This window comes from Photobacterium sagamiensis (assembly GCF_050337085.1).
GTDB classification, from domain to species: Bacteria; Pseudomonadota; Gammaproteobacteria; order Enterobacterales; family Vibrionaceae; genus Photobacterium; species Photobacterium sagamiensis.
On the sequence record NZ_JAKJSP010000054.1, the window covers coordinates 1 to 48967 of the forward strand.

50 protein-coding genes and 1 pseudogene are annotated in these 48967 nt (G+C 43.8%); 19 read left to right on the forward strand and 32 right to left on the reverse strand.

Going from position 1 to position 48967, the window contains the following annotated elements; genetic code table 11:
- The first annotated feature begins 217 nt into the window (after window positions 1–217).
- The gene (locus tag L4D76_RS22395; RefSeq protein WP_428443087.1) at window positions 218–985 is read left to right on the forward strand and encodes a Mobile element protein; all 768 of its coding nucleotides are present in this window, start codon (window positions 218–220) and stop codon (window positions 983–985) included.
- A gap of 649 nt (window positions 986–1634) precedes the next feature.
- On the opposite strand, the gene L4D76_RS22400 is transcribed toward L4D76_RS22395, so the two are convergent.
- The 5 genes from L4D76_RS22400 to L4D76_RS22420 form a co-directional block, all read right to left on the reverse strand.
- Window positions 1635–2225 (reverse strand): hypothetical protein, encoded by a 591-nt coding sequence (locus tag L4D76_RS22400; RefSeq protein WP_428443088.1) that lies wholly within the window; start codon window positions 2223–2225, stop codon window positions 1635–1637.
- Complete coding sequence (locus tag L4D76_RS22405) at window positions 2222–2836, reverse strand: DNA N-6-adenine-methyltransferase (protein WP_428443089.1); 615 nt, start codon at window positions 2834–2836, stop codon at window positions 2222–2224. Before L4D76_RS22405 ends, L4D76_RS22400 begins: the two co-directional genes overlap by 4 nt.
- A 42-nt stretch (window positions 2837–2878) precedes the next feature.
- Window positions 2879–3598 carry an ATP-binding protein gene (locus tag L4D76_RS22410; protein ID WP_428443090.1) on the reverse strand — a complete coding sequence of 240 codons (720 nt, stop codon included), beginning with the start codon at window positions 3596–3598 and terminating at the stop codon, window positions 2879–2881.
- A complete protein-coding gene (locus L4D76_RS22415) occupies window positions 3595–4260 on the reverse strand; it encodes a helix-turn-helix domain-containing protein (RefSeq protein WP_428443091.1) in 666 nt (221 codons plus the stop codon). The genes L4D76_RS22410 and L4D76_RS22415 overlap by 4 nt, the downstream gene beginning before the upstream one ends.
- Window positions 4261–4418: 158 nt before the next feature.
- Entirely contained in the window at window positions 4419–4820 is a 402-nt protein-coding gene (locus L4D76_RS22420; protein WP_428443092.1) for a toxin YdaT family protein, read from the reverse strand.
- Window positions 4821–4831: 11 nt separating this feature from the next.
- Between L4D76_RS22420 and L4D76_RS22425 the strand changes: the two genes are divergently transcribed.
- The 5 genes from L4D76_RS22425 to L4D76_RS22445 all read left to right on the forward strand — a co-directional run bounded on the left by L4D76_RS22425 (window position 4832) and on the right by L4D76_RS22445 (window position 7268).
- Window positions 4832–5155 (forward strand): hypothetical protein, encoded by a 324-nt coding sequence (locus L4D76_RS22425; protein WP_428443093.1) that lies wholly within the window; start codon window positions 4832–4834, stop codon window positions 5153–5155.
- 438 nt (window positions 5156–5593) lie between these two features.
- Window positions 5594–5881 (forward strand): hypothetical protein, encoded by a 288-nt coding sequence (locus L4D76_RS22430; protein WP_428443094.1) that lies wholly within the window; start codon window positions 5594–5596, stop codon window positions 5879–5881.
- Window positions 5882–6227: 346 nt separating this feature from the next.
- Window positions 6228–6644 (forward strand): hypothetical protein, encoded by a 417-nt coding sequence (locus L4D76_RS22435; protein ID WP_428443095.1) that lies wholly within the window; start codon window positions 6228–6230, stop codon window positions 6642–6644.
- 110 nt (window positions 6645–6754) lie between these two features.
- Window positions 6755–6964, forward strand: a complete 210-nt coding sequence (locus L4D76_RS22440) for a hypothetical protein (protein ID WP_428443096.1) — start codon at window positions 6755–6757, stop codon at window positions 6962–6964.
- Window positions 6948–7268, forward strand: coding sequence for a helix-turn-helix transcriptional regulator (locus tag L4D76_RS22445; RefSeq protein WP_428443097.1), 321 nt, complete (start codon window positions 6948–6950; stop codon window positions 7266–7268). Before L4D76_RS22440 ends, L4D76_RS22445 begins: the two co-directional genes overlap by 17 nt.
- Window positions 7269–7365: 97 nt before the next feature.
- Here L4D76_RS22445 and L4D76_RS22450 read toward each other — a convergent pair whose 3' ends face one another.
- On the reverse strand, window positions 7366–8535 hold the full coding sequence (locus tag L4D76_RS22450) for an ATP-dependent nuclease (RefSeq protein ID WP_428443098.1): 1170 nt from the start codon (window positions 8533–8535) through the stop codon (window positions 7366–7368).
- A gap of 192 nt (window positions 8536–8727) precedes the next feature.
- Here L4D76_RS22450 and L4D76_RS22455 point away from each other — a divergent pair, with 192 nt between their 5' ends.
- Window positions 8728–9711 carry an IS30 family transposase gene (locus tag L4D76_RS22455; RefSeq protein WP_428443099.1) on the forward strand — a complete coding sequence of 328 codons (984 nt, stop codon included), beginning with the start codon at window positions 8728–8730 and terminating at the stop codon, window positions 9709–9711.
- A 649-nt stretch (window positions 9712–10360) separates the two neighbouring features.
- Here L4D76_RS22455 and L4D76_RS22460 read toward each other — a convergent pair.
- Window positions 10361–11077 carry a hypothetical protein gene (locus tag L4D76_RS22460; protein ID WP_428443100.1) on the reverse strand — a complete coding sequence of 239 codons (717 nt, stop codon included), beginning with the start codon at window positions 11075–11077 and terminating at the stop codon, window positions 10361–10363.
- Between the two features lie 269 nt (window positions 11078–11346).
- Entirely contained in the window at window positions 11347–12519 is a 1173-nt protein-coding gene (locus L4D76_RS22465; RefSeq protein ID WP_428443101.1) for a tyrosine-type recombinase/integrase, read from the reverse strand.
- A gap of 178 nt (window positions 12520–12697) precedes the next feature.
- Here L4D76_RS22465 and sbcB point away from each other — a divergent pair, with 178 nt between their 5' ends.
- From sbcB to L4D76_RS22495, 6 genes are all read left to right on the forward strand, one after another.
- The gene (gene sbcB / locus L4D76_RS22470; RefSeq protein ID WP_428443102.1) at window positions 12698–14122 is read left to right on the forward strand and encodes an exodeoxyribonuclease I; all 1425 of its coding nucleotides are present in this window, start codon (window positions 12698–12700) and stop codon (window positions 14120–14122) included.
- A gap of 351 nt (window positions 14123–14473) precedes the next feature.
- Window positions 14474–14998, forward strand: a complete 525-nt coding sequence (locus L4D76_RS22475) for a hypothetical protein (protein ID WP_428443103.1) — start codon at window positions 14474–14476, stop codon at window positions 14996–14998.
- Window positions 14999–15237: 239 nt separating this feature from the next.
- Window positions 15238–15615 (forward strand): CidA/LrgA family protein, encoded by a 378-nt coding sequence (locus tag L4D76_RS22480; RefSeq protein ID WP_428443104.1) that lies wholly within the window; start codon window positions 15238–15240, stop codon window positions 15613–15615.
- Window positions 15612–16295 (forward strand): CidB/LrgB family autolysis modulator, encoded by a 684-nt coding sequence (locus tag L4D76_RS22485; protein WP_428443105.1) that lies wholly within the window; start codon window positions 15612–15614, stop codon window positions 16293–16295. Before L4D76_RS22480 ends, L4D76_RS22485 begins: the two co-directional genes overlap by 4 nt.
- Window positions 16296–16540: 245 nt before the next feature.
- Complete coding sequence (cdd, locus tag L4D76_RS22490) at window positions 16541–17428, forward strand: cytidine deaminase (protein WP_428443106.1); 888 nt, start codon at window positions 16541–16543, stop codon at window positions 17426–17428.
- Window positions 17429–17599: 171 nt separating this feature from the next.
- Window positions 17600–18487 carry a DMT family transporter gene (locus tag L4D76_RS22495; protein WP_428443107.1) on the forward strand — a complete coding sequence of 296 codons (888 nt, stop codon included), beginning with the start codon at window positions 17600–17602 and terminating at the stop codon, window positions 18485–18487.
- A gap of 117 nt (window positions 18488–18604) precedes the next feature.
- On the opposite strand, the gene L4D76_RS22500 is transcribed toward L4D76_RS22495, so the two are convergent.
- The gene (locus tag L4D76_RS22500; protein WP_428443108.1) at window positions 18605–19009 is read right to left on the reverse strand and encodes a hypothetical protein; all 405 of its coding nucleotides are present in this window, start codon (window positions 19007–19009) and stop codon (window positions 18605–18607) included.
- Between the two features lie 291 nt (window positions 19010–19300).
- Between L4D76_RS22500 and purT the strand changes: the two genes are divergently transcribed.
- On the forward strand, window positions 19301–20476 hold the full coding sequence (gene purT / locus L4D76_RS22505; protein WP_428443109.1) for a formate-dependent phosphoribosylglycinamide formyltransferase: 1176 nt from the start codon (window positions 19301–19303) through the stop codon (window positions 20474–20476).
- A gap of 50 nt (window positions 20477–20526) precedes the next feature.
- On the opposite strand, the gene L4D76_RS22510 is transcribed toward purT, so the two are convergent.
- Both L4D76_RS22510 and L4D76_RS22515 read right to left on the reverse strand, forming a co-directional pair.
- Window positions 20527–21165, reverse strand: coding sequence for a thiopurine S-methyltransferase (locus L4D76_RS22510; RefSeq protein ID WP_428443110.1), 639 nt, complete (start codon window positions 21163–21165; stop codon window positions 20527–20529).
- 285 nt (window positions 21166–21450) lie between these two features.
- Entirely contained in the window at window positions 21451–21744 is a 294-nt protein-coding gene (locus L4D76_RS22515; RefSeq protein ID WP_428443111.1) for a hypothetical protein, read from the reverse strand.
- 240 nt (window positions 21745–21984) lie between these two features.
- On the opposite strand from L4D76_RS22515, the gene L4D76_RS22520 reads away from it, so the two are divergent.
- The gene (locus L4D76_RS22520) at window positions 21985–22392 is read left to right on the forward strand and encodes a nitrous oxide-stimulated promoter family protein (protein WP_428443112.1); all 408 of its coding nucleotides are present in this window, start codon (window positions 21985–21987) and stop codon (window positions 22390–22392) included.
- Here the strand turns inward: L4D76_RS22520 and L4D76_RS22525 are convergent.
- From L4D76_RS22525 to L4D76_RS22600, 16 genes are all read right to left on the reverse strand, one after another.
- A complete protein-coding gene (locus tag L4D76_RS22525) occupies window positions 22389–22757 on the reverse strand; it encodes a spore gernimation protein (protein ID WP_428443113.1) in 369 nt (122 codons plus the stop codon). The two genes, L4D76_RS22520 and L4D76_RS22525, sit on opposite strands and share 4 nt — an antisense overlap.
- 731 nt (window positions 22758–23488) lie before the next feature.
- Complete coding sequence (locus L4D76_RS22530) at window positions 23489–24595, reverse strand: sugar diacid recognition domain-containing protein (RefSeq protein WP_428443114.1); 1107 nt, start codon at window positions 24593–24595, stop codon at window positions 23489–23491.
- Window positions 24596–24743: 148 nt separating this feature from the next.
- Window positions 24744–26297: a galactarate dehydratase gene (gene garD, locus L4D76_RS22535; RefSeq protein ID WP_428443115.1), complete on the reverse strand. Its 1554-nt coding sequence runs from the start codon at window positions 26295–26297 to the stop codon at window positions 24744–24746.
- A 40-nt stretch (window positions 26298–26337) separates the two neighbouring features.
- A complete protein-coding gene (locus L4D76_RS22540) occupies window positions 26338–27489 on the reverse strand; it encodes a glycerate kinase (protein ID WP_428443116.1) in 1152 nt (383 codons plus the stop codon).
- 57 nt (window positions 27490–27546) lie between these two features.
- A complete protein-coding gene (garR, locus tag L4D76_RS22545; RefSeq protein WP_428443117.1) occupies window positions 27547–28434 on the reverse strand; it encodes a 2-hydroxy-3-oxopropionate reductase in 888 nt (295 codons plus the stop codon).
- Between the two features lie 21 nt (window positions 28435–28455).
- A complete protein-coding gene (garL, locus tag L4D76_RS22550; protein WP_428443118.1) occupies window positions 28456–29226 on the reverse strand; it encodes a 2-dehydro-3-deoxyglucarate aldolase in 771 nt (256 codons plus the stop codon).
- Window positions 29227–29243: 17 nt separating this feature from the next.
- Complete coding sequence (gene gudD / locus L4D76_RS22555) at window positions 29244–30584, reverse strand: glucarate dehydratase (RefSeq protein WP_428443119.1); 1341 nt, start codon at window positions 30582–30584, stop codon at window positions 29244–29246.
- A 28-nt stretch (window positions 30585–30612) separates the two neighbouring features.
- Window positions 30613–32109 carry a tripartite tricarboxylate transporter permease gene (locus L4D76_RS22560; protein ID WP_428443120.1) on the reverse strand — a complete coding sequence of 499 codons (1497 nt, stop codon included), beginning with the start codon at window positions 32107–32109 and terminating at the stop codon, window positions 30613–30615.
- A 17-nt stretch (window positions 32110–32126) separates the two neighbouring features.
- Window positions 32127–32567 carry a tripartite tricarboxylate transporter TctB family protein gene (locus L4D76_RS22565; protein WP_428443121.1) on the reverse strand — a complete coding sequence of 147 codons (441 nt, stop codon included), beginning with the start codon at window positions 32565–32567 and terminating at the stop codon, window positions 32127–32129.
- Window positions 32568–32626: 59 nt separating this feature from the next.
- Window positions 32627–33670, reverse strand: coding sequence for a type 2 periplasmic-binding domain-containing protein (locus L4D76_RS22570; protein ID WP_428443122.1), 1044 nt, complete (start codon window positions 33668–33670; stop codon window positions 32627–32629).
- Between the two features lie 229 nt (window positions 33671–33899).
- Window positions 33900–35201 carry an MFS transporter gene (locus L4D76_RS22575; protein WP_428443123.1) on the reverse strand — a complete coding sequence of 434 codons (1302 nt, stop codon included), beginning with the start codon at window positions 35199–35201 and terminating at the stop codon, window positions 33900–33902.
- Window positions 35202–35719: 518 nt separating this feature from the next.
- On the reverse strand, window positions 35720–36649 hold the full coding sequence (locus L4D76_RS22580) for a 3'(2'),5'-bisphosphate nucleotidase CysQ family protein (RefSeq protein WP_428443124.1): 930 nt from the start codon (window positions 36647–36649) through the stop codon (window positions 35720–35722).
- Between the two features lie 4 nt (window positions 36650–36653).
- On the reverse strand, window positions 36654–37634 hold the full coding sequence (locus L4D76_RS22585; RefSeq protein WP_428443125.1) for a phosphotransferase: 981 nt from the start codon (window positions 37632–37634) through the stop codon (window positions 36654–36656).
- Between the two features lie 194 nt (window positions 37635–37828).
- Window positions 37829–38428 (reverse strand): PqiC family protein, encoded by a 600-nt coding sequence (locus L4D76_RS22590; protein WP_428443126.1) that lies wholly within the window; start codon window positions 38426–38428, stop codon window positions 37829–37831.
- Complete coding sequence (gene pqiB / locus L4D76_RS22595) at window positions 38428–40074, reverse strand: intermembrane transport protein PqiB (RefSeq protein WP_428443127.1); 1647 nt, start codon at window positions 40072–40074, stop codon at window positions 38428–38430. Before pqiB ends, L4D76_RS22590 begins: the two co-directional genes overlap by 1 nt.
- On the reverse strand, window positions 40067–41440 hold the full coding sequence (locus L4D76_RS22600) for a PqiA/YebS family transporter subunit (RefSeq protein ID WP_428443136.1): 1374 nt from the start codon (window positions 41438–41440) through the stop codon (window positions 40067–40069). Before L4D76_RS22600 ends, pqiB begins: the two co-directional genes overlap by 8 nt.
- A gap of 661 nt (window positions 41441–42101) precedes the next feature.
- Here L4D76_RS22600 and L4D76_RS22605 point away from each other — a divergent pair.
- Window positions 42102–42359, forward strand: coding sequence for a hypothetical protein (locus tag L4D76_RS22605; RefSeq protein ID WP_428443128.1), 258 nt, complete (start codon window positions 42102–42104; stop codon window positions 42357–42359).
- A 130-nt stretch (window positions 42360–42489) separates the two neighbouring features.
- Here L4D76_RS22605 and L4D76_RS22610 read toward each other — a convergent pair whose 3' ends face one another.
- Genes L4D76_RS22610 through L4D76_RS22620 form a run of 3 tightly spaced genes read right to left on the reverse strand, consistent with a single transcriptional unit; the run spans window position 42490 to window position 44272 of the window.
- Window positions 42490–43062: an ester cyclase gene (locus L4D76_RS22610; protein ID WP_428443129.1), complete on the reverse strand. Its 573-nt coding sequence runs from the start codon at window positions 43060–43062 to the stop codon at window positions 42490–42492.
- 36 nt (window positions 43063–43098) lie between these two features.
- Window positions 43099–43626: a cytochrome b gene (locus tag L4D76_RS22615; protein ID WP_428443130.1), complete on the reverse strand. Its 528-nt coding sequence runs from the start codon at window positions 43624–43626 to the stop codon at window positions 43099–43101.
- Window positions 43627–43663: 37 nt separating this feature from the next.
- Window positions 43664–44272 carry a short chain dehydrogenase gene (locus L4D76_RS22620; protein ID WP_428443131.1) on the reverse strand — a complete coding sequence of 203 codons (609 nt, stop codon included), beginning with the start codon at window positions 44270–44272 and terminating at the stop codon, window positions 43664–43666.
- A gap of 107 nt (window positions 44273–44379) precedes the next feature.
- On the opposite strand from L4D76_RS22620, the gene L4D76_RS22625 reads away from it, so the two are divergent.
- Entirely contained in the window at window positions 44380–45273 is an 894-nt protein-coding gene (locus tag L4D76_RS22625) for a LysR family transcriptional regulator (protein ID WP_428443132.1), read from the forward strand.
- A gap of 55 nt (window positions 45274–45328) precedes the next feature.
- Here the strand turns inward: L4D76_RS22625 and L4D76_RS22630 are convergent, their stop codons facing one another.
- Together L4D76_RS22630 and L4D76_RS22635 are read right to left on the reverse strand one after the other, a co-directional pair.
- Complete coding sequence (locus tag L4D76_RS22630) at window positions 45329–47131, reverse strand: ABC transporter transmembrane domain-containing protein (protein WP_428443133.1); 1803 nt, start codon at window positions 47129–47131, stop codon at window positions 45329–45331.
- Between the two features lie 91 nt (window positions 47132–47222).
- Window positions 47223–47399, reverse strand: a complete 177-nt coding sequence (locus L4D76_RS22635; RefSeq protein WP_428443134.1) for a hypothetical protein — start codon at window positions 47397–47399, stop codon at window positions 47223–47225.
- 361 nt (window positions 47400–47760) lie between these two features.
- Here L4D76_RS22635 and L4D76_RS22640 point away from each other — a divergent pair, with 361 nt between their 5' ends.
- Both L4D76_RS22640 and L4D76_RS22645 read left to right on the forward strand, forming a co-directional pair.
- Window positions 47761–48480, forward strand: a complete 720-nt coding sequence (locus L4D76_RS22640) for a hypothetical protein (RefSeq protein WP_428443135.1) — start codon at window positions 47761–47763, stop codon at window positions 48478–48480.
- Window positions 48481–48760: 280 nt separating this feature from the next.
- Window positions 48761–48967, forward strand: a pseudogene (locus L4D76_RS22645) (transposase); the annotation flags it as partial.

Here is a 48967-nt window from a genome sequence, read left to right on the forward strand (position 1 = left end):
CCACTCTAGGAGTGACACAAAGTTCAGCGCCGATCTCTTTAGGCGTAAGCATACGAGCTAATAATAATATTCCTGCGGCTCGAGTGCGGATATCTCGGTGTATATGGTTCAACGACAGTTGCTGTAGGGTATGACGTTCAAACTCAGTTAGCTGTACAGTACATTGCATCGTGCGGTTCAATCGGCGTGTGTCAGGTGATAATAAAAGTGTAGCTTAATGAATTTGGTTTTCCTTAGGCACTTAGTGCATATTGATAAAGAGAAAGCACAAGCGTTAACAGATCAGGATGTCATTGATCGCTGGTGTACCCTTCATAACAAACCGGTACTGATCCAGCAGTTGCTGACTGTTGATACCAAAAGCGACGCCGAAATCAACGCCTGCAAAACCATCATCGACGAGTGGCGTTCTCGACTCGCCAACCTCAGCTGGTTTATGCGTGAGCTCAATTTAGATATCGCCACACAGGCGAATAAAGAAGATAAATGTACCGGTCATTTCTGGGAGGGCCGCTTTAAGTGCCAAGCATTGCTGGATGAACAAGCTCTGGCTGCCGCAATGGTCTATGTCGATTTAAACCCCATCCGTGCTGGCATTGCCAAAACACCAGAAAAGTCTGACTATACGTCGATAAAAGCAAGACTTCAGGCGCTGAAAGATGAGAAGCTAACCGCACCTTCACTTTGCCCTTTCATTGGCAATCCAACCAACTCCATCATCAAAGGGATCCCAATGCGATTGATGGATTACATAGAACTTGTTGACTGGACGGGGCGACAACTGCGCGAAAATAAAACCGGCTATATTGAATCCACCATACCGCCTATTCTTCATCGCTTAAGTATCGAACAGCAAGATTGGATAAAAGCCTGCACACAGCTTGAACGCCAACGTGCGTTGCTCATTGGCTCATCGCAATCTATTCAAATTGCAACGGTGAATTTCAACCGTTCTCGGGTTCAGGGTTACAGGCTCACCACGTAATTCGCTTTAGAAAATCAAAGATTCTACCCCTTCATTCTGCTTCAAGAAGGATACCCTCTGCCTCTAACAGCGAAACAGCCACTAAATAACATCATATTAAGACTATTAAGACTATTACAGGCTAGAAAAGCAACAGAGCTGCTCCAAGTGTATTTGGCTAACTTAATAATGTAAGTCTTTGTTAGCTCCTGTTAAATGTGCCTGTCCTATTTCTCATTCATTTTGGCTTGTATAGCAAGCAAGGCTGCTCCTCGTTCACCTCCTAACCATTTCAGAATACTCTCATAACGTTCACGTTTAGTTGGCAAGCAATGGCAGAACTGAGCTTAACTATTCCACTTAGATCCATGCTTGTAACGTAACTGTACATATACACATTATTGCAACAAAACAAAGACCCTAGTACTTTAGTGGTAATTCATACCAAGGAGAAGAAGTATGCCCTCACAACTGTACGCTAAGTGTCCTTGTTGCAAAAGAGTAGTCGACGGTGATCTTAACGCGATAGAAGAAATCTTCGGGTTCCGTAACATGCAGAATGGTAAAAAAATCCCCCAGTCATACTGCCGTTATTGCAGGGGAAAGAAATGTGAGGCTGGTAATCCAAAATGCTAGTAATCAAAAGGCGACTCCCGTCGCCTTTCCCTCCCTACGCCACCTCCAACGCCACTTCTTCTTCCCTAACCACCCTACTCTGCAACGCCAATACCGCCGCACCTCTTTGCCCTGTTAACCAGCAAACTAACTTGCTCAACACTGGCTGATAACGTTTAAATCGCGAATAGGTGATCGGCAGTGTTTGGCAGAACAGCGCAAAACGGGTTTCGGTGGTCCATAGTATTCGGCCGTCGTCACAGCATTGGCACTTGCGGCTGTGGCGTTGCTTATCAATTACTTCTCCAGAGCCATTACACTCGGGGCAAATCCGGCCTTGCTGTTGGGTTGCTTCCGTCATTGCCGTTATGCATAACGCTTCGAGAGCTTTTATAGGATAAACACCTCGCCAGTCGGCCATCGCTTTGTGAGCTTCAACCAATGTGGCTTTATAGAGTTGTTGTGCTGCTGACTTATCAGACAGACATTCCACAAATAACACCAAGAACCCAACTGGCGATTTATGCCAGGTAATCCCCACCACAGCCAACTGTTCATCTAAGCTGAGTAGCCCTTTGCCGCCTTGAGACGGTTCGTAGTTGATTCCCTTGATATTGAACTTAGCCAACAAACGTTCAATCTTCATGCTGCTTCCTCCACTTTCATTAACGCTGAGCCGCAGCCGCGTTTGAATGGAATTCGTTGTGTGATTTTGACTTTATGCGGTGTGAACAGAACAAACACCGAACCAAAGTTAACGCCTGTTTTCTTGGTAACACCGTCCGGCATATAGAAGTTATAACGACCGTCAGGGGTATAAACTGCTGTGGCTTTGTCTTCTACCAAATCTAGCCACCACCCCGTTAACGGCTCGTAAGGCAACAGCATCAATCCTGATTTGCCTGATTGGGCTTCACTGTAAGCCTTAGTGAGAAACTCACGCTTAAGATCAAACGGTGGATTGCAGTACCAGTCGTTCTCCCAATCACACGAAAGCCCATCAAAGCCAATGATTTTGTTGTTTGGGTTGAACTGAAAAGTCTCATGTCCATGTAAGCCATAGTTCGATAAACGACTACGAGAGAACCATTCCGGTGATATGTAAAATCGTTCACACTTAGCGGTTTCTGGCTCTGCGCATACATCTAACTGAAATGGCTTTCCATACAGGCTTACCGCATCGCAGAAGCATTGCCTCTGCGTACCCCAGCGGTTTTTATCATCTTGGTGAGAGGTGGTTTTAACTAAAATCGCCATGTAAGCACCTCTGAATTTTTCATACTCATTGCAATGTTATCCTTAGGCCGCTGACGCATTTGAGCGGTAGCTCGGCCAGTTAAACTCAACCCAGTGCGCTTGATTTGTTTTAAGCCGGTCTATAACTCGTTCGCCGAGTTGCTTAACAAGTTCGCTGTAGTTGAGGTTAGTTAAAATCCCTGTTGGTAAACCGTCGGCAGAACGATTATCAACGATGGTGTTAATGGTTAGCGCCTCGTTGTCGTTGCCGCGCTGTACCCCGATTTCATCGAAGATCAGCAAATCGACACTCGATAAACGTTCAATCAGCTCGCGTTTCGAGATTGGAGAGTTATCACGGTAGGTATCTCGCATACTGATCATCAGCTCGTTCACCGTCACCAGAACAACAGACTGCCCTTTCGCCGTGATTTCGTTGGCGATGGCCGAGGCTAAGTGGTTCTTACCAGTGCCTGTTGTACCCGCGAAAATGAAACTGCAAATATCGCCCTGGTTAAAACGGGTTAACCACGATTTCGCATTGATTAGCGCATCGTTCTGCTCGGCGCATGTCACCTGATAATTATCGAAGCTGCACTGCTTATGGGTTGCGCGTAACCCTGAGCGGCCTAGCAAAGTTTTCGCCATGTTCTCGCGTCGTTCTTCTCGGTTCTTGCGGTGAAACTCCTGCACTTGGCGTTTACCGTAAGCATCGATTTCTTCACGAGTCATCGGCTTGATGTGGCTTGGCATTGCACGTTCTAAGCGATCCATCACGTTCATGATCTAAATCCTTTTGGTGCTGAGTAATCTTGTCCGGCATACGAATTCACTCCGCCCTGTTGACGGCTTTCACGCTCGACAGCCCACTTGTTGGCGTTGCGCATTCCATTCCGCCAAGCTGCAATCCAATCGGCATACTTGCGTTGCTTCGATAACATCGCATCACGCCATTGAGCGGTTGCGGTATTAATTTCTAAAACGAAATCCGCTTGCTGTGAATACCAATGAGCCATTTCAGGTTGAATCGAAAAGTCTTCAGTTAAATAACTTGTCACTGATTTAGCTTTTCGCTTTTTAGGCTCAGTCTTCTTGGGGACTATAGGGGTATTAATACTATATGGTGGATCTATTGATGGTTTGGGGTCAGATTTCGGCCCACCTTCTGACGTTTTTCGGCCTAGGCCAGATTTCGGCTGGGGTGAATTCTGACCTAGGTCAGGTTCTGGATTTTGAAGCTTTTCAATGCTGATCCAATACACGTTTGTATCGTTAGTTAGCTCGCCTGAATCCGTCCTTTTCTTGCGTAATTCTTTCCTGATAAAGCCTTCATTACACAAGTTCGCCAGCTGCGCTTTTAACGTACTGCGAGAGATACCGCACTTCTTCGAGATACGCTCTAAACTCGGCCAGCAATACCCTTCGTCGTTAGAAAAATCAGCCAAGCAAAGCAAAGCATGATTAATTTCGTATTACAGCGAAATACTGGTGAATCCCACACCATAGACATAATTCTTACTGACATATGGCGCCCCTTATATGTGATGTTGTAATTCGATAAAGACTCATTGCAATGTCCTTTAATCAATTAGCCAGTGGTCAGCTAGCCTTTCTTAGCGATTTCACCTTCAATGTATGAAAGCAGCGGATTATGAGATTCCTTGCTTTCAACGAGTTCTTTCATTGCTGCACGTAACTGGTCTAAGGTTGCGTGCTTGCCTAACAGCAGAACGGATGTGACCGCCTCAGAAGTTTCTTTGTTCATCATTGCCAATAGCCGATCACGGTCTTCGGGATCACAATCGCCCCCTTTACCTGCAACAACAAACCCCAACGGATTGAGAAACAGATTAAGCATGTCAAGAGCACGAGCTTGAGGAAGAGTGAGCAACACTGCAGGCAGCAGATCCATCATGTTCGCTTTGGCCTCGGCTGAAATACGTTCGTTGTACCGCCAGAAGTTTTGTGAGTTATTGGCATCATCCGCGCCTGGAACTTTTAGCACCGGTTTCTTGGGTGAATCCGGTTCGTGATGCAAATTCAATTTGTAGTAATGGTGGTGAGATTGAAATCGAATGGGAAGAAAGAGATTCAGCTATCTATATGACAGCCAAGCACCCTGAGTTTGATTTCGATTCGCTAAAAATTAGTTTCTATAATCATGGCGAACAGAACTGCCAGTACCACATCGGTTATATCAACGAAGGTGAAAAACGAAAGTGGCAGCATTACCGGAGCAACCCACGCAATGGGATTAGCCGGTTACTTCTACAAGATGTATTGCCGCCAAACCAAAATCAGTGGCCTGCAAGATATTTACGGGGAAAGCATTTGTGTTAGTGAGTATTAAGGTGTGATCGGCATGAAAAGTCTCTGGCAAAAGAACGATGTATCTGTGAACCCATTGTCCAGATTTCGCCGAGTACAAAGGTTACGCATGAAGACTCATTGTAACTTTCAGGCTGTCTTTCACATGCCATATCACTACACGTACATTGTAAGTCGACAAGTCTGTCAGACACATAAGAGTCTGAACCATATTGAAACCGGATCTCAGTACAAATCATCTCGATCTCAACCAGCTTTGATTGGCGATATGAGGGATTAATATTTATAAATTCTTTAAACGCTTCATAGAGCTGTTGGAGTAGTAAGTGGGATGGCATTTTATACTCTCAGGCGATTATTTATACCAATACATACTATCGCAGGAGACGTCATATAAAACAACACACACACAGAAAAACCCCGATCAGGGACTGATTCTAAGGAGTGCTTATGAGCAATGAATTAACAGCTTTCTTTATCACCATCATGAACGATTTGGATGATCGAGAAAGAATGTATGAAAACTATCTGAATAGAAGACCCGAAAACGCTGAAAAAACGCGAGTTCAACTTGCCCTTGTAGAAAACATAAAAGGGCTGACTTTAAACCGTGCGAGGCAATTTGGGATTACCGTTTCAGACGGTCGTAAATATTTTGAACAATGCCATCAAATGGGAATTGTTGTGAATGATTATAAAAATCCTCACCACCAAGAGTTTGGAGTTCACCAGAAATAATATCGCCATATACAAAATCGCCGGTGAGACTGGTTTCAATTGTGGTCAACGTATTGTCCTGTTCAACCACAACATAAATACAGTCTATATGTAGAGCACGTTTAACGACAATGCCTTTCATTAACTGAAAACCCATATTCGATAATAGAAATTAATGTTAGCACAGCATAAAAAAATGAAGACAGTTTCATACAGAAAAACCCCGCTCAGGGACCAATCCGAACGGGGTTTAACATTGCAATGAGCCTTCATTACAAAGGCTTAGATGAGTATAGCTGACCACTATAGTTCTCACAAGCCTACAGGGTGATTGGTAACTTTCACCCTTTAGATAAAAGGAATGAACATGACGACTGATAAGCAAAAGGAACAAAGCAGAAAACGGCAACAAGCATTTCGCAATCGTCGTAACGCTATCGGAATTAAAAAGGTGTCATCTGTTATCAGTAACAACGAAGCCCAAAAGCTTAATGAAATTTGTAAGTTCTTCGCCCTACCAGACAAGCCACTGAGTGAAGACGAGGCAATTTCTTCGATGATTAACCGTTTTCACTCAATGATTCCAGCGTTACGCGTAACGGCGGGGAAATGTTCAAAGTGTAAAACCAATTTACCAATTGGATGCGATGGCCTGTTCAAAGGCGATGGCGATTGCTGGCACACACTGAACAGAATTCAACTTCACCAGATCAGCGAACCTGGGAACACAACCAAGTTAACTGATTTTATTCAAACCATAGAGCCAAATTTACCTGACCAGTAAATTTTCGATTTAGGAAAACATTGCAATGACATTTACCGGATACGCCCTAGCCTGCCTAATCTTCTGGATTGGATATTCAATTTATGAACAAACTGATGAAAAGGATGATCATGAAAAAGCTCAACGTTAATTGGTTAACCTGTGATATTTGCAACAGCAATAATATCGAGGTTAAAACAGAAAAAGGTAATGATGAATGGCTTTATGACGGCGATTCTGCCAAGTGCCTAGACTGTTGTACTACCGGAGCCATCGAAACAGACGGTGAATCCGCTTGGTTTGAAGTTGATGAGGAGGCGAAAAATGTTCAATTACACTAACTACCCAACGGCTGACATGTCTTACAAGGTTGAAACCTGTGTTAACGTGACACCGTCACAGTTAAATTCTGTAGAAGAATCAAAGGACTCAACACCGTCTGTATCGGACTTAACTGAACAGTCATCACCTTTACTGATCAGCCATAAAGAAGTGTTGGATATGTTTCAGATCACCAGCAAGGCCACCATCTACAAATGGCGCCAAAGCCGCGGCTTTCCCGACCCAGTTACGCTGATGCCGTTAAGGTGGTTACGCTCTGCTGTTGAGGAATGGAAGGTGAGAGTTGGTGGGTGTTCGAGGTAGAGAAAGGAAAGCGGTCATTTGGGTGGCCGCTTTTATATATACTTGTACGAGATTAACGCCGCATTCAGAGGTTTATCCGCTGCAATGCTTTGTTACATCAGTTCTCGCGTATTGATTCAAATACATCCAAAAAATCTCGAGACATTAGCTCTGGTAAATCATCATAAACTTTCATTATGATATCTCGCTTTAAGTCTCCTTCTCTTCTGAATCTCTGCAAAGGTCGGTACTTATCTTTTATACAGCCTTCGAGGTCATGCCCTTGAAACATCAAATACCATTTTGGAATCTGTACAGTTTTGCCGCATAGCAAATCACATACAACATCATCGTCTTGTGTGTTTTCAGGTTTAATAGATTCAATACTGACAATGAAGACATTAATTATATTTTGTAGTTGTTCTTCACTAAAATTCTTTGCATCAAAGAAACTGTCAGACTCAGAAAATCCGTAAAGTCGTTTATCAACATGTTTCTCTCTAATCATGTAGATTGGTAAAGCTAATGGATCAAGTATGTAGTTTTCAATGCTATATCTATTGCCTTCGCCTAAAACCTTTACTTTTTCAGTGCCGTTATTTTTCCCATCCCAATCTACGATTCCGAATATCTGTGAGTTTCCATAGTCTGATAGTTTTCCAACTATCTCTTTTACTTGAGCACAACCTGAACTGCCATCACTTCCTGCACATAAGAAATCTAATGTCCTTTCGCTCGGGTTAATTGAAGATAGCTTTCTATTTATTAGTTCATAGAAAATTTGATCGTATTTGCTTTCTACAAAAACTTGCCTCCTGTTTTCATAATTAATACTTAAGGCTGGTACGCCTGATGTAAGAATTGAGAGCGCTTCATCTTTGGTGGTTTTTCTTAATCGAGGCAAATCTATGCCCATCACATAAATCGACTCTTCAGGACTTAGTGCAACAGTTGAAGGTGAATGTGTAGTTAATATTACTTTCACCTTTTTTTCTGCAACGAAAACATTTTTTAAGACTTCAATAAAATGTTTCGTCATTGATGGATGCAATGGCGCATCAGGTTCATCCATCAGGAGTATCTGAGGAAAATCAACTTGTACGTTTAAGTTATATAAACTTAAAGCAAGGGAAACCAATACTTTCTCGCCAGATGACAGGTCACTAAAGTTAACCTCGGCGTTGCTCGTTCGGTTAATCAGTTTCAATGTGAAAGGAACATCTCTATGTGATCCATCTGGATCAGTAATTATGTAATTTACCCTAGATTCCTCTAAAACCCTATTCACTAGTTCCCAAGGCGGAGGACCGTACTTTTTAACGAATTCATCTCTCTCTAAATATGATCCCTCGTTGTACTTTTGAAATCGAAACTCATTAACAAGGGCTGGAGTAATACAATAAGTGCAACAGACTAAAATTTGATAAGTGAGTCAGCTGAGGGAAGAATTTTAGCTCTCACACATAAACTCAAGTCTGTTATGAATGAACACAACAAACAGTACCAACAGCTAACTCAAGAGCCACGATACCAGATTTCTGCCCTCCGTAAAACGGGGATGGCACTGAGAGAAATCGCCAAAGAGATCGGCGTACATTACAGCACTGTTAGTCGGGAGCTGAGGAGAAATTCGACCCAAACTGGATACGATCCTGTTGCCGCTCACAAGCTTAGTGATGTACGAAAACGAACGTCCCTAAAAGCCAACAAACGAAATGACCGCACAGATGACATAATCCGTAATTCTGTTATTTTAGAGTGGTCTCCAGAGACTATCAGTCAACGGATGGCGGTTGAATGTAAGGTCGGAGAGAAGCTTAGCCACACGACGATCTACAGGCGTATTGAAGAGAACAGGTTGCAAGGTGGGAACCTGTACCACCACCTACCGAGGTTTGGAAAAACTCGATGGAAAGGCGGAAAGCGCAGTAAAAAAGCGGGAGTTAGGTTAATCCCTGATCGAGTAGACATAGCAGAACGGCCTGATGTTGTAGATGCACGGGAGCGACTAGGTGACTGGGAAGGTGACACGGTGCATGGCCAAGGGGCACACCTTGTGACATTAGTTGATCGCACGAGCCGCTTTACGCTAGCAAAACGTGTTTTTAGCAAAACCAAAGATGAAGTCGCGGATGCGATGATCGCGATGCTCGAAAAAGTTCACTCCGTGCAGACCCTGACGTTAGATAATGGTGGTGAATTTGCTGGCCACGTTCGAGTATCAGAGGCAACGGGTGCTGACGTGTACTTTGCGAAGCCTTACGCAAGTTGGCAACGAGGAACCAATGAAAATACCAATGGTCGAATCAGGCGTTTCTGGCCCAAGAAATTCGATATGGCGACTCTTACAGATAAGGCGATTGAGGATAGGATCTTCATGCTGAACCTCACTCCTAGAAAAGTATTGGGAGGGCTAACACCCTTTGAAGCCTTTACTGACATGCGTGTTGCACTTATTGCTTGAATCCAGCGGTTATCTTCATATTTAGTATGATATCTTTTAAAAAGAACGGAAAAATTTTGCTGAAAAACATCATTAACAGTGAAGCCGTCATCTATTGGGTAATATTTATAAAAATCCTCATCATTAAGGCTGTCAATATCTTTATTGGCATCTTCAGCTATAAGATTTATCAGCTTTGCTTGCTTATGATTTTTAACAACCTGATGTAATTGAGTATTACCATTTTGCTGCTTTCTTTGCTTGTACTGATTGTATTGCTTAAGGATATTTTGTACTGATTGGCGTAATTGGTTAGGATCGACTGCACCACTGTTATTTGGAGCTAAGGTTGCGTGCGTAACATACTTCTTATTTGCTAGCTCACTTTCCCCTTCCAAAATTTTAACGCCTGCATTATTTTGGAGGATGGCTTCCAATAACTGACTTTTTCCGGAACCATTTAATCCCGTAATAACGGTAAAGTCAGGTAATTCACAGTCTTCTAAAGTGACAATAGATTTATAGCCAGATTGAAATTTCAAACTAATTGGCATTTGTACTCCTTTATAATCTAACGCCTTACTAAGCGGCGCACCCACTGAACTATCCAAGCCAATTTACACTTCAAGCCAAGAATGCCGAGTGTAACTGCGTCCGTTTGAGCAATTTGTTATGTGCTGGATGCAACTATACTTTCCATGTTTAGCTCCTTATTTAAAATACCTCCCCATTTTTTCCAGCTAAAAAATGAGCTTGGGTGACGAATAAATAAAACCTTAATTTCTTTATTCTTAAATTTAATATTCACGCTTTTAGGATAACTTCGACCAATACCCGCTTTAATTTTTTTGAATGTGTATGGGATATCTTTTGAATCAAAAGCTTCTTTAAATGATTTAAGCTTATTCTTTTCTAGTCCATATACAATACATTGTTCAACATTTAGTGACTGTGTTAATTCAATAAATGTCAGCCAACCCGCTAAGTAATCTTCGTATTTAGGCCTATGCTTTTTAGTTGGCATAGCACGAAGCACAAGGTTATGATAAGCAACATTAGTCCAAAGCAAATGAGCATCGGAGCGTTTTGTTTTTTTCTTTAGAAAAATAGCCCTCTCGATATTTCTTGCATAAGGCGATTTACCATTAAAATCAATAGCATTGTTTTTATGCACAATACGTAGATGGTTATTTTGATTAATCCTGTTTTTTACCTTCTCCCTAGTATCACTTTTTACAGCCCAGTTGTATGTACTTTCACCTAGAATAAGAGTTTTTATTTTTGATTTTGAATATTCTCTACCGATCCAAGGAAGCCAAGTGTAAAATTCATTTTCTTCAAACTTAGAATCAAATGATGTATCTATATATTCATTAAAGCTTTCCACGAATACTAATCTCCTTGAAGCACATAACATTTTATTATACGAATCTCTTTCGTATATCCTCACCAATCGAAAGATATACGAAAAGGAAATATGCGAATTTAGATCACATATATTCTTAAGCTCTCTCAGGCATGCTATCGCCCTCAAGTAACAACTCTAATCTTCCCATGCAGACTGCCTATAAAAACAATCATTTGTGCATAAATATGGCTACATATTGAACTGCAAATGAAACGTCACGAATATGTGCTTCGAAGGATAATCTGCTTTTACTGCTTAAACTCTATCGCATCAAACAACCGATCCGCATACAGCTCATACGCTTCAAGTTGATTGTCTAACCAATCATGCTTGTTGTAGACGGCCAGTACCCCACCCAGCTCGTGACCAAGCATCTTTTCTACCACATGCGGCATTACACCAAGTTCTGACACGCCTGTTGATAATGAACGCCTAAAATCGTGTGTTCGCCAGCTTTCTAATGGCAAGTTGTCGCGTATACGCCGGATGTAGCGATTGGCCCCTGAAATGGTAATAGGGCGATTTAACTCATGACCAGGAAACAATACATCGTCGTAAGTTTCCATTACCCGCTCTAAAATGGCTCTGGCTTTGGTTGGAATTGGACGGCGGATAGGCTTATTGGTCTTGCTGAGTTCTTTGGGTACCGTCCAGATGCCAGCATGCATGTCAAAATGTGATCGCCTTGCTAAGCGCAGTTCTGAAAGCCGGTTGCCCCACAGCATGGTTAACTGATGCAGGGTTTTGTTTGCGGTACTGGCTCGGCTGCGTTCAATGGCCTGCCATATTTGCGCCAGTTCAGACCAACTCGGCACACGGCTACCCGTTTCTGGTAACACGCCAACATGTTGCTTCTTGATTCGCTCAAGGTCAGTACGCTCGATAATAAACTTACTCTTACAGAAATTCAGGCAAGAACGAAGCTGGGTAAACAGTGAGTTAGCAGTTTTAGGTTTTGCTTCGCTTATTACATCAAGCCACTGCATCCACTCCCGGGCGGGAATGGTTTCGACGTTACGATCGGGGAAGGCACCTAGGAAGTAATTTTTGGCAAAGGAATGATAGAGCGCTTGCGTCCCTTTCTTCAGTTTTGGTGTGTAATGCTTTAACCAGTAGTTCACGCAATCATCTAAAGTGACGAAATCTTGCTCACCTGTATTCGCAATTTCGGGATTCCGTCCAGATTCTTTCAATTCCATCATGATTTTATGTTTCCGCCTTGCCTCTTTAAGGCTTGTTGCGGGATRCTTACCGATATTAACTCTGAGGTTTTTTCCGTTGAATCGGCAGCGGTACTGGAAGATGATTTTTGCGCTGGGTGATATGCGAGCCACCAGCCCTTCTCCATCATTAACTTCTGCAGGCCCATCATAGGTTTCCTGCTTTATAATTATCTTTAACTGCCGATCAATGATGCTCATAAACTAATCCTTTAATTTGGACGCAACTCAGAAATTTTTGGACGCACTTTTGGACACAAATGCAAATCCCAAACCGGAATGCGCGAGAATTTACCACTGTATAGACGCACAGTATAGCATTTGTAAGCCATTGTATGAAAGACACTTTCAACGATTCTAATGGTTTCAGGATATAACGATGAATAACGAAAATACCCCAACACTGTTTTGGTTGGACTACGAAACCTTTGGTGCTAAGCCAGCCACCGATCGCCCGTGCCAGTTTGCTGGTATTCGCACCGATATGGATCTCAACATCCTCGGTGAGCCTCTGGTTATTTACTGTCAGCCTCCCAGTGATTACCTGCCGTCACCGGAAGCCTGCTTGATTACCGGCATTACGCCACAGGAAGCCCAGCAAAAAGGGCTTTCTGAGCCCGAATTTATCGCCAGAATTCATGAAGAGTTATCGAAGCCCAATACCTGCGTGATTGGTTATAACAATGTCCGCTTCGATGATGAGGTAACGCGTTATACGCTCTATCGAAATTTCTTTGACCCATACGCATGGTGCTGGCAGAACGGTAACTCTCGTTGGGATTTACTCGACATTATGCGTACCTGTTATGCCTTAAGGCCTGAAGGCATTAACTGGCCTAACAATGAAGACGGTCTTCCGAGTTTTAAACTTGAGGCTCTTTCGGTGGCCAATGGTATTGAACATGCCAATGCGCACGATGCAATGGCCGATGTGTATGCGACGATTGAACTGGCAAAAATTTTAAAAACCAAGCAGCCAAAGTTATTTGACTACTTGTTCAGTTTGCGCCACAAACGTCAGCTGCAAGAGTTAATCGACATTGTTAATCTCACCCCGCTAGTACATGTTTCTGGCATGTTTGGGGTTGGCTGTGGCAATACCAGCTGGATTGTTCCGATGGCATGGCACCCTGATAATAAGAATGCCGTGATCACCGTGAACCTTGCGCAGGATCCGACACCATTAATTGAGCTGGATGCAGATACGTTAAGAGAACGGCTCTATACCAAGCGTAGCGAACTAAGCCCAGATGAGCTGCCTGTACCGGTTAAGCTGGTGCATATCAATAAATGTCCGGTTCTTGCTCCGGCTAAAACACTAAAGGCTGAAGATGCCGAACGTCTTGGTATTGATCGCGAGCAGTGCCTGAAGAATTTACAGCTGCTTAAAGAGCACCCTGAAGTTCGGGAAAAACTATTGGCCATATTCAGTGTCGATCGTGAGTTCGCTGCCAATGATAATGTGGATGCCATGTTATACGATGGTTTCTTCTCTCATGCAGATCGTTCTGCGATGGATATTATTCGTGAGACAGCACCAGAGTCACTGAGCAGCTTAGATTTGAAGGTTGATGATAAGCGTATCAAGCCTTTGCTATTTCGTTATCGTGCACGTAATTATCCGATGACGCTCGATTATGCAGAGCAGCAAAAATGGAAACATCACTGCCAGGATTTCTTTGAAGACAACCTGCCAACTTACATGGAAAACTTTGAATCGCTCGCGCTTATACATCAATCTAACGAAAAGAAGATGCAGATCCTCAAAGACTTGTATGACTATGTTAACAATCTAGTGTCTTAATCTGGATATTGGCAAAGCGATTGCTCGCCAATCATAATTCCATTATGACAATGATAAGTAACAGATAATCTAACTGAATGTGTGAAGCCCGTTAGCCCATATCGCTAACGGGCTTTTTTTTAAGGCAATATTCCATAAACGAAATTTGAACTTCCCCGCAATGCCATCAACACTTATATCAGTCTGATCTGTTTTGAGACACTGGTGAATTTCACGCCTCGACGATAATTGAGGCCCTATTGCAACACGTTTTTATTGATGAGCATGCGCCGCGTTAGTTTCTGGTTATGTATGACTGTATAGCTGGTTAATGAAGCGATTCACCATCATGTAGCACGAAGTGACTATGCCATGACGACAAAAGCAATGACCCGTTGTTACCGATTCCAGCATGTCGATTTTGAGCCGGATTTACGTTTATTGGTCTGGCCGGATGAAACTGAGACACAGCTGACGGTTCATGAAACCCAGTTACTGGAGGTATTATGCTACTTCGCTGGTGAAGTGATCAACCTGCAAGCAATCTACGATAAAATGTTCATTCAGCCAGATTTGGATAATGATTTAAACCAGCCCCCGATTGACTTAAACACCATTCTTGTCTCGCTAAGTAGAAAACTTGATCAAAACGGTTCTATGGCGATTCCGATTCAGGTAATACCGAATTACGGATTTCGCGTTCCTTTACCAGAAAAAACGTGTCGTTTGGTACATACTGTTAAAGAAACCGCCCAGCCAGGATCTATTGCTCCCCCAGCAAAACCTGAGCTCTCCGCCACTGAAAATATTGTAAAGAACAGCCTTTTTCACAAAATCTCCGTATTACTGCTAGCGCTGGCTGGTGTGGCATTATTTCTGCTCTCTGAATTTATTTAAGTCACCACACTTCGTCATTCCGTAAAGTGAGGCACGAACTTATACGGAATCTAAGGATCACGCGGTGAGAGCTGGATCCCGGATATTTCGTTCCTCAATTCCGGGATGACGTATTTAGGAGCTTCAACTATTAATAATTTATGTGAAAGAGTACCAATCTATTCTCGCTGAACTCTGCATCTTGAACTGCCTGATTATATCCAGCGTACTAAATGTGGCTTAGATCACAATTATTTTGTATGATGAATCTGTTATTGACCGTATTTGAAGGGCTTATGGGTTATCTGCGTTCTTTCGTTATCATCTTTCTTTGTCTGATGCTGGGCAAAGGCGTTCAAGCATTTACCCACGTTGCCATTCCTGGCAGCATCATTGGGATGCTCATTCTTTTTGTCGTGCTATCGATGGGGCTTATTCCTTCACATTGGGCAAAAGACGGCTGTCACCTTCTCATTCGCCATATGGCTTTATTATTTGTGCCCGTTGGTGTTGGGCTCATGAATTATTTAGATCTGCTAACGGCGAATACCTGGCCGATCCTTCTTAGTACTATCGGAAGCAGCATGGTCGTTTTCCTTGTCATTGGTATTGCAGCACATCATAAGGAAAAAGAATGATCTGGCTTATTACTACATTGGTTGTTTTTTATCTGGCTCGGCTGTTTTCCAAACATTTTCAGCACCCTATTATTAATCCGCTTCTTATCTGTCTTGTTGTCATCATTCCATTATTGATGTGGCTGAATATTCCTTATGAGCGTTACTTCGAGCAAAACAAGTGGTTGAATTATTTATTAGAGCCTGCGGTTGTTGCCCTGGCCTTTCCCCTCTATGAGCAACTCTCTCAAATTCGCCAGAAATGGAAAGTGATCTTCACTGTCTGTTTAACTGGTAGCCTGTTATCAATGATCACGGGTGCCGGTATTGCTTTGTTCATGGGCGCAGATCCCCAGCTGACAGCCAGTATTTTGCCTAAATCAGTGACAACCCCTATTGCAATGGCCGTCGCAGAGCAAGTGGGAGGAGTTCCGGCTATTGCCGCTGTTATGGTGATTATCGCCGGATTATTTGGTGCGGTATTAGGTTATCCGCTATTTCGTTTATTTGGTATTAAAGCCCCCATTGCAAGAGGTTTAACCATGGGTACGGTATCGCATGCATTAGGTACGGCAAAAGCAGCCGAAGAAAACTATCAGGAAGGGGCTTTTAGTTCGTTAGCTTTAGTGATTTGCGGAATTTTGACATCGTTCCTGGCGCCAGTTGTTTACCCGCTGATCCTGGCATTATTTGGCTACTAGGGCCTGTTTATCTTTCAACATTGCTGCCATTGTTAATCATAAAGAGACACCGTTTAACGTGCTTGCAATCGCATACATTACTAAGTCATTGATAAGTAAGCAGCCGAATTGCAAAAGTTTGTGTGACACCACTCTCAGAAATGTATGGCATGAAACAAACATTGCACTTGTGTGACATGGATCACACCTGATTTTGAAATGCTCGCCTACAATGTTTCTCCATCAACGATACGGAGTAACAACACATGCATGCTAAAGTAATGGATGCTTTAGGCTCTTTGCCCACTGATCTTGCTTCAGCGGTAAAACCTATTTTGGTAGAGGCTGACTTTGACGCTACCTTAAGTCCCGAACAGTTCGAAGAATTGCTCAAAAAAACACAAATGACTGACAGTGAACTGCGTGTTGCCCTTCTTCCTGTTGCTGCTGCTTATTCCGTTACACCTATTTCGCATTTCAATGTTGGTGCCATCGTCCGAGGCAATTCCGGTCGCCTGTATTTCGGTGCCAATATGGAGTTTGTCGGTGCATCGCTTTCCCAGACCATTCATGCTGAACAATCTGCAATTAGCCATGCTTGGGTGAAAGGTGAAACAGGTATCTCTGATATTACGATTAACTACAGCCCATGCGGCCACTGCCGTCAGTTCATGAATGAGCTAACGACAGCAAAAGAGTTGGTCGTTCAACTGCCTGAGCGTGATGCAATGACCCTTCAACAATATCTGCCTGAGTCGTTCGGCCCGGCAGATCTCAATATTACTGACGCTCTGCTTGCAGAGGTTGATCACGGGTTAACTACTCAGGAAAGTGATGAACTGGCAACCATTGCCTGCCAGGCTGCGAACCTTGCTCATGCGCCTTATACCCACAACTACAGTGGTGTTGCACTCAAAGCAAAAGACGGCAAAACCTTTACCGGCATGTACGCTGAAAATGCGGCATTCAACCCTAGCCTGCCACCATTGCAAGTTGCCTTGGTGAACATGAACATGGCTGGTTACCCGTTAGCAGAAATTGCGGAAGCGGCATTGGTTGAGAAAGCTGACAGCACTATCAGCCACCTTGCAGATACGCAAGCTACGCTTGAAGCACTGAACCCTGATATCCCGCTGATCTACGTTGCGGCATAATCGTTCAATAAGGCAATTTGTTTTAAACAGTGCCTATAACGATTGAGATAATACCCTTCAATAAAAACCGCCTTCTGGCGGTTTTTCTTTTAGAATCAAAGCCAACCCTAATACCAATTACGATCAGTTCAGAGTATTATCCGTCAATATTATTATTATCAGTCTATTTCCATGTCTCACAAACACAACCCAGTACAAGGTGCAAGCTGGATGCTCACCGCGGGGCTTGCTTTTGCCCTCGTAAATAGCTTAGCGCAATATTTGAGCGTAATACTGCAATTACCGTCGACTACGATCGCCTTCATCCAATACTTTATTGCGTTAATTGCCATGCTTCCCTGGCTGAGATCTTTGGGGCTGCGTCAGGCACTACGTACCAATCATTTAGGGCAACATTGTTTTCGTGTATTCCTCTCTGTCATTGGTATTCAGCTTTGGCTATGGGCACTCGCTTACCCTGTACCTATCTGGCAAGGTATCGCTTTGTTGATGACATCACCGTTGTTTGCCACAATCGGATCGGGTTTATTCCTGAAGGAAAAAGTGGGTACTGCGAGATGGGTAGCAACATTAGCCGGTTTTATCGGTGCGATGGTTATCTTAGAGCCTTGGGCTGATACATTTAACTGGGCATCTCTGTTACCGGTTGGGGCGGCTTTCTTCTGGGCCGGCTATTCACTAATGGTGAAGAAGCTATCAGTCTACGACCCACCGACTACGATGGTGGTTTATCTGCTGTTACTGATCACCCCCTTTAACCTGTTTCTGGCCGCTCCTGAGTTTTCATTTCCTGATCAAGGCCTGACATGGGGATTACTGGCTGCAGCGGGTCTATTAACGGCTCTGGCGCAATGGGCCATCGCGAAAGCGTATGCGGCCGCTGATGCTTCATTCGTTCAGCCTTTTGACCATGCGAAACTGCCACTTAATGTGTTAGCTGGCTGGGTGGTTTTCGGCTGGGCTCCACCAGGTCGCCTATGGCTGGGCGCAGCAATTATTATCGCTTCGGTGGCTTTTATCACCCAGTGGGAAAATCGTAAAAGAAAATCTTATTTATAAATAAGATAGAAACAACAAGGGTTAGCACATGGCTAACCCTTTTTTTGGTGGATCTCGATAATCGCTGCTGTAAATCCAATCGATAATGAAAAGAACAGCATTAAGCGCTTTAATACGTCAGAATCGAACTCGGAAGCCCAGTGCTGCCTCTAAATCCATATCAACATCTTCAACCACATACAATGTTGGTCCGACTTCGCCATAAAATTCAAAACTATTTACCGGCACCTCAAAACCAACGCCAGAACGGATACCCACTTTGTCATTCTTGTTATCAACAAACTGCCCGCCCACGTATGTATAAAAACTGTTTAACTCACCATTGTTAAGCAGTGATCCCAGATTAAAGGTTTTATCAAATGCGACACCAAAATCATCAATGCCTAACGAGAATCGTAGATCGTCTTGTTTATATTGGATCCCTGACATAGGGCTGCCGAAGAAAATACCTATGCTTTGGGTGGCTTGTGCTGAAAATGGAACAACAAGAAATAACGCCAATCCGATTAATAACTTCTTCATCTTAATTCTGCCTTTTGTAGAGATAAGAGGTAATTTAACGATAAAGTTCACTTAACTCGATGCCCTCAGAACATGTCTGACACAACTTTGACAATGAGAACGGCATATCAATACGTTAGCAGCCTTTGGTCAGTATCACCACAGATTCTCTGAAATAGCCATCCACACTCCTTTGCAGACAATAACTAACCGATGAATATTTCAGCGAAAACCATAAAGGCAAACGTTTGCGTTGATAGTAAAATCGGGTATGATCTGCCCCAGTATCAACACATACCGTAAGGAAATTCGATGTTAGGTTCAGCAACTCGTTCTGATGCAACCCGTGTACTGTTACTTGGTTCTGGAGAACTCGGTAAAGAAGTGGCTATTGAATGCCAGCGCTTAGGTATTGAGGTGATTGCGGTTGACCGTTATGACAATGCTCCTGCGATGCAGGTTGCCCATCGTAGCCACGTTATTGATATGCTTGATGGCGAATCCTTAAAAAAAGTGATTGAACAAGAACAGCCGCATTACGTTGTTCCTGAAATTGAAGCCATTGCTACCGATACCCTGGTTGCGCTAGAGGCTAATGGCGTGAATATTGTTCCTACTGCCAATGCCACTCAGCTGACCATGAACCGAGAAGGCATTCGTCGTCTGGCCGCTGAAGAGTTGGGTATTGCGACATCGCCTTACGAGTTTTCTGAGCAATATACTGATTTCGTCGCTGCTGTTGAACGCATTGGTACACCCTGTGTTGTTAAGCCAATTATGAGCTCTTCAGGTAAAGGTCAGAGCGTTATCAAAACGTCGGCTGATATCGAATCTGCCTGGCAGTATGCTCAGGAAGGCGGCCGTGCAGGTGCGGGGCGCGTTATCGTTGAAGGTTTTGTCGAGTTTGATTACGAGATCACCCTACTAACCGTGCGTGCTGTTGACGGTATTCACTTCTGTGCGCCAATCGGTCACCGTCAGGAAGATGGGGACTATCGTGAATCGTGGCAGCCACAGCAGATGTCTGAGGCAGCAATTAAAGCGGCACAAGACGTTGCAGCAAAAGTAGTTAACGCGCTGGGTGGTTATGGCCTGTTTGGTGTTGAACTGTTCATTAAAGGTGACGAAGTCTTATTTAGCGAAGTATCACCTCGCCCGCATGATACCGGTATGGTAACGCTTATTTCGCAGGAACTCTCCGAGTTCGCCCTGCACGTTCGCGCATTCTTAGGACTGCCAATTCACAGTATTACCCAATACGGCCCGTCAGCGTCTGCCGTTATTCTTGCTGAAGGGGTTTCTGAGAATATCCGTTTTGATAACCTGGCAGCGGCTCTGGCCCGTCCGCAAACTCAAGTCCGGTTATTTGCCAAGCCAGAGATTAATGGCCGTCGTCGCCTTGGTGTGGCCCTGACACGCCGTGACAGTACGGAACAGGCTGTCTCTGATGCAATCGCCGCTGCTGCTGCCGTTAAGGTCGTTTTCTAACGCTTGATAGCAAAATGTAAAAAGGAGCCGATATCGGCTCCTTTTTTCGATCACTTCTCGATCAACCAGATCTCTTCAGCAAAGCGGGTTAAGCCGCGCTGACGTCGGGGATGCGATTCATCTGCATCATCACGCGCTAGATGAGTCACTCGACAATCTTTGAACAGACTCTCGACTTCCTCTTTGGAAACACTGAATGGAGGCCCGTCAAGCTGCTCCTGCGGATAATCCAGCGTCACTAATAGGATACGCCCACTTTCTTTCAACAACGCCAGCAGACGCTCTGCGTACATCTGGCGCATATTTTGTGGCATCGCAATTAATGCCGCACGATCATAAACCACATCAACGGGTTCAACCCGTGCCGAGAAAAAGTCACCGCAATGAATGGTGATTTCATCAAACTCATAAACCGTTTCGGCGCCTACCCCACTCACCATTGGCGTGTAGAGCTGCTCTGCAAAGAACGCTTTCACGGCGATGTCACTCAGTTCAATGCCAATAACGTTATCGTGCCGTTGAGCAAGCCAGATAAGATCAATTGATTTACCGCACATAGGTACAAGAACACGGTCATCACGCGTCGCTTTCACTGCGTGCCAATGTTCTGTTAGCGCCGGGTTGGTATCATTCAGGTGAAAACCAATACGATTTTCAGCCCAGCGGCTATGCCAAAATTCTGCGTTCATGTTTGTTCCTGTTTCTGTTTCTTATTAGACTGACTTTTACGGATATACCGATTGGCAATTAGTTGACCACACTTTGTTTGCTGAATCTACAGCTACCAAAAGTGGCGGTATGAGTAAGCTCACCAGATTGATAGCAGGCGTTTTTTCGCTACGTCAAACGCAAAAAAGGATGCCGAGGCATCCTTTTCTGTCAATCATGCTTAACAATTGCGAAGCTGGATTGAGAATCTGTTCTTCAATTTTTCTTTATGAGTGTCATTCAACAAACGATAGAAACAAGACAGATCACGACACTCTGAATAGTTTAATCGAATCTCGGCGAACCGTTACGCCACGGAAAGTTACAGGCTCAAGCAAAGTCATTAACTGCTTAGACACAAAAAACTTGCCGCCATAGCTGCGATCACCACCACGATTTACCCAATTAGCAAATTCATCTGCCAGGTTGAACATAGAGTTACCAACAAGCAGTACAAGTACTTTTGCTACTTCACTGTCATTCTGTCGATTAAACTCAGAATCACGAACTTTCTTACGATATTCGTCGACGATTCTTTCAAGGCACTCAAATCTGCTCATATACACCACCATAAAAAAAGAGGAGCGGATACTACTGCTCAACACCAATGAAATCAACCCATGAAGGTCGGATTATTGCGACAAAATGCGTTATTTTTTCATGTTGATAACATGTACCCTCAAATATGTCATATAAATCACTGTTTAAGATCAACTTTTGAGCCACTAACCCTATAACTGCATTTAAAATACAGGTTTTATAATTTAGGATAAAGTCAGTTCCGCTCCCTAGGCAACAGTATGAAATCGACAGCTACAAACATCTTAATCGGTACACTCAACACTGAGTTTAAAACCATTCGCGCGATGGTGAATATCTATTGCCATGACCATCATCAGAAGTCTGAGCTTTGTCAGCATTGCAAAGACTTTCTTGATTACGCACAAATACGTTTAGACCGTTGTCCATACGGTGAACAGAAACCAACTTGCCGTCGTTGCCCTATTCACTGCTATAAAGCTGACTACAAAGCCATGTCACAAACGATCATGCGCTATGCCGGCCCCAAAATGATAATGAAACATCCTGTTTTGGCTATTCGTCATCTTATCGCTGAAAAGCGTCCTGTTCCTGCAAAACCAGAACCCGGCGCATCTAACCGGCACAAACGTAAACAACGAGCAAGCAATAAACAAGAAGTCAGTTAGCGGTAATAATCCACTACCTGAATGTTTTCTGGCTCATTACCACCAGAAAGATCCATACTAAAGCTGTTAGCGCCCAATACTTTAACGGTTGGGCCAGCTTTACCCGTGACACTCACGCCTTCAATTTTGCGAAACATTTTAGCATCATCGTAATGCATGGTCACGGTTACCGTTATCGCTTCATTTGAGGATAAATCGAACTGACAGATCCCTGTCGGGCAATAAACATCAATTTGTGCCTGCGCGCTAATCTTAATTTCCTCGACATTGTTAACAGGTGAAGCGGCTAACTGAACCTCTTCACTGCACCCCACCAGTGCCAACATAACACCAAATGCCGAGCCTGCGATTACTCTCTTCCTCACCGTGATCTCCCGTTCTAGCATCAAGGGTATTAAGGCAAAACACTATTTTACTGATGGAAACCAATATCCCCAACCATTAGCCATGTTTTTTGTATGTGTTTTTCAACATTGCCTTTATTGTGCCTTTAACGCAGGATGTATTTGCGAAGGCGCTGATTAATACTGTCGAGAATTATCATCATGGAGCAGTATTGGTCTTGTCTGGTGCTCAAGGCGGATGGCTATCATCCCCGCATCCAACGTGACATCGGCAGATTGGTATAAACTTAGAGTATAAGTCTACCGCCTTGCAGGTGACAGTGATGAAATCACTATACCTTCTAATTTTCACCCTAATAATGGCATTTTCAACCGCAGCGGATGCCCGGCCTCACCCGCATAAAAAATACCATAATCACCACCATCATCATGGCAGCCATTCAGGAATAGTATTTGGCTCCTCCCCTCATCACAACGTGTCAATTTCAACTCAATTTGTGATCACATCAGGCAATACCCACGTAGTGATTGGTGTAGGTAATCATCATCATAGTCCTTACTGTGGACATCATTATAGCCGGAGTTACCGTTCTTCAATCCAAACAGGGATCAGCGGTGGCTATTCAGCACCTCGTTACATTTCAGGCCAAGCCAGAGAAATCAAATCTCGGCAGCCAGCAAAAGTTCGAGTGGTAACCCGAAAACACTAACTGTACCACTCCGCTGACAACAAAAACGATGCTGTAAGTTGACTAAGACTCAAGAACTAAACTGAGATATACCAACATTCTATGTTCGTAACACGAGAGCTCTATACCTAATATCTCCTCGACCCTTTTCAAGCGATATCGCAAGGTATTTCGGTGAATATAGAGTTCATCTGCAGTGATCTTGTTTTCACAGTTACAACGAAACCACATGAGCAAGGTACTGCACAGGCTCGAATCCTCTGAATTCAATTTATTAATATACGCAGACAAGAGCTTCCTTTGCCATTGAGGCCGTCCATATTCAAATAACGACGGTAACTTCAATTTCGAAAACTCGTAAAATCCACTCGTAGGTGACAAACGTTTTCCACTGCTTAATGCCGACTGAGCGCTTTCAAACGAATTTCCCATATGCTTGTAGTTGTCGAAGTAGCAACCAAGCCCTGCTTTAAGCTCACCTTGAAATTCGCGCTTTAAATATTGTTGTAGACTCAGCCAATCTTCGCAATGCAGTTCTTGCTCACTGCTTAATTCATCGACTTTAAGCAAAAGGACTATCTGCTTATTCGATATCTCTGCTCGTAAGGGCTTTCGATACCATCCACTAAGCGCATTTCTTAGTTTACTGTATTCTTGGCTGGTTTTGACCTCCAGAACACACGCAACCCTGGGCTTTGAAATATCTATTTTCAGCTGCTCTGCTTGCCGGTGTAGGATGTCAAAGTCAACATTCTGGTCGATCCATTGAAGCACTAATTCTTCTTGTCGACGCTCACTCCACTGTGTTTCCTCAAGCATATATGCATGCTCTACGGTCATTTCCGCCGCCATTCGCACAAGCTCCCCTTGTTGGCGAACTTCTTCTGGGGATCCGGAAATGCCGATAACACCAATAGGGATATCATTAAAGATGATAGGGAAATTGATACCAGGCTTCGTTCCACTGACCTTTTGACTCATATCGTCGGTCATTTCAATTTTATTATGTTCAGAGAGTGCAATAAGCGCCCCACCGTGCCTTTGGTATAAACGTGCAGGATCCGTTGAGGCAATAATAATGCCTTGATTGTCCATTACGTTAATAGGCTTGTCTATAATGGTGCTTGCTCGCCGAACTATCTGTTCAGCCAGCTCAATATTGAGTTGCAAATGGATATCTCCGATAAATTTAGTATCAACTCATTGCATAACCTACTGATACATATACCAGTAAAGCCTTTTACTGACAAGACGGCAGTTATACCTATGTTCAACACCGCACACAGCTCTTGCTTCTACACTCAATATTGAGCCAATTTTAGGTAATGGGGGCGGGATTAAATACCGCTAATTGATTGTATAAGCCTAAACGGTCAGAGTGCGTTTGCCTGTGTCCACTCGCAATCTCCAAAATTAAATGAAACAGCTCCCAGCCTTTTTCCTCAATCGTATTTTCTCCTGTCGCAATCGTACCGGCGTTAATATCAATCAGGTCATGCCAACGGTTGGCCAAATCATTTCGAGTAGACATCTTAATGACAGGGACAGCAAGCAGACCATAAGGAGTTCCCCGGCCAGTTGTGAACACTTGCATATTGATCCCCGATGCAAGCTGCTGAGTACCACACACAAAATCACTTGCTGGCGTCGCCGCGAAAATCAAGCCTCGTTTGGTCGGCTTTTGCCCGGGAGAAAGAACTTCTGAGATAGCGCTGGTTCCAGATTTGGCGATTGATCCGAGTGCCTTTTCAACAACGTTCGCCAAGCCTCCTTTTTTATTTCCGGGTGAAGGGTTAGCAGCGCGATCTGTTTGTCCCATTTTCAGATAATTGTCGTACCACTGCATCTCTTCAATTAATCGATCTGCGACCTCCACACTGGCAGCTCTTGGCGTTAACAGGTGTACTGCATCGCGCACTTCTGTTACTTCGGAGAACATCACCGTCGCCCCACAACGAACTAACAAATCAGATGCAAATCCCACGACTGGATTCGCCGTCACCCCGGAAAATGCGTCACTTCCTCCACATTGCATACCAACGACGAGCTCTGAAGCTAAACACGTTTCGCGTTTGCGCTGATTAAGTCGCTTCAGATGGTGCTCTGCGTTTTGTAGAACTTGAGCAACCATCGATTCGAAACCGTTATGTTTAGGGTCTTGCAATTCGACAACGGTTGACTGCATTTCATCGAGCCCTTTGGTGAGTACGCTTGGTTGGAGCTTTTCACAGCCAAGACTAATCACCATAACTTCACCACCAAAGTTCGGGTTTTGAGAGATATTTGTAATGGTTCTTATCGGAATCACTGCGGCAGGCGCATTGATTGCGACGCCACATCCATAAAGATGATTAAGTGGTACCACTCCGTCCACATTTGGAAACTTGGGTAATAATTTTTGTTCTATTTGCCTTACAATGTAGTCAACGACGCCAGCGACACAATGGACGCTTGTGGTAATGCCAAGTAAGTTCTTGGTACCCACACTGCCATCGGCATTGCGGTATCCCTCAAACGTATACCCTGAGAGTTCTGGCTTTGGTTCGGGTACTTCTGTCGCTTTATCTAAACAGCTCAATTGAGGTGCAACAGGCAGTGAAACTAATGATTCATCAATCCAAGAACCTTTCGGGATGAACTTAACCGCATAACCGATAACTTGACCATAACGAGTGATTTCGCCTTTTTTTGCAATGTCTTCCAGTGCGATCTTATGCCCCTGAGGAATGAACCCAATCAACTCCAAACCACAATCAAAGCGACTCCCAGCAACTAATCCTCCATCGTTAGCAACGATAGCCACATTGTCACTGTCATGAACCTTAATATAAATATTGCTGTTTAATTGAGAGAAAATGATTGAATCAGACATCGTTATTCCTTGGTTTCTTTATAGGCTTTCAAAAACTCATTTAATCCGCTTTATCAATGGCTATTGCAATGGCCATTGATGAGGCAATATTTCGTGACACCCGAATGAGATTGCTTTGCGCATTGGATAACGCTTCTTGCAGAGTACCGACTTGGTGCAAGCAGCTGAATATCGCATCAATGCCATGGCTATGGACAACATTGACGTCTTCACTCAAACTGCCCGCTATCGCGATAACGGGTTTGTTATACCGTTTAGCCACTTTGGCAACTCCGATTGGTACTTTGCCATAAAGGCTTTGTCCATCGAGCTTGCCTTCTCCCGTGATCACTAGTGATGCATCCTGAATCACGTCTTCTAATTTCAATGCTTCTATCACCAAATCAACACCTGGGCGCATATCAGCTCCAAGAAAAGCACGAAATGCGGCACCGAGGCCACCAGCTGCGCCCGCACCCGGGAGCATTGCAACATCACGTTTTAAACACGATTTCATGACATCTGCGTAATGGGACAAAGCGTCATCCAATTGCGCCACCATTTCAGGTGTCGCTCCTTTTTGCGGCCCAAAGATCTTTGATGCCCCTTCTGGTCCAATTAATGGATTAGTAACATCACAGGCAACTTTAATTGCACAGTGCCGAGTCCGAACATCCAACCCGCTCACATCAATATAATCAAGACACTTTAAAGCACTACCTCCATAAGTTAGCTCTTGTCCCTCTACATCTTTAAAGCTCACACCAAGTGCTTGCATCATTCCAATGCCACCATCGTTCGTCGCACTGCCGCCGATACCGATAATCAGTTGAGATACGCCATGATCCAGAGCGGCAATGATTAACTCTCCCGTTCCATAAGTCGTCGTGATAAGAGGATTGCGGTCCTCAGCTTGTACTCGTTCTATTCCACTGGCTTCAGCCATCTCGATAAACCCGGTACGCTTATCTGCCGACATCCCCCAAAGAGCCTCAACAGGCTCTCCAAGTGGACCCGTTACCGTGGTTTTCATCATTTGACCTTGTGTAGCATCAACTAAAACTTGGAGCGTGCCTTCACCACCATCAGCCATTGGAAGTTTCACATAATCTGCATTAGGAAAAACTTGTTTAAACCCTATTTCAATACTGTCGGCAACAGTTAGAGCATCAAGACTTTCTTTAAAGGAATCTGGAGAGATAACAATTTTCATTGGCAGCCTTCTCTAAATTGAAAACAGGGGCCGAGCGACCCCTCAGTTGTGGAGAGGTTATTTTGGCTCGATGGTCACTTTGGCTAACTGTTCATAATATCGAGCGAGCGCACAATGATCGGCAACGCCTAAGCCGTCGTTTCGAAGTGCTTGCATCATTTCCATAACGCTTGCCGTTAACGGCAGCTGAGCCCCAACTTCATGCGAGGTATCCAGAGCATTGGCAAGATCTTTAATGTGTAAGTCAATGCGGAAACCAGGTTCGAATTTACGTTCAAAAACCAGTGGCGCTTTTGCATCAAGCACGGTACTCCCCGCGAGACCTCCTCGAATGGCTTGATAAACTAGCTTTGGGTCAACGCCGGCTTTCGTTGCCAACGCAAGTGCTTCTGACATGGCTGCAATATTTAGCGCAACAATCACTTGATTCGCCAACTTAGTGACGTTACCGGCGCCAATGGCCCCCGTATGCACCACAGTTCCAGCCATTGCTGACATGAGTGCAAAGTACTGCTCAAAGATCGCTTTATCACCGCCAACCATGACTGACAGTGTGCCATCAACGGCCTTAGGTTCACCGCCGCTGACTGGTGCATCAAGCATATTGACTCCAACCGCTCTCAATGCTTTCTCGATTTCTTGGCTCGCCTTTGGTGCGATCGAACTCATATCAATCACCGTGAGCCCCGGTTTAGCGCCTTCTAAAATGCCCCCTTCCCCGAGTGCGACTTCTTTAACATGCGGTGAATTAGGTAACATCGTAATGATGACATCACATACGCTTGCCATTTCTTTAGCACTGCCGATGCTACTTGCACCCGCAGCCACAACCTCTTCAACAGCAGCTTGATTTCGGTCCAGTACAACCAGATCATAACCTGCACTCAACAGGTTTTTGCTCATTGGTTTACCCATAATTCCTAAGCCGACGAATCCAACTTTCATAACAATTCCTTTAATGTCTGGTTAGTTGCGAAACTCTTCGCAAAGATTCTGTGTTGCTTTTCGCAATAACCCTAGATCGCCACCTACAGCAACCATTGTCGCTCCCCAACAAAGGTAACGCTGAGCATCTTCTTTGACTGGGGCTAAAATTCCTGCGCTTTTACCTAAAGCTTGGGCACGCTCAATGATGTGTTTGATAGCATATTGCACATCAGGGTGATTAGGATCACCGAGGTGACCAAGTCCCGCAGCGAGATCGCTTGGCCCGACAAATACGCCATCGACCCCCTCTACCAAAATAATACTATCGAGATTATCGAGAGCCTTCTGACTCTCGATTTGAACAACAACAGTAATGTTCTCGTTAATCTGTTCAAAATAGCCTGGTACACTGCCGAAACCATTGCTTCTATGTCCGACCGAAACACCCCGAATGCCATGGGGTGGATAGCGGGTCGATGCCACCGCTGATTTGGCTTCCTCTTCACTTTCAACAAAAGGCACCAAAAAGTTATAAAAGCCAATATCGAGCAGACGCTTAATCTCTGATGGCCGATTTTCGACAGGACGAACAACGGGCATACTAATGCTATCTTTCAATGCCATAAGCTGTGGGATAAACGTCTGGATGTCATTCGGTGCATGTTCAGCATCCAACAATATCCAATCGAACCCAGCCAATCCGATAATCTCAGCGGCGATGGGGTTGCCTAACGCAGACCAACAACCAATTAATGGCTCACCTTTTTGTAAACGGCGACGAAATGTATTTGGAAAGTATTTCTCGTTCATTTGGAATCTCTCCCCTTTTAGCGAACCAAACATGGTTTTTTGTTATCAAACTTCCAATCTGGAATTAGAAATTGCATTCCCAGAGAGTCGTCACGGGCTCCTAAGCCCATTTCAAGATAGAGTTGATGCGCTTTTTCAACTTGCGCCATGTCAATCTCAATACCCAAGCCAGGTCTTTCTGGAACACCTATCTTGCCATCACGAATTTCCAGCGGTTCTTGAGTTAAACGTTGATTACCTTCTTGCCAGATCCAATGCGTATCGATGGCGGTAACATCACCCGGTGCAGCAGCAGCAACATGAGTGAACATCGCTAATGAAATGTCGAAGTGGTTGTTAGAATGGGAGCCCCAAGTCAATCCCCAGTCACGGCACATCTGAGCCACACGAATGGAGCCTTGCATGGTCCAAAAATGTGGATCCGCTAAAGGAATATCAACGGATTGTAATGAAATAGCATGCCCCATTTGACGCCAATCAGTCGCGATCATATTGGTTGCCGTCGGTACACCTGTTGCACGTCTGAACTCAGCCATCACCTCACGTCCTGAGTAGCCAAACTCTGCACCACATGGGTCTTCTGCATAGGCGAGAATCCCGCGCAATTGCTTACCTATTCGAATCGCTTCATCTAGTGACCAGGCACCATTAGGGTCAAGCGTAACGCGAGCTTCCGGAAAGGCATTGGCAAGCTCGGTAATCACCTCGGCTTCGGCTTCAGGTCGCAATACGCCACCTTTTAATTTGAAATCTCGGAAGCCATATTGGTCATATGAAGCTTGAGCTAAGCGCACGATCGATTCCGCATCCAGCGCTTCATTATGGCGCAAGCGATACCACTCGTTACTTTCATTATCCTGATTTTGATAAGGTAACGTCGTTTTATTTCGGTCACCGATAAAGAATAGATAGCTAAGCATTTCCACCTTATCGCGCTGCTGTCCCTCTCCCAGTAATGAAGCAACACTCACATTCAAAAACTGGCCTAAGAGATCGAGCATTGCAGATTCAATGGCGGTTACCGCGTGAATTGTCGTTCTAAGATCGAAAGTTTGCAGTCCTCGTCCCGCCTCATCACGATCAGAAAAGACTTCTTGAACCTCGCGCATTACGTCTTTGTACTCACCCAAACTCTTACCGATAATATAAGGTTTGGCATCTTCAAGCGTTTTCCGAATAGCCTCACCACCTGGCACTTCGCCTAAACCGGTATTGCCATGGTTATCTTCCATGATAACCAGGTTACGAGTGAAAAATGGAGAGTGGGCACCACTTAAGTTGAGCAGCATGCTATCGTAGCCAGCTACTGGGATAACTTTGACACCACGGATAACGGGGCTTGATTGAATCTCTTCCACAATAACACCTTTGATTGAATAGTTTGACTTAAGCCATTGCTGCTTTATTCGCGCTTTTGCGGCTCATGATTGAGAAAACGACTGAAACAAGGATCAACACCCATAAGCAAACTGCAATAGGGCTCTTAGTAAAGAAAATACTTAGGTTTCCATACGACTCTAAGCTTTTGACGAAATAGACTTCGGCTGATTTACCTAAAATGAAACCGATCACCATTGGCACAATTTCAATGCCAAATTTGGGTGCCAGATAACCAATAAGACCAAAGATAAGCAGTGTCCAAACATCGAACATAACGCCATAGTTAATCGCGAAGGCACCAATGACACACATCATGACGATGATGGGATAAAGAATATACTTAGGCACTAGTACCACTTTAGCGACATGACGAATCGCAAAGAACATAATGGCGAACATCACTAGATTGGCCGTAATCAAGGCCAGAATCATCACATACCAAGTGTCCATGTTTTCGCCAATAAACAACGGACCGACTTGTAACCCTTGCAAAGTAAAGGCTCCGATAAGTACCGCGGTCGTACTGTCACCCGGGATACCCAGTGACAACATTGGAATCAATGCACCGCCAGTTAACCCATTGTTTGCTGATTCTGATGAAATAAGCCCCTCTGGCGCACCCTTCCCCATATTTTCTGGCTTTTTGGACACATTCTTTTGTTGGGTGTAAGAAAGGACAGACGCAGCACTCCCACCAATCCCAGGAAGCATGCCAACAAACGTACCAATACCGGATGAGCGAAGGAGATTAATAAATTGGCCTTTAAAAATACTCAGTTCAAATTTGGCACTATTTTTTAAGTCGATATTGTCATCTGATTGAGTGTCCTTTTTTCTTTGGCCCGCGGCTTTAATGATGGTCGACAACCCGAATAGACCGATAAGAACAGGCAACAACGAAAAGCCAGATTCCAACGACTCTTCCATGAAGGTAAACATTAAGCGGTACTCGCCATTACCACCTACAGAAATGTCATAAGCCCCAACCAAACTCAGCAGTACGCCAAGTAAACCACTGAAGATCCCCGCTAGCATTTGCCCCGATAACGATGCTATTACGGTTAAGGCCAGGAAAATCAATAAAAACTTTTCAATGTTAGAAAACTTGATAGCCAAGTCAGCCAGAACCGGGGCAAAATAGAAAAGCACTGCAGCACTGAAGAGTCCACCGAAAAGAGATGAAACAACGCTAATTTTTAGTGCCCGTTCTCCTTCCCCTTTTTTAGCCATTGGATAGCCATCAAAGGTAGTGGTAATCGACGAAGGCGTGCCTGGAATATTTAAAAGTATTGCAGGGACCAAACCTCCAGAAATACCACCTACATACAGCCCTAATAACAGTGCTAAACCATTAATTAGATCGAGTGAATAGGTTAAAGGTAAACACACCGCCACAGCTAAAGTCGCGGTCATGCCAGGTATGGCGCCGAAGAAAATACCAATCAAAGTGCCTACAGCAATCAAGGCAAAAAAATCTATTGATAATAACGATAAGAATTCCACAATTTATCCCTCAATAACTATGGCAATGTAATGCCAAATACAACACCAAGCGTGTACCAAGCGATAACTGGAGACATAATCGAATTAATCGACACGGCTATGATTTCATTTTTTTCCACCTTAGGAAGGTAGAATAAAGAAAGAACAAACATAAACGGAATAGAGGCTATTAAGAAACCATAGCCGGTATTTGGGAATAATTCCCCCAGCCATTCCATACTCAGAAAATAAACAATCAATAAAACAACTGATAGTACAATCTTAGTTATATTGGTGTTTTTATTACTTTCTTTAAATTTAAGCAACGTCTTAACGTTAGATATAATCTTATCTTTATCTAAGATAAATATCACCGCTAATAATAGCGCCATCAAAGTTAGAACTATTTTAGGAAAGAACCATTGAGAAGTATCAAAATCTACCGAAACGTCTAACAGTGCAAAAAAAGACTCAGACATAGCTCTGCCTCAATACTGGTATAGGAATAATGCAGCTGAAAAACAGCTGCAAATTAGAATCACTGCATCGATTTAATTACATTGCTGTACTGATCATTTTTATTTTTCAAGTACACCTGTGCTTCTGGAGAAGGTTTAAAGTTTGGAATAAAGAATGATTTCTTCATGGTCTCATCAACAACACCCTCTTCAAAAATCTCAGCCAACACTTTGTCTAGATGAGCAATAATTTTTGGATCGGTTTTCTTGTTATACAGAAAGAAGAATTCTTTATCGAACGTGAATTCCGTCGTCGCGTCCATAGGGACTTGTACATTGGGCGTAACATACTCTAATAGGTCTTCGCGAGTCGTAGCACCCAATCCTTCTTTATTGGTTTGTTCAATCGTTTCTTTTCGAGCCGTCAACCATAAAAACTTCATCGCCTTTTGGTCGGATTTATCTAAACGAGTATATTGCTCATTCGCTTGAACACTGCCTTGAATCACATCTGCTAAACCATCAAAAAGCTGCTGGTTTTTGTCGGATTGCGAACCCGTATTTATCGCAACGACATTGCCCTCTTTGCCTGGATACTTAAGTTTTACGGCGTTTTTCATCGCACTATATCCGATTTCAGACACACCACCAGGTTGAATGGCCACACGAATTTTTTGACCGTTACCAGCAGCCTCTACGACATCCTCAACGTTATTGAATTTAGAGTTTTTTGGTGCCAGGTAAGCATTACCAGGGTTAATAGCAAACGTAGGACCAACGACAAAATCATCAAAAATATCGTAGTAACCGCGTTTTCCGTACAATTTCCCAAGATAGGATTGGTCATGGAATATCATGATTGTACTGCCATTCTTTACACGTTTGAGTGCTTTAAATGCAGCACTTGAACCCACGGCATCCACCTTTACGTTAGTGTCTAATTTGTCCGCTAGCGCTGAAGAAATGATACTTGATACCTGATAGGTATCACCACCTGTTGATTTGGATCCGATAACTACACGAATGTTACCAAAATCTGGAGCCTCATCAGCAAAGCTTGCCGTAGGAAGTGCCAGTAACGAAGCACAAGCTATTGTTTTGAGGGATGTCATTATCTTGTTCATAGTAATACCTGTCGTTATTAAAATTAAATAGGTACAAAAGCCCAACAACATCAGTTCGGTGTAGGAGCTCGAACTTACTAGGCATTGACAAGATTATGACCTTCTACTTTCACAAACACATTGGTAAGACGACTAGATATCAACCAAATTACCGCTACGTTTTTTGTGCACACGAACAACAGCACCTCATCCAATTCACAGAAAAGCTAAAAATGAGAGCTGGATCTGCTCAACATCCCCCTCTCATGTACGTAAATCGTTCAAATCRTTTAATTTCAATTGGTGAAAGGTCGCGTGCAATTAGGCTAAAGCACAAAATCGCGGCTATCCCGTGAATACCAACGTAAATCAGACTGCTATCAAAGCTTCCCTGCTCAGCAACCAAGAAACCAATAACAATCGGTGTCACGATTCCCGCTAGATTTCCAAAGGTGTTAAATATCCCACCACATAAGCCATACTCTGATTTAGGTGCTATATCAGAAATCAAGGCCCAACCTTGTCCTCCAAACCCTTTACCAAAGAATGCCATTGACATAATAATGACCACCCAAGTTGATTCAGAAATTGTTGGGGTGATCACCATACAACTGGACAATAGCATTCCTGTAATTATGGGCACTTTGCGTGCAAGGTTAAGTCCGACTCCACGCCGGAGCAAAGCATCTGAAGTTCTTCCACCTAACAAGTTGCCAACAAATCCACAAATAGCAGGAATTGCAGAGATCCCCCCGGCTTGAAGAAGATCCATCCCTTTGTCTTGAATGAGATACACAGGAAACCAAGTAAGAAAAAAAAACGTAATTGCGGTTGTACAATACTGTCCTAAGCAGACTCCTAAGAAAACACGATGGCGTAAAAGCGTCCATATCGTTGGGAATAATCTGCGCCGAGAAGTTGGCTTCGACGTGAAAGCGTGCTGCTCTTTGTCTACACGTATATCAATGCACTTAGGCCAAATCATGAGCACAATAAAGCTCAAAACAGCGAGTAACATAAAACCCGATTTCCAGCCCCAATTATGGGTAAGCCAAGCCAGCAGCGGGGCAAAAACGACGACGGAAAAATACTGGGCTGAACTAAATACAGAAGATGCAAAACCTCGTTTGTCTACTGGAAACTGATCAGCAACAATTCGACTATTCGCAGGAAATGCAGGAGCTTCAACCACACCAATAAATAGTCGCAAGATAACGATGGATAAAAAAGGGCTAGCAAGAAAAAGATTAAAATCACTAATCACGTGGAGTGCCATTAAAACAGACCACATCAAAATGCAAAAAAAATACACTCGATTAGCACCGAATTTATCGAGTATACGACCACCAGGTATCTGCAATGCAACATATGACCATGAAAATGCCGAAAACAATACACCTAGATCCGTAGCACTAATATTAAGCTCATCTGACATTGAATCGCCAGCAATAGATAATATCCCACGACCTCCATACAATATGCTTGTGATGATAAATAATAAAGCTAAGGTAACGTGAGAATTTTTAGAATGAGTGTTCTTCGCGATATACAAGTGAATGCCATTTCCATACTAGCAACATTAGTCAGTGATCATTACACTAAAATCTTATCCAGAAACATTTGCAACATCACACTTTTAAATTAGCGGACTCTATTTGTTAGGTTTATCTCTAATAATAAATATCAAACCAACTATAAAACAAACAAAAACCCTAGCATAGCTAATACGATTTTTAGATTGCTACTTAATTAACGAGTACCTAAACACAGTGAAGATGATTGATTGAAACGCTTAAAGTCCGTCATCCCAGAAACCGCCAAACTCTGAACTTGTAGGCTTTCTCAAAACTTACCTGGCGGTTATCAGGGATCCATCATGCATGGAAGGTTCAGTGGACTGTGGATCCCCGATAATCGCTACTGTAAATCCAATCGATAATGAAAAGATCAGCATTAAGCGCTTTAATTGATGACAAAGAGCGAGGATGACGACGGTTTGGCTTCATCGATAAAAAACTAATCTGTTCAATCAATCATAATTAATGAGTCAAGGTACTAGTGCTAATATTATTAGCTCATATACCCACCACACTCCCTCATCAATTGCAGCAGTGCTTCACTCTCAACTCCGCTCACAAACAACACTCCTTTGTGGTTCATGTAGTTGGAATCAGGGCGATTAAAATCTAATGGTTCACCATGAATATCGCTCACCCATCCGGTTACTGAGGCTTGGGTGAGAGCTGCAGTGGCACTGAAATCCCAAAGGCTACCGCCTCCCTTTTGGGATTTAGGGAGTTTGAGGTAACAAGCAGGTGCATTTTCTAATACCCCGATAGCATTCATCACAGCACCGAAACTATTTACTATCTTCAATCTGCTATACCCTTGTTGATGAACGAACGCTTCCAGTTTTTTTATGCAGAGAGCACAACGCGGGTCTTTTTCAAAGCTGCGGTCGATATATAACGTCAAATAGTGATTGTCAGCTTTTGGTTGCCAGGGCATACCGTTTTTCAGCACTTTCTCAGTTTCAACATTACGATTGTAATCATGGTTGATTGCCTGGTACGTATCGCCTGTACTTGGGTTGTGTACTACGCCAATGATGGGCCTACCCGATTTTTCCACCAGCGCAATGGAGACAGCAAAGCCATTCGAACCTTCGATATAAGGTAAGGTGCCATCGAGCGGATCAATACACCAATAATACGGCTTCTGGAACCGAGGGTGACCGGATACATCTTTCTCACTGGCATTTTCTTCACTGAGCACCGCAAAATCGAACGCTTTGATGCTGGGTTGAAGAATATCAAGAATGATGGCTTGGCTATCAAGATCCACCTGAGTAACCACCTGCGCACTCAAACTGCTACCTGCTTTTTTCTGATTGACGTGCAGTTGTGTTCTGTCGAACTTGGCAATGTATTCGCCCGCTTTTAACGCGGCCTGTGTTGCCAGTTGTAATAATTGCTGCAGTTGCTGGGAGGAAAGCATCATGGTGTTACCTCAACTGGGCTAACGCTTGCTGGGTTAAGCCTTCGGTATAGGGATTTATTTTCCAATGGCCGGGACACCAACCTTTGACGAAACGCTGAAAATCCGCCCATGCCACACAATAAAGCGGCCGCCATTCTTGCTCAACTTGCTCTGGATCAACCTGTGGTTGCAGCTCACTTAATGCATGTTTGAGTTTGGCAAAATAATGATCTAGCAGATCAGGGACACGGTTTTCACATTCATCAAAAGGTACACAGCTGCTGAGCAGCAAGACGACATCTTTCATACCGCACCCTTTGCCTACGTACTGAAAATCAACAGCCGCAACGTGATCGCCTGCCGGAGTAAAGCAGAAATTGGCAAGTTTGGCATCGCCATGAACCAGTGTCTGGAAACGACAGCTCTTCAATGCCTGGTCAATTTTATCTGCAGCGTCTTTGAGCGCTAAATCGGTTAAAGCCGCTAACTCATCTGGGCGTGTATCAAGATGCCAATAGGTGCCGCAGGCCCATAAGCCCTTAGGCTCTGCTGCAAGATGCTGGGCATGAAAGTAAGCCAGCCAGGTTAAACAGGCTTTCACCTGTGCGTGTTCAACCTCTTTTTGCACCTCACTAAAACCAAGCAAGTTCAGATCTTCCAGAATGAGCAGGATTTCACCATCTTTCGCATCAACAAACAGGCATTTTGGTACCGGGCACTGCTCGACACATTGATTGGCAAAGTGCTGATACCAGTTCACTTCTACTTGGTAGGAAGTTAACTTACGTTGATGTGATGTCGCTGTATTCCAACCACGAGGGTGGTGTTTCGGTTGGGGCAATTTGATGTGCTTGACGATCACCGAGGGATATTGGCTACCGATAAGCGTGGCGCGAAATAGCTCTCCGTATCCGCCCCATAACGATTGGATTAACTGCGTACTGGCAACGGTCTCGGCACCAACAGCTTGAGCGACTTTGTGCAAAACATCGGTAGAGATTGCCATACTTTGCTCATTGATAATAATCATTGGCAATAGTGTACAAAATAGTACTGAGGATAGGTGACTATTATGCTAAATACGCCGAGACTTTGTTTATTATTTATTGTTTATTATTAATACCAGATACCAAAAGGGAGGCACTTGGCGCCTCCCTTTTGGTATTAGATACACTTGCAAAAATGATTAAGGGATAAAGCCTACCTTTTTGCAGTCACAGTCGCCGGCATCGGTGACAGTTTTTGAGCGATCTGCGAAGTTAAGCGAGACATGCCTTCAGACAAGGCTTTAACCTGAGCATCATAGCCGTCTTTTTCCAGAGGCACCTGAAAGTGGAATGGATAGACACCTTGCAACTTGCCTTTACCATCAAGCATTAACCACTCACCACTGACTTTTACCCTACCCGAGTAATGGCCATTAAACTGATTTAATTTAACCTGCAACCTTGGCAACCCGACCGCCGAGAAGGCCGGGCTCAGCTCCGTTGGCCAATATGCCGACTGCTTAAGACGCAGATCATCTTTAATCTTGCGGGTTAATTGATCCGAGATACTTTCCGCCCACAAGTTCTGCCGCGCCTGTACCACCTCTGTATCACTGATCTGGTAGACCAGACCGGCGCCTGCCAGGTGTTCTGCCATTTCCACCGGACGCACCACCAGCAGCGGCTGGTTTGTCCCACTCTGAGCCGCATCCCCTTGCACACTGACCGGCAGCAAGTAAGTGTTACTTACCGCTTCTGGCTGGCTGCTGCAACCTGTTAATGCTACGACCAATAGTAATAACCACTTTTGCATTATTGATGTCCTCCCGCCGGGATCGGATCTTCGGCGTTTTCACCACTGAAGATTAAAGAGTTAGGTTTTTCGTTCAATTGTCGCGCCACCGGTTGTAATTCAGACATCACTTGTTCAAAACGAGATAAGGCTTCTTCGAAATTACGATAAGGAGCGGCATCCGGACCAAATCCATTCAGCGTTGATTGGATCTGTTGCAGACTTTCACGGATCTCACCAGGGATCGCCTGTGTATCATTCTGCGCTAATAATGCATTCAGATCGTTTGCAACCTTTTCAGCGGCCATTAACGTCTTCTGAGACGCATTCAAACTCTTGGTCAGTGCCGTTAATGTATCTTCAACAGGCAAATCATTAAATTTATTAAGAAAGCCACTTACTTGCTTCTGTATTTCAGCAAGGCCGCCCGCATGGGTAGGAAAGAGAACGTAGCCGTCATATTTAACGATCTCAGGCATTTCTGCTTTCGGATAAAACTCGATATCAATGAACAGCGCCCCCGTCAGTAGATTATCGGTTTTCAGTGTCGCCCGCAGACCTTGCTTGAATTCTCGCGCCAGGCGCAGCTTCATTTCATCTAACGATTCATAGTTCATATGATCGTGAATACGCTCAAGTTCAATACGCACTAATACAGGGATCTGCTTTGTCGCAAATCCTTCATTTTTTGTCGGCATACGCAAAGGCACTTTTTTCACCGTACCAATACGAATACCGCGATATTCAACGGGTGCTTCTGCTTTCAGCCCGCGTATTGATTCATCGAACATCATCACGAATTCAAGATACTGTTCGAAGTTGCGTTCACGCATTTGTTTCAGATTATGATACAACTTGAATTGGCTCATCTGCGTGGTTACGAGTTCACCTTCTTCTGAGCCTTTCGGTACTCGGAAGCTTACCCCGCCCGTAATAAGTGACTCAATCGAGCCAATCTGCAAATTAAAGCCTTCCGCCGACATCTGCATATCAACGCCAGATGTTAGCCAGAACCGGGTATGATCGCGGATCAAACTGTCATACGGTTGGAAAATGAACAGCTGATAGTTCGCCTTCTTGGTCGTTGTATCAAAGCTCACCTTCTCAACCCGGCCAACCGTAAAACCTTCATACAGTACCGGATCACCCACCCCTAATTTTCCCGCTTCACGATGCGTCAAAACCAAACGTAACCCCTTAGCATCTGCAGGTGCAACAGGTGGTGTTTCCAATACGGTAAAACGCAGCTGTTCTTTAGGTTTAACCCCGGGTTGCAGTTCAATATAAGAACCCGACAACAGCGTTTCTAATCCTGAAACACCTTCTTTACCAATACGCGGTTTCACCACCCAAAATCGCGTATCTTCTTTTAGCATGCGCTCGGCATCTTTATTCATCGCGGCCTTAGCAATAATATAACTGTAATCATCACTCAGCTTCACACTGGTGATCACCCCCACTTTGACATTCAGCGATTTAATTTCCGTTTTACCAACTTCAATCCCTTCCGCTGTTTTCAGTTTTAAGGTCACTTCCGGCCCCTTGCTCCCGACATACTGAACCAGCATCCAAATACCTATTGCTACTGCAACAATAGGTACCAACCATATCGTTGAGATCTGTTTTATATTTTGTACTTCAGCCTTTGCGGGCTTGTTATCACTCATAGTCAGGCTTCTCATTAAAATTAGAAATAACTGTCAACTTAGTGTCATGTTCTGAACCAGCACGAATGGTCGTTTGTTGCTGCTTATTGTCTGATGATGACCAAAAGACACGCGGATCAAATGTCATTGCCGACAACATGGTAAATATCACCACAACGGCAAACGACAGTGCCCCCGGTCCGGGAAAAATCGCCATCAGGTTTTGTAACTGGACCAGCGCAACCAAAATAGCTACCACAAAAATATCAATCATCGACCAACGACCTATCAACTCAGTCATGCGATATAGTCGTAATCGCTGAATCGCCTGTTTTGTTGATTTGCCACTGGTGGTACGCCGGGCACAGATAAAGAGCCAGATCAAAGAAAAAATCTTGCCAAGGGGAATGACGACACTGGCAAGAAAAATCACCATCGCAATGGGGTACGATCCAAGCTGCCACAACAAAACAACCCCACCCATAATGGTTGAACCTTCACTGTTACCCATGCTGACGGTATACATAATCGGATATAAATTGGCCGGAATATAAAACACCGCCGACGTAATAAGGAACGCCCATGACCGTTGCAGGTTCTGGTTGGGGTTGTAGTGGTGTAATGCGCTGTTACAGCGACTGCATTTTACATGTGCCGTTTCTGGTAAAGGATTCAGTTGTGAGCAGGTATGGCAGCTGACATGATTCGCAGACATATGACTATCACCGGCTTTTACGTCTTCTAACCTTTGTATCGGAATAAACTGTTGCCATAACCAAATACGATCAACCATCGACACGCATTTAACCAACAACATGGTATAAGCACAAAAGGCCCAAAATGACATGCCCAAGCCGACATCGGCAAGTGAGGCAATTTTAATCAGGCTGACCAGAACACCAATCAAAAACACGTCAACCATGATCCAGGGCTCGATCCGAAAAACAGCCCTGAACAACCATTTGGTAAAACGCAGTCCATCGTTAACTTTACCGGTATGACGATGTCGCGATGCTTTACGATACAAATACAGCACCGCAGTAATATAGCCAGCAGGCAACACCACAACCGTAAATAACAACAGCAAGGCTAACAAGCTGTTCTCGAAATGCTTTAACATTTCAATAGCATGCAGCAAGGTAATCTGTTGCGTAGCACCTTGAACACTGAATGACATAAATGGAAAACTGAGACTCAGAGCCAGCATAATTAAGCACGCGATGCCATATGCAAAAGGACGCTCGAATGGCAGGCTGATCTGGGTGAGCAGGGTATGGTGACAACGTGGACACTGTACTTTTTGCCCATCAGACATCTCGGGCAATGCGACCACTAATCCACATTCTTCGCAGGCAATCATCGTTTCTGGTGTCTGATATTGTGTCATGTGCAAGTTTGGTTCACTTAACACTTACTACCTCATTAATGGAAATACTCAGATAAACAGCAGATAAAAGGTAAGATAAAATCAATACATACAATAAGATATAAAGAAATGTATATTCCCCTCAGCAGTACTGACGGCATATTTTAGAGGGCAACTTATCAAATGCAGCTTAACTTAAGCTTAACCCTCATTGATTAGCTCAATGATTACTTCAAATATTATCAAAGCATTATCAAAGCTTTATCAGAAATTGGTCGCAACTCAAGCAAACGCTAGAGGAAGGCATTAACTAATCGCTTTATCGTATGTGGCCATTGCATGGTTACAACACGCCCATCATCGCATTTTTATGATTTCTGGCTAAACAGTAGTATTTCGGCCTCTTTGTTCGGTTTACGGCAAAACCATAAGCAACAAATATCACTATAAATTGTTACTGTTAGGTAAAGAAATGGATAAAGTTAAAAGCCAAACGTTTGCGTAATCGCTAACGCTCCCTTTGCGCAATTTTACCTGTTCAAGATCACATTCAGTGCTGTTATAGTTTCATCATAATTCATGCACAAGACCATTCGGGGCAAGGAATCTCCCCCTTTATATCAATCGCAGAATTGATAACAGACTCATGATGAGGTGATTGGCAAAACTAGAGGGTAACATTATGGAATTCAACACAGTTGAAATATTGGGCTATGCGTCGTCACTAATGGTGGCAGCTTCACTAATGATGAAAGACATCGTATGGCTTCGTGTTCTGAACTTCGTTGGTTGTGTACTTTTCACAACTTACGGTTTTATGATCGATGCAATGCCAGTGGTTGTAACAAACGGTTTTATTGCTTGTGTAAATATTTACTTCCTTGCAAAAATGCAGCAAGAGAAAAATAAACAAACTAATCTTGCATGCGATGCCGCATAATAAGTAAACCATCACACACTGTGAAATTGAGCCAACAGCAAATCTGTTGGCTTTTTTGTGCTCTAATGAAATGAATAAAGAAAAAGCCGCGTATTACTACGCGGCTTATGCTTTATGATGGGGAGGTTAGTTACTCCAAGCCAATCTGCTTGTTCCAATCGGCATTATCCCAAAACAGATACTCTTCAGCGATACGACCATTTTCCCAACGGGCGATTGTAGCAATCTTAATACGTACTTTTTTGTTCGTTGGTTGCAAAACTGTACCGTCTGGTAATGTTATCGGCTTAACCCATTTGCCCTCAGAAATACTGATGCCTGCCGTCCATTCTCCAAAGCCAAACCCGACAATATGATCGGTTACTTTGAAATCAAAGGTGTCAAAAAGAAAATGCAGCTCCTCTGAGTGAGGTGAGAATGGTGATGTTTGAGTACCATCGGGGTTATGGACAATCACATTATCAGCATGAATTTCGCCGATACGTTTCATATCCCGATGATTAAAAGCCTMCAAGTCCAGCTCGTCAAATATCTCCAGGTGTCTTGCTGTCTGAGATCTCTCAGCTTCATGAGTCGCTATCTGTGATTCAAGCTCTGCGATTTTTGCTTTGAGTTCAGAAACACTTTCAGAGGCGTAGGCCGTATTTAATGTAAGTCCAAACATTAGGGATAAAGCAAATAAATTCTTCATGAGTTTTTTCATGGTCTTTCTCCAGATTTAATTGGGGGGTTATTACCTTCAAAGCATGCGATTAAGTACGTCATTTTCTCTGTCAAACAGTCTATGTTTTATCGCTCCTGCCACATGAGCCACAATGACTGCGATAAATGCATAGGATGCCCACTTATGCAGGAAATTAGCGACGTCGAAAACCGGCTTGCTATTCGGGATCAACTCTGGCAAATCCATACCAAAGAAGTGTACACCGCTGCTGTACTCGTATGCGCTTGATTGGATATAGCCAAGTATCGGTATAACCACCATCAGTATGTACAGCGCCCTATGGGCCGCTTTAGCTGCCAGCTTCTCATGTCGAGGCATACCCTTCGGTAAATCGGGTAACGCATGACGCGGCTTGTTCACCAGGCGAACCGCAACAAACAAAAAAGCAAGAATGCCAAATGACTTATGCCAGAAATACAGCGACTCCGAATATTCCATGTTGTCCATGTCAAAGGGGGTCATGTAGATCCCTAGCACAAGTAAGCCAATGATCAGCGCGGCACTCAGCCAATGAATAGCTCTGATTGATACTGGATATTTCATAATTAAATCCTGCTGCAACAATTGATATAATACTTTTTTACAGCCCAGGAACGGGCAGTCCACCCCAGGCTCTGAAAATTTGGCCCGTTTCTTTGCCTTCTATGGCCTCGATATAGTAATTAGCAACTTGCTCAGCACTGACCAGCCCCTTACCTGCCCGCTCAGGTTCAACCACCGGTGCCGGGCTTACCACGTTCAGGCGCAAACCGCGTTCTAACAACGGTGCCGTATGCTGTACAAAAGTGTCGATAGCCGCGTTGAATGGCCCCGTCGCAATACTGTACGGATTAGGGTAATGGCTAAGGAAACCACTGGTCAGGGTGATGGAACCATTTCCGTTTAAATATTTTTCGGCATAGCGGACAATTCTGAACTGGGCTACTAATTTACGTTCCGCGCCAAAGCGAAAATCATCATCTGATAGCTCATGGTAGGCCTTGAACACACTGTCAGCCCCAACTACCACAACGACCGCGTCAAGCACACCCACTTGGTCGAATACCGACTTTACGGATTTCTCATCAGTATAGTCAGCGACAATATCACCTGTGCGAGAGCCAACTTTTATCACCTCATGTCTAGCCGATAATTGGTTGACGACTTTGCTTCCGATTTTTCCTGATGCACCGAAAACGGCAATTCTCATCGTGTTCACCTTGTTATCTGTTATGTCATTGAAGAGGAGTTTAGGTGATTTACTTAATTTCCAGAATACGGTTTAATGTGAAATGATTTTTTCTAATTTGCGAAATTATGGATAAACTCAAAGCGATGGCGATTTTTGTTGAAATCGCTGAACAGGGATCGATGTCAGCCGCTGCGCGAAAGCTCAGTGTCGTCAACTCAGTAGTCAGCAAAAATCTCACTGAGTTGGAAACCTGGCTGGGGCGAAAGTTAATCTATCGCTCAACCCGGAATATGCGATTAACACAAGACGGGCATAAATATCTGGTGCAGTTCAGAGATATATTGAACAGCATTAATAAGTTGGAGATCCCAGCAGATGAAGAGGAACAAGGTGTCCAGGGCGTCGTCAAAATTACCGCTCCGATCTATATCGGCCAAGAAATGCTTGTACCTCATTTACCAGATTTTCATCAGCAATTTCCTCTGGTGAAACTGCATGTTGTGCTAAGTGATGATTTTGAAGATATGATTGATCAGGGATTTGACGTGGCTTTGCGGGCTTCACAGATGCTCGACTCAAGTTTCATCTCTCGTAGCCTATCCAGAGTGTCATTAACCCTCGTGGCGAGCCCCGACTATATACAAAAATACGGCGCCCCTTCTTCTCCCAAAGAATTAAAAATGCATCATTGCTTGATAGAAGGTGATCTGGATGCTCAAAAACGTTGGAGGTTTAAAAACCGTAACAATGAGCAAATGACTGTCGCTGTCGATGGTTCAATTTATACTAATTCTGGCGGGAGTATCAAACAACTATGCGAGAAGGGATTAGGGATCGCACAACTTCCCTACTTTTTTGTTGATGAAAGTATTGCCAGTGGTAAGTTGGTAGAAATGTTACCTGAATATGCTCTGGATAATTTCTACCTCCATTTGCTTTACCATCAAAAAGGGACACGAAACCGAGCAATTAAAGCAGTTGTTGAATATTTTGTTACTCAGCTATCGGAAGTCCGTTAAGTCACCTTCATGACGAACAAATGATACTGATGTGAAGATGAGACATTACTTAACGTCATTGGTCCGTTGGATTCTTTCCGGCCTCATAGGGTTCAAATTGCAACTCACAAAGCCTTTGATACAGTTCGGATTTCTTCAGCAACTGAGCATGAGTACCACAGGCCAATATTTTACCCTTGTCCAAGAGCACTATAGTATCGGCATGAATCACCGTAGAAAGTCGGTGCGCAATAATCAACGTGGTACGATTTTTCATTAGCTCATTCAACGCCGCCTGAACATGAGACTCACTTTCGGCATCTAAGGCGCTGGTTGCTTCATCCAGTAACAGCACATCCGGATCTTTGAGAATCGCCCTGGCAAGGGCTATACGTTGTTTTTGCCCACCAGATAAACGGACGCCCTGCTCACCCAGATAGCTCTTATACCCTTCGGGTAACTCCAGAATAAATTCATGAGCGTGAGCCCGCTCTGCAGCCCAAATAACCTCTTCATCCGATGCCTCGGGACGGCCATAACGAATGTTATGCCAAACATCGGAGCTAAACATGATCGGCTGCTGTTGCACCATCCCCATCTGCTGGCGAAGAAACTTGGGATCGAGTTGCTGAATGGGCGCATTTTTAAATCGGATTTCGCCTTTAAAGGGATCATAAAAACGCTGCAACAGCTCAAAAACTGTCGTTTTCCCGGCCCCTGAAGGCCCCACCAAAGCAACAACCTGCCCTTTATTTATTTCCAGATTGATGCCTTTAAGCGCTGGGCTATTGGGCCGCGACGGATAACTGAAATCAACCTGATCAAAGGCAATAACGGTATCGGCTAAATCATCTAATTGCGCCAACTGTTGAGGGGCCTGAATCTCACTCTCCACCGCCAATAACTCAAACAGACGTTCGGCAGAGCCCGATGCCCGCTGTAACTCACCGTATACTTCAGAAATGGTTGCTAGTGACATGGCAACCATAATGGCGTAAAAGACAAAGGCCGCCAATTCCCCTTCACTGATGTTACCCGCCAAAACATCCATGCCGCCGATCCAAAGCATGATGCTGATGGCACCAAACACCAAAAAGATAACTGTCGCGATAAGAATGGATCGTTGCTTTATTCTTTGCCGGGCCACGGCAAAAGCAGTTTCAACTTCGGCACCAAAAGCCGCTCTTTCTTGTCTCTCTCGGGTATAGCTTTGAACCACCTTAATATTCTGGATGATCTCACCGGCATATGTCCCTACCTCTGCGATACTGGCCTGGCTTTTTCGCGCCAGACGTCGTACCTTGCGCCCATAAAAAAGCATCGGCATTAACACCACAGGTACACACGCCATTACCATCAGGGTTAACTTCGGGTTAGTGATCACCAGCATCAGCAAGCCGCCTGCAAACATAAGCACACTGCGCAGAGCCATTGACAATGAAGAACCAATGATAGATTGCAACAAGGTGGTATCTGTCGTCAGGCGCGACATAATTTCACCACTGCGGTTTTCTTCAAAATAGCTCGGATGAAGACCGAGCAACCGGTCAAAAACGGCCTTGCGAATATCAGCGCTGACTCTCTCTCCAAGCCAGGACATCAGATAAAACCGGGTAAAAGTACCCACTGCCAAAATGGTGATCATAATGACCATCACCCCAATCGCGTGGCCTAACTGCTCTTTTGAGCCCGCAATAAAGCCATTGTCGATGATCATTTTTACGCCCTGCCCAATCGACAGGCTAACTACCGCAGTCACCACTAAGGCCAGCATAGCCGCTGCAACCCTCTTTTTATAGGGCCGCACAAAGCTGAGTATTGGCCACAAAGTATCTAATGCTCGTTTATCTTGAACTTTGTCAGTCTTATCGAGGGTCATAACCTACCGTGTTATTCCTTATTCAATGGATAAATAATACCAATCGGGATAACTGCGTTGTTACAGATGAAATAGAAATGAGGCGACATAGTCAATACTTTAGCAGATAAGATAGTGACGGAATGAGTTGTGGATAAGAATTGGCAATCCCCGTAAAGGATTGATTCACCTGATTGGGGTTTAAGTCAGCGGCCAGTACAGCAAGGTTACCGGTAAGGTCGGCAGATAAAACTGCCTGGGCGATTTGAGTGCGTTTTGATGTTTTCATAGCGCCAGTGTGGCGCTATTTAGTAAGGGGGCGTGGTGGAAGCGTTTCCTAAAAAACCGAGCATAACCGCAATGAAAGTCTCCCTTTTGCTCATTTGCCTACATTTCAGGCTCGGAGCTCATTTCGTTTGATTAATGCAGCTTTCGTGTGCAGAAATGAAATAAACTTACAGTCACTTTTGTGCATTGTACTGCATACATAAGTCCAACAAAAAGCGCATAATGCAGATTAACAGGCTGGATTGATGTTTTTTAGCATAAAAATCATCGRTTTAACATAATTGGTATAATGTACACCTAAACAGAACAGAACAAGTAAGTTGGAAAAATTTGTAAATTAAATTTTTGTATCAGAGGTTGATTTGAGGCATTTTGAAGATACATTTATTCTGATTTTTTGTTGTATAACATTAATGTTGTCTGGGTTTGCTTTTTCATTATTTTTTAGTGAGGAAGGAGTTGTTTCTTTTTTATCAACATTCTCAAGCATTGCAACCATTTTGGGTTTTATTTTAGCAGTCTATGTTTATTGCACTTGGAGAAAACAAGAAGCAGATAAAAAGCAATTCGATGTTATTCATAAAATCCAAACAAAACTTCATGATTTAAGCTTTGTTTACAAGGAATTATTATCTAGTGGGTTCATGCCAGCCGATGGTTATGGCATAGACTTTGCCAAGGTAGGGAAAACCAATGATTCGAATTTATTAGTCATTGAAGCGAAAAAGATTTTCAACAATATTGAGTTATTGACCAGACATTATTATGCGTTTGAACGGAATGATAAAGCTGTTAGCAATCAAGTTCCTAAATCTTTTTTAAACTCACCTATTGACAGTGATAAGCTTTGTAAGCTACATCAATTCATTCACAATTCTTATCGTTTTATTGGCATTTTTGAAAAAGATCATTATCTAGTTCAAACGCATAATGGTATTTATTCATCTAAGCACAACAAGATTCTTTCTTATGAATTAAGTATTAATGTAAACATTAATACACATGGTAAGTTATCTTTAATGCTACAAAATGAGATTTCAAATATTAGTGAAGRGTTAAGGAAAATCATACACCCCGTCTAGTAATACGGGGTGAAAGTCTTCTCTTTCGATGAAGCCAATAAATGGGTAGAACTTGCTCTTTGAGTGAGTTTCCTCGCATCACTCCTATTAACATTTCTCTCGGGTCGAGGATTCAAGTTTTGTGCGGTTCAACGTCCCCCTTATAGGACAGGCATACTTAAGAAACCATCAATCCTGTTAGTTTCACTCCATAGCAACACCAATCCCAATCTGATCCTCTGCCCCTTTTAAAGTCTTGCATATGAACTATGGTCATTATTCAACCAGCAAGGATTGACTCATGACCACCGCCAGAAAACAACAAATATGCTTGGAATCAACACCCTACTACCACTGTGTTTCACGCTGTGTGCGGCGCACCTTTCTCTGTGGTTACGATGAAGCAACAGAAACGTCTTTTGAACACCGTCGCGAGTGGATTGAAACGAAGATCAAACAACTCAGCAGTATCTATTGCATTGATATTTGTGCCTACTCAGTAATGAGT

Bases quoted from the DNA above. Each gene is read 5' to 3' on its own strand.
- L4D76_RS22510 (WP_428443110.1), bottom strand. From the start codon at position 21,165: ATGAACGCAGAATTTTGGCATAGCCGCTGGGCTGAAAATCGTATTGGT.
- L4D76_RS22440 (WP_428443096.1), top strand. From the start codon at position 6,755: ATGAAAAAGCTCAACGTTAATTGGTTAACCTGTGATATTTGCAACAGC.
- L4D76_RS22400 (WP_428443088.1), bottom strand. From the start codon at position 2,225: ATGAAGATTGAACGTTTGTTGGCTAAGTTCAATATCAAGGGAATCAAC.
- L4D76_RS22430 (WP_428443094.1), top strand. From the start codon at position 5,594: ATGAGCAATGAATTAACAGCTTTCTTTATCACCATCATGAACGATTTG.
- purT (WP_428443109.1), top strand. From the start codon at position 19,301: ATGTTAGGTTCAGCAACTCGTTCTGATGCAACCCGTGTACTGTTACTT.
- L4D76_RS22495 (WP_428443107.1), top strand. From the start codon at position 17,600: ATGTCTCACAAACACAACCCAGTACAAGGTGCAAGCTGGATGCTCACC.
- L4D76_RS22570 (WP_428443122.1), bottom strand. From the start codon at position 33,670: ATGAACAAGATAATGACATCCCTCAAAACAATAGCTTGTGCTTCGTTA.
- L4D76_RS22600 (WP_428443136.1), bottom strand. From the start codon at position 41,440: ATGACACAATATCAGACACCAGAAACGATGATTGCCTGCGAAGAATGT.
- L4D76_RS22475 (WP_428443103.1), top strand. From the start codon at position 14,474: ATGACGACAAAAGCAATGACCCGTTGTTACCGATTCCAGCATGTCGAT.
- L4D76_RS22615 (WP_428443130.1), bottom strand. From the start codon at position 43,626: ATGAAATATCCAGTATCAATCAGAGCTATTCATTGGCTGAGTGCCGCG.
- L4D76_RS22580 (WP_428443124.1), bottom strand. From the start codon at position 36,649: ATGATGCTTTCCTCCCAGCAACTGCAGCAATTATTACAACTGGCAACA.
- L4D76_RS22410 (WP_428443090.1), bottom strand. From the start codon at position 3,598: ATGAACGTGATGGATCGCTTAGAACGTGCAATGCCAAGCCACATCAAG.
- garD (WP_428443115.1), bottom strand. From the start codon at position 26,297: ATGTCTGATTCAATCATTTTCTCTCAATTAAACAGCAATATTTATATT.
- L4D76_RS22625 (WP_428443132.1), top strand. From the start codon at position 44,380: ATGGATAAACTCAAAGCGATGGCGATTTTTGTTGAAATCGCTGAACAG.
- L4D76_RS22405 (WP_428443089.1), bottom strand. From the start codon at position 2,836: ATGGCGATTTTAGTTAAAACCACCTCTCACCAAGATGATAAAAACCGC.
- L4D76_RS22565 (WP_428443121.1), bottom strand. From the start codon at position 32,567: ATGTCTGAGTCTTTTTTTGCACTGTTAGACGTTTCGGTAGATTTTGAT.
- L4D76_RS22635 (WP_428443134.1), bottom strand. From the start codon at position 47,399: ATGAAAACATCAAAACGCACTCAAATCGCCCAGGCAGTTTTATCTGCC.
- L4D76_RS22445 (WP_428443097.1), top strand. From the start codon at position 6,948: ATGTTCAATTACACTAACTACCCAACGGCTGACATGTCTTACAAGGTT.
- L4D76_RS22620 (WP_428443131.1), bottom strand. From the start codon at position 44,272: ATGAGAATTGCCGTTTTCGGTGCATCAGGAAAAATCGGAAGCAAAGTC.
- garL (WP_428443118.1), bottom strand. From the start codon at position 29,226: ATGAACGAGAAATACTTTCCAAATACATTTCGTCGCCGTTTACAAAAA.
- L4D76_RS22515 (WP_428443111.1), bottom strand. From the start codon at position 21,744: ATGAGCAGATTTGAGTGCCTTGAAAGAATCGTCGACGAATATCGTAAG.
- L4D76_RS22605 (WP_428443128.1), top strand. From the start codon at position 42,102: ATGGAATTCAACACAGTTGAAATATTGGGCTATGCGTCGTCACTAATG.
- L4D76_RS22630 (WP_428443133.1), bottom strand. From the start codon at position 47,131: ATGACCCTCGATAAGACTGACAAAGTTCAAGATAAACGAGCATTAGAT.
- cdd (WP_428443106.1), top strand. From the start codon at position 16,541: ATGCATGCTAAAGTAATGGATGCTTTAGGCTCTTTGCCCACTGATCTT.
- L4D76_RS22590 (WP_428443126.1), bottom strand. From the start codon at position 38,428: ATGCAAAAGTGGTTATTACTATTGGTCGTAGCATTAACAGGTTGCAGC.
- L4D76_RS22455 (WP_428443099.1), top strand. From the start codon at position 8,728: ATGAATGAACACAACAAACAGTACCAACAGCTAACTCAAGAGCCACGA.
- L4D76_RS22520 (WP_428443112.1), top strand. From the start codon at position 21,985: ATGAAATCGACAGCTACAAACATCTTAATCGGTACACTCAACACTGAG.
- pqiB (WP_428443127.1), bottom strand. From the start codon at position 40,074: ATGAGTGATAACAAGCCCGCAAAGGCTGAAGTACAAAATATAAAACAG.
- L4D76_RS22480 (WP_428443104.1), top strand. From the start codon at position 15,238: ATGATGAATCTGTTATTGACCGTATTTGAAGGGCTTATGGGTTATCTG.
- L4D76_RS22435 (WP_428443095.1), top strand. From the start codon at position 6,228: ATGACGACTGATAAGCAAAAGGAACAAAGCAGAAAACGGCAACAAGCA.
- L4D76_RS22485 (WP_428443105.1), top strand. From the start codon at position 15,612: ATGATCTGGCTTATTACTACATTGGTTGTTTTTTATCTGGCTCGGCTG.
- garR (WP_428443117.1), bottom strand. From the start codon at position 28,434: ATGAAAGTTGGATTCGTCGGCTTAGGAATTATGGGTAAACCAATGAGC.
- L4D76_RS22500 (WP_428443108.1), bottom strand. From the start codon at position 19,009: ATGAAGAAGTTATTAATCGGATTGGCGTTATTTCTTGTTGTTCCATTT.
- L4D76_RS22395 (WP_428443087.1), top strand. From the start codon at position 218: ATGAATTTGGTTTTCCTTAGGCACTTAGTGCATATTGATAAAGAGAAA.
- L4D76_RS22585 (WP_428443125.1), bottom strand. From the start codon at position 37,634: ATGGCAATCTCTACCGATGTTTTGCACAAAGTCGCTCAAGCTGTTGGT.
- sbcB (WP_428443102.1), top strand. From the start codon at position 12,698: ATGAATAACGAAAATACCCCAACACTGTTTTGGTTGGACTACGAAACC.
- L4D76_RS22540 (WP_428443116.1), bottom strand. From the start codon at position 27,489: ATGAAAATTGTTATCTCTCCAGATTCCTTTAAAGAAAGTCTTGATGCT.